The following is a 57,671-nucleotide window of genomic DNA, read 5'->3' on the forward strand; positions in this document are numbered from 1 at the left end:
GTACTGGTGTGAATACAGCATCGTTATCTCTTCTTCCGCCACCGGATCTCTGTCCGCCACGGTTATTTCCGCCGAAGCCTCCTCTGTTGCCGTCTGGTCTTCCGTTTCCGCCCTGCTGTGGTCTTCCCTGACCACCCTGCTGCGGTCTTCCGCCCTGACCTCTCATCGGACGGCCGTTTCCGTCACCCTGGCGCGCCGGACGTCCTTCGCCCTGCGGTCTTCCCTGACGGTTTCCGTCACGATTCGGACGACCCTGTCCGCCGTTTCCATTGCGGTCGGAGAATCTTCTTTCGCCACCGCGGAAGTCACGGCCTCTGCCTTCACCACCGCGGTTGTCGCGGTTATTGTCTCTTCCGTCGCGGTTATTCTGGCGGTTCTGTCCTCTGTTGTTATTGTAACCGGACTGTTCCTGTCTCTGCGGTCTTGCAGAATTGTTCTGTGCCGGTGCTGCGCTCTTCGGTGCCTCTGCCTGTGCAGTCTGCGGTTTCTTTGCAGTTTCCTCTACCGGTTTCTGAGCTGCCTGCGGCTTCTGAGCCTGTGGCTTTGCGGCTGGTCTTTTGTCTGTATTGTTGTTCTGACGTTTCGGTCTGTTTTTGCCGCCGTCACTTGCATTCTGTGCATGATATACACGAATGATATTTTTTTTCTTTTTAGGAGCCTCTGCTTTGTCTGCTTCTGGTCTCGCTGTTACCGTCTTTTCTTCTGTTCTGGAATTATCCACCTTGGTAATCTGCTCCTTTCCCCTGGTTAAAAATTTTTGTTTTATTAATCGGATACTGGGTTCCTCAAGAGTACTCATATGACTTTTGACTTCTACCCCGTTTGCTTTTAGAAATTCAATGACTTCTCTGTTCGATCTGCCAAGTTTACTGGCAAGTTCATGCACTCTGATCTTCGGCACATGGATCCCTCCTTCAATCACTGCTGCACACCGCAGCTTTATAATTTCTGGAGTTCTTTTAACATTGCTTTTGCAAAGTTTTCATCCTGTACCGCAAGGCTGGCGCGGAATTCTTTTCCGCAGAATCTGCCCAGTTCTTCTTTGTTGGCAATAAAGTAGATCGGTACTTCGTAAAAATCACACATGTTCTGGAATTTTTTCCTTGTATTCTGGGATGCATCATCTGCAACCAGAACCAGGAAACCTTTCCCTGTCTTGACAGATTTCTCTGTCGAAAATTCTCCGCTGGCAACCTTGCCGGCTTTTGTGGCAAGCCCCAGAAGAGATAACACTTTATTGTTGTTTTTCAATCTTACTTAACTCCTTTTTCAGGTCTTCGTAGACCTCTTCGGGAACGCTGGTCTTGAGAGACCGTTCGATCCCGTGATTGCGGATCGCTTTGTCAAGGCATTCGGTTGATGGACATACATAGGCGCCCCTTCCGTTCTTTCTGCCTGTGGTGTCAAGAACGATCTCGTCTTCCGGTGTCTTAAGGACACGGATCATTTCTTTTTTGCTTTTCATTTCTCTGCAGCCGGTACACTGGCGCATCGGAATTTTATTTTTTGTCTTCATAGATCTTATTCTTCTGTTGTCTCTTCTTCGGAAACCTCTTCAGAAACTTCTGTTTCTTCTGCTTCCTGAGACTCTTCTACGTTTTCTGCATCTTCTGCTGCTTCGTCTTCGTAGAATTCTTCTTCCTCATCATAGTCGTAAAGATCACCGGATTCTTTGGCCTGTGTCTCACTCTTGATGTCGATCTTGAATCCTGTCAGGCGGGCTGCAAGACGTGCATTCTGTCCTTCTTTACCAATTGCAAGAGAAAGCTGGTAGTCCGGAACAACAACAAGTGCTGTCTTCTCATCCGGATCAGCCATTACTGCAATGACTTTGGCCGGGCTTAATGCATTCTCAATAAGGATCGCCGGGTTTTCGTCCCAGTTGATGATATCGATCTTCTCGCCGCGGAGTTCCTCTACGATGGAGTTTACTCTCGCACCGTTCATACCAACGCATGCTCCAACCGGATCTACGTCAGGATCATTGCTCCATACAGCGATCTTGGTACGGGAACCTGCTTCTCTGGCAATGCTCTTGATCTCTACTGTGCCGTCTCTTACTTCGGCAACTTCGGATTCGAAGAGGCGTTTTACGAGACCCGGATGTGTTCTGGATACCTGGATACGCGGTCCTTTTGGAGTATCCTTAACTTCCAGGATGTATACCTTGATATGTTCTGTCGGATGGAATTCTTCTCCTCTGACCTGCTCATTCTCAGCGAGGATCGCATCTGCCTTGCCAAGATTGATGCTGACATTTTTGCCCATGACACGCTGTACGATACCTGTAACGACTTCTTTCTCCATTCCGTAGTACTGATCGTAAAGAACTTTGCGCTCTTCCTCACGGATCTTCTGAAGGATGACGTTCTTAGCATTCTGTGTTGCGATACGTCCGAATTCCTTGGACTGGATCTGAACTTTGATCACGTCTCCGAGTTCTGCGTTGGCATTGATCTTCTGTGCGTCTGTAAGTGAGATCTCCAGTGCAGGATCCTCTACGAATTCCTTTACTTCACGCTCAGCGTAAACACTGAAATCACAGGTTTCAGGATTGATCATTACATGTACATTATCAGCTTTACCGAAATGGTTCTTACATGCCTGGATCAGAGACTGCTCGATTGCTCCCAGAAGTGTATCCTTACCGATATTTTTTTCTTTTTCCAGGACATTCAGAGCGTCCATTAACTCTTTGTTCATTTTTTTTATTTCCTCCTCATTTTATCAAAGCATATAGGTGCATCGTATTCATTAATCAGTTAAAATTCAATTGCCAGCCGGATCAGGGCTATGTCTTTCTTTTCAAATGTGCGTAAGGTGCCGTTTTCGTCCTCCTCGATCGTCACACTGTTATCATCATATGCGTTTAAAATCCCGCAGAATTCCTTTTGTTTCTCTATCGGACGATAGGTACGGATCTCTACCAGTTTGCCCATGCTTCTGACAAAATCCTTCTCTTTCTTTAACGGTCTGTCAAGACCTGGGGAACTGATCTCCATAATATAGCTGTCTTCGATAAAATCATCCTCATCCAGCTTGTCGCTGAACGCGCGGCTTACTGCTTCGCAGTCATTGACCGTGATCCCGCCCGGCTTGTCGATGTATCCTCGAAGATACCAGTTGCCTGCTTCCTTGACGTATTCTACATCTACAAGTTCAAAACCTGCTGCCTCAACGATCGGTGCCAGCATTGCCTCTGCCTTCTGTTCATATTCATCTCGTCTGCTCATATTTTCCACCTGCCTTTCGCACATCAGAATGATCGCGGAACTGCTTATAGTAATCAATCTCGCAAAAAGAGTGGACCGAAGTCCACTCTCTGATCATCCGTTATCATGTTATCTCATATAATAGCACCATAAGGTCTGAAAAGCAAGGATTTTTTGAAATCTCTTGTTATATCCTTGGTTTGATGCCTTTGGTATCGCGTTTTCCGAGGCGTACTTTGTTCAGGGAGTACTCCTTGTCGTGGTAGGAGATCGCATATTCCTGATGACCTCCGAGAAGGTATGCATGCTCCAGATGATCTCCGTCTGCAAGCTTCATTCCACGTACGCCGAGAGCTGCTCTCTTGGCGGTGGAGATCTCCTGTTTCAGGAAACGGAGGAAATAACCGCCGTTACTCTGGAACACCACCTGCTCCATCTCACCTGCACTGCCGACAAAAATAAGTTCGTCATCCTCAGCAAGTTTCGTGGATGCGATCGTTCTCTTGGTCACATCAAACTCAGCACCATCAACCAGTTTACACATGGATGTCTTTGTCACAAAAAGGATCTGATCCTGTTTGATCTGTCCAAGCGGCGCTACATACAGCATCTGCTCCTGGCTGCTGTCATAGTTGCTTAAGTTATCTACCGGTGTTCCCTTATCTCTGAAACGTACCAGTGGAATATCGACTGCCTTGATCGTATGCATCTTGCCCTTGTCCGTAAAGATGCAGATCTTGTCCGTGTTCATGCACAGGAATACGCAGCGGTTCTCATTGTGTGCTGCTTCTTTGTTTCGTTCATAGGCATTTTTGTCGATCAGCTTCATATAACCAAAGCGATCCATCAGGAAGCAGACTTCTGTCTCTTCCATCTTCTTTTCTTCGTAGACAGCTTCCTCGGCATTCTCGATGGAAGTGCGGCGTTTGCTTCCATACTCCTTCTTGATGCCGTCCAGTTCCCTGGTGATTACTTCTGCCATGGAGTCGTAATTATCCAGGATATCCTTGTATTCGGCAATATTCTTCATCGTCTCCTGATAGTCTGCCTGAAGTGCCTCGATCTCCAGTCCGATCAGCTTATAGAGACGCATATCCAGGATCGCACCTGCCTGCTTCTCTGTAAATTTGAGCTTTGAAGCGGCTTTCTCACTTGCCTTGATCCTGAAGCGGATTCCTTCTGTCACGCCCTCTACCAGACATTTCTTGACCTGCTCACGGTTCTTGCTTCCGCGCAGGATCTCGATGATCAGGTCGATCACGTCACATGCCTTGATAAGACCTTCCTGGATCTCTCTCTTCTCCTGCTCTTTGTCAAGAAGGGTCCTGTATTTCCTTGTTGTGACATCAAACAGAAATTCCACATGGTGCTCGATGATCTGCTTAAGGCTTAATGTCTCCGGTCTGCCATCTGCAACCGCCAGCATATTTACACCAAACGTATCCTCGAGACGTGTTTTCTTGTACAACATGTTGGTGAGATTTTCTACATCGGTGTCTTTTTTGAGTTCCAGAACGATACGGATTCCCTCCTTGGAGGACTGGTTGGAGATGTCCACGATGTCTGTAGTCTTCTTCGTCTCGACCAGGGATGCGACATCATTCAGGAATTTACCGATATTTGCTCCGAGCATCGTATACGGGATCTCTGTGATGATAAGCTGCTTCCTGCCGCCCTTGAGTTTCTCGATCTCTACTCTTCCACGGAGACGGATCTTGCCGGTTCCGCTCTCGTAGATCTTGCGGAGGTCATCCTTGTTGACCACAAGACCGCCGGTCGGAAAATCCGGTCCTTTAATATAACGCATCAGCCCCTTGACACTGATCGTATTGTCCTTCATGTATGCCTTGACCGCATCTACGACTTCACCGAGATTATGTGGCGGGATGCTGGTCGCCATGCCGACTGCGATTCCCTCTGCACCATTCACCAGAATATTCGGGATCTTGACAGGAAGAACCGACGGTTCTTTCTCTGTCTCATCAAAGTTCGGCACAAAATCAACAACATTCTTATCAAGGTCTCCAAGAAAAACTTCCTGTGTCAGTTTCTCCAGACGTGCTTCTGTGTAACGCATCGCCGCAGCGCCGTCGCCCTCGATGGAGCCGAAGTTTCCATGTCCATCTACCAGCGTCCTGCCCTTCTTGAAGTCCTGCGCCATAACGACCAGCGCATCATAGATAGAGCTGTCGCCGTGCGGATGATATTTACCCATTGTATCTCCGACGATACGGGCACATTTACGGTACGGGCGGTCATAACGGATCCCGAGTTCATACATATCATATAAAGTTCTTCTCTGTACAGGCTTCAGACCATCTCTTACATCCGGGAGTGCTCGGGAGATGATAACGCTCATGGCATAATCGATATATGATTTCTGCATGATCTCCGAATAGTCTGTACGGATCACATTTTCCTGTTTTGTTTCCATAAAAAATCCCTTCCTTAGATGTCAAGTTCCGCGTCTGCTGCATGTTCGTAAATGAACGCCTTACGCGGCGGTACTTCGCTTCCCATAAGAATCTCTGTCACGCTGGATGCCAGACGCGCGTCCTCGATCTCCACACGCTTCATCCTTCTTGTCTCCGGGTTCAGCGTTGTCTCCCAGAGCTGTTCTGCATCCATCTCTCCAAGACCTTTGTATCGCTGGAGCGTAAAGCTGCCCGGTTTGTGCGCCTTACGGTATTTCTCCAGTGCCTTGTCGTCGTAAAGATATTCTTCCGGGCCTTTTTTCGGCATTGCCTTGTAGAGAGGCGGCATTGCGATATAGACATGCCCCTCATAAATCAGTTCCGGCATAAAACGATAAAACAGTGTCAGAAGAAGTGTCGAAATATGTGCACCATCGACATCGGCATCGGCCATGATCACGATCTTGTCATAACGGAGCTTGCTGATATCAAAGTCGTTGCCGTATCCTTCGGAAAAACCGCATCCAAACGCATTGATCATCGTCTTGATCTCTGCATTGGCAAGAACCTTGTCGATCGTTGCCTTCTCAACGTTGAGGATCTTACCACGGATCGGAAGGATCGCCTGATAATTACGATTTCTGGCTGTCTTGGCAGAACCGCCTGCGGAATCTCCCTCTACGATAAATATCTCACACTGGGATGGATCTTTCTTCTCACAGTTGGCAAGCTTGCCATTGGAATCAAAGGAATATTTCTGCTTGGTCAGAAGGTTTGTCTTGGCTCTCTCCTCGGTCTTGCGGATCTTGGCTGCCTTCTCTGCACAGGAAAGGATCGCCTTGAGTGTCTCCAGATTTCTGTCAAAATAGAGGACAAGCTGCTCGCCCAGGACCTTGCCTGTCGCTTTGGCAGCATCCTGGTTGTCGAGTTTTGTCTTAGTCTGTCCTTCGAATCTCGGTGCAGGGTGTTTGATGGAAACAACTGCTGTCATTCCATTTCGGATATCTGCTCCTGTAAAATTCGGATCCTTGTCCTTGATGACACCGATCTCTCGCGCATAACTGTTCATGACAGTCGTAAAAGTTGTCTTAAATCCTGTCAGGTGTGTACCGCCCTCTGCATTGTAGATGTTATTACAGAAGCCCAGAACATTCTCGCGGAAATCACTGGTGTACTGGAAAGCCACCTCTACCTGGATGCCGTCTGCCTCTCCCTTGAGGTAGACCGGCTCATGAAGTGCCTCAGAACTGTGGTTCAGATCACGGATGTATCCGATGATCCCCTCCGGCTCATGGTATTCCAGTTTCTCCGGCTCCGCACCGCGCAGATCCTCGAAATAGATCGTCAGGGCAGGATTCAGGTATGCTGTCTCATGGAGACGGCTCTTGACCTCTGTTGCAGAGAAACGGGTCTTCTCAAAGATCTCCGGGTCCGGAAGGAAATTGATGCAGGTTCCGGTCGCCTTCGTGCGTCCAAGTTTCGGGAGAAGCCCCTCCTCCAGTTCGATGGTCGGGATTCCTCTTTCATAGTGGTCATGATGTACATATCCATCCCTGCTGATCTTGATATCCAGATAAGTAGAAAGCGCATTGACAACAGAGGAACCGACACCGTGGAGACCGCCGCTGGTCTTGTATGCGGCATTGTCGAACTTGCCGCCTGCATGCAGAGTCGTAAAGACAAGACGCTCCGCGGACATTCCTTTCTCATGCATATCTACCGGGATTCCTCGTCCGTTATCTGTTACGGTCGCGGAACCGTCCTTCTCCAGTGTCACATGGATCTCACTGCAATATCCGGCAAGGTGCTCATCTACTGCATTGTCTACGATCTCATAGATCAGATGATTCAGTCCCTTGCGGGATACACTTCCAATATACATACCCGGTCGTTTCCGGACTGCCTCCAGTCCTTCCAGAACCGAGATACTGCCAGCATCATAGGTTTGCTTTTTTGCCATGGGTATATTCATTTCCTTTCTTATGCTCCATTCGGAGCCTGATAGTTACTGTGAACGGAGTGAACAGTAACGCCTGATACTCAAACATTTGTTCTATATCATACCGTATCCTTCTGAATTTTTCAAGACAGTTTTTGGGGATTCGATATTCTTCGATAGATTTAGAAAAAAAAATAACCAGAGAAAACTCTGATTATTCTTAAGCAGCCAGTACGGGAATCGAACCCGTGTTTTCGCCGTGAGAGGGCGACGTCTTAACCCCTTGACCAACTGGCCACGCTGCTCTGCCGATTCTTCATTCTCACCTCGACAGATGTATATGTAGTTTGATTCGAGAAGCAAAACTTCTCAAGCAGCCAGTACGGGAATCGAACCCGTGTTTTCGCCGTGAGAGGGCGACGTCTTAACCCCTTGACCAACTGGCCATACTGCTCTGTCGATCTCTGTTCGCAACCGACTTGCTTAGTATATACCAGTGTTTTCAAAAATGCAAGTACTTTTTTTAATTATTTTAAATTTTTTTGAAAAACTGAAAAAGCAGGGCTGTTTTCCGCATGAAACTGCGGCAGCAGCCCTGTCCTCTTTCATTCAGATGATCTGTATCCTGTGCAGATCAGCCGAGATCGATCTTGAGATCTCCCGGCTTGATGATCCCTTTTGCACGGAAGATCTTGCCGATCACCCAGGTAATGAGTAATGGAAGCACAAAACAGATCAGGATCATTCCGACCCAGTCAAACGCTCCCGTTGTATAGCCTTCCGGCATCTGTGCCCATCCTGTGATCACGCCGATCGGTCCTACCAGACCGGAAGTTCCCATTCCGGATGAGATCGCAGGGCCATTGTTCCGCATATGGAACACGCAGGTTGCGATCGGTCCGGTGATCGCAGAAGTGATGACCGGAGGGAGCCAGAGAACTGGTTTTTTCATCAGGTTCGGGACCTGGAGCATGGAAGTTCCCAGTCCCTGTGCAACAAACCCGCCGATCCCGTTATCTGGAAAGCTCAAGATCGCGAAACCGAGCATATGTGCACAGCATCCTGCAGTTGCTGCTCCGCCTGCCAGTGCCAGTCCGTTCCAGACTTCCATTGTCACGCTGCCATCCGCAATACCGGCGAGGACTGCCCCGCCGCTGATGCCGATTGCGGCACAGATCGCAGCCGAACTGATCGGAAGTGTCAGGACAACTCCAACTACTACCGATACGATGATCCCCATCCAGAACGGTCTTAGATCTGTTGCCCATCCGATAAAGGAACCAAGTGCATCGCAGACACTCTTGCATACAGGTGCCAGAAGCATCGCCAGAACTACGCCAACGATCACGGTGACTGCCGGTGTCACGATGATGTCGATCTTTGTCTCCTTGGAAACCAGTTTTCCGATCTCACAGGTGAGGACTGCCACAAAAAATACTGCCAGTGGTCCGCCGGAACCGCCGATCGCATTGCAGGCAGCTCCTACTGCACACAAGGAATACATGACCAGCGGCGGTGCCTGGAGCGCATGACCGATCGCAAGTGCCATCGCAGCACCTGTCACACTGGTCGCATAACCACCGATCTCCAGAAGCTTCTCTGAAACGAAACTTCCCGGGCATACATTCTGCCCTATGGTGTTGATGATCGTACCGATCAGAAGTGACGCAAAAAGTCCCAGTGCCATGGAACCCATCGCATCGATCCCGTAGCGTTTGAACGATATGATCACGTTCTTCCGCTTCAGAAAGCTTTGTTTTTCGTTGCTCATAATCTCTTTCCCCTCGTAAAGTTTATTTGTTATCCAGAACTTTTTTATTCTTCCGGATCTTTGACCGGTTCTGCCGGGATGAACACTCTGGAATGGTTTTTCTCGGCTTTTTTCTGTTTTTTTGCTTTTTTCTGTGCTTCTGCGCAGAATTCCATCTGAGAATTGATGAGAGTTTTGCCTCTCTTGTCCTGTTTCTCATACGTTCCATCAGGCTGAAGCAGATGTGCCTTTACATTGTCACGGAATTCCAGATCCAGGATGTGCTTGATCTCTTTCTTGATCTGCTCATCCTCTACCGGGAATACGATCTCGACACGGCGGTCCAGATTTCGCGGCATCCAGTCTGCACTTCCCATGTAGATCTCCTCAGCTCCGCCATTCTGGAAGTAAAAGATCCTGCTGTGTTCCAGGAATTCTCCGACGATGGAGCGCACATGGATGTTTTCGCTCACTCCCGGGATTCCCACTTTCATGCAGCAGATGCCTCGTACCAGAAGATAGATCTGCACGCCGCAGGAAGAAGCATGATAAAGAGCTGAAATGATCGCCGGGTCACATAAAGAGTTCATCTTGGCAACAATGCATGCCGGAAGTCCTTGTTTCGCATGTTCTGCTTCTCTCTCGATCATCTGCAGGAAACGGTTTTTCATCCAGATCGGTGCGACGATCAGACGGTTCCAGCGCTTTGGCTCAGAATAACCGGAAAGCATGTTGAATGCAGCCGTCGCATCCTCTCCGAAACGTTCATCGCAGGTAAAGATACCGCAGTCTGTATAAAGTTTGGCTGTGGAATCGTTGTAGTTACCGGTTGCCAGATGCACATAACGGCGGATGCCGGTCTCTTCTCTTCGAACGACCAGAGTGATCTTGCTGTGTGTCTTGAGACCGACAAGACCGTAGATTACATGGCAGCCGGCTTTTTCGAGCATTTTTGCCCAGACGATGTTATTTTCCTCGTCGAATCTGGCCTTCAGTTCCACCAGTACAGAAACCTGTTTACCATTTTCTGCTGCCTGTGCAAGCGCTGCGATGATCGGTGAATGGCCGCTGACGCGGTAAAGTGTCTGCTTGATCGCGAGGACACCAGGATCCTTCGCTGCCTGTCGCACGAAATCTACGACCGGATCAAAGCTCATATATGGATGATGCAGGAAGACATCTCCCTCGCGGATCACCTCAAAGATATCCTTGTCATTCTGGAACTGCGGCACAGGTGCCGGTGTATGTTTCGGGCTCTTGTACTCGTCAAAGCCTTCCAGTCCATAAAGTTTCATCAGCATGGTAAGATCCAGCGGTCCATTGATGCTGTAAATATCTGCTTCCTTGATCTCAAATTCTTTCTTGAGGATATCAAGAAGACGTGCATCCATCTTTTCTTCTGCCTCAAGTCGGATGACCTCGCCCCACTGGCGTTTCTTGAGCTGTTTCTGGATCTCTACCAGAAGATCCTCTGCCTCATCTTCGTCGATCGTGAGGTCCGCATTACGCATGATACGGTACGGATGCGCGCAGACAACATCATTGCTCAGGAAAAGCTTGCCGATATTGCGCTCAATGATCTCTTCCAGAAGGATCACGGTACGGTCGCCTTTTTTTGCGGAAGGGATCTCTACGATCCTTGGAAGTACAGAAGGCACCTGAACGGTGGCAAATTCCAGCTCTTTGGTATGTTTTTTGTTATTTTTCTTGGCGATCAGTGCGCCGATATTCAGAGTCTTATTGCGGATGAGTGGAAATGGTCTGGAAGAATCCATGGCCATCGGAGTCAGTACCGGATACACATTGTCCTCGAAATACCGGTCAACAAATTCCTGCTGTTTCTGGTTCAGATCCTCATGCTCTGCAATCAGGTGAAGTCCCACTTTCTCAAGTGCCGGAAGGACAGAACGGTTGAAGGTGCTATACTGTACTTTTACCAGCTCATGTGTCTGTTTGCTGATCTCACGGAGCTGTTCTTCGGAGGTCATTCCTGCGATGTCTTTTTTCTTGTAACCTGCATGCACCTGATCCTTGAGGGATGCGACACGCACCATAAAAAACTCATCCAGGTTTGAAGAGGTGATGCTTAAGAATTTCAGTCTTTCAAACAGGGGGAGGGATTTATCCCTGGCTTCGCTCAAGACTCTCTCATCGAATTTCAGCCAGCTTAATTCCCTGTTTACATAGTATTCCGGTTTTTCAAATTTACTTAAATCCATATTTTTCCTCCTCTACGCTCTGCGGCGGCGTTTCAGCACAAGATGTATTCCAAAGACTTCCTCAAAGAACGCTACTTTGTCCTTGAGAAGTCCAAGTTCCAGAGAAATGTCACGGCTGGAGTCGATCATAAGCTGCAGTTCTCTGTCTTTGAGCACAGCCTTGAGCCCCTGCACTTTCTGATAATGGCTGCGGTCCATGGCATTCGCAAGGCGAAGGATCGCGGTCAGTTTCGCTACCAGAAGATAACGTTCCTTGTCGAGTCCCGGACCATCGTCATAATTTCCATAATAAACGAATTCTGTCGTATTATAACGTACCGCGCTGGCAATGACTCTTCGCTCTTCTGTGGAAAGTCCGATGATCTCGGTCGCCATGATGATGCGGTAAGAACACTCTGCCACATCGCCCATGCTGATGTATTTACCGCAGTCATGGAGCTGTACGGCGATCTGGAGAAGAAGACGTTCTCTTGCACCCATACCGTGGACTTTCTTCATGCTGTCAAAGATCGTCAGTGCGATATCCGTTGTGCCCTGGATATGGTTTTTGCCGCTGGAATAGCGTTTGGCAATGTTTCTGGAAGCAACCAGAATGTCATTTTCGAAATTGTGGGCGCTCTTGATGAATTTCTTCTTTTCTCCGTAATCGTAGGCAATTCCATCAAGAAGAGAAACTCCCGGAACCCAGACTGCTTCTGCCTGGAAAATGTCGATGAAGTTTTTGCAGATGACCATCGTCGGAACGATCAGGGACGCATACTCCAGATCGATCCCCATCTCATCTGCCAGTGCCTGCTCTGTCTTGTATACCGTTTCCTCATAATGCTTCCCAAACTCTTCCATTGTGAGAATATGTTCTCCGATATGCTCCTGAAAGATCGTATCTGCAAGAAAATCCCCCATCAGGATCACATTTTTGATCTCCCGGTCTTTCAGATACAGCCGCTGAAAAGCGGTTAGGTCATTTCGGATAAATTCCATGATCAGCTGGTCGTAATGCGTCGTAGTCTTCTCAAGTTCTTTGAGCCGTTCACGGATACGCATGCTTCCCATCTTGAGGCTCTGTGTTGTTACAAGTGCATCCTTGTCAAAAAGAGACACCTGCAGCCCGCCGCCTCCGACATCCAGGATCGCAGTTCCCTTCTGGATCATCTTTTTGAAGCTGGATTCTTTTGCCGCGATCGATTTGTAGCCCAGGAAATGCTGCTCGGCATTGCTGAGGATCTCTACATGGATCCCTGTACGGCGGTAGATCTGTTCCTGAACGATCAGCGGATTTACCATCTCACGGAATGCACTGGTCGCACAGGCACGATAATCGGAAACTCCGAATTCCTTCATCATCTTGTCAAAATCCTTCAGGATCCCACAGATCGCATCCACGATCTCAGGTTCCAGTCTTCCCGATGAATAGGCTCCCTTTCCGATCTCCAGGCGGTATCTTACATCGTTCAGCTGACGGAATCCGATCTTTTTGGAAAACTCAAAGATCTTCATGCTGATCTCATAAGAACCGATATCAATCGCTGCAAATGTTGTAATTGCCATATCCCATACCCCTTCCTGCTTATCTATTAGTTTTCCTCTTTTCCGAGAAGGTGATCAATAAACTGCTGTGCAGTTCTTCCGGTAAGTCCTCCATGAGAGATCTCCCATTTGCCAGCTTCCGCAAGGAGCTGGTCTTCCGGCATCTGGATGCCATGACGGGCTGCCAGTGTCTTGACGATCGTGTGGAATTCCTTGCGGTCCGGTGCGCCGAAGTAGATACGAACGCCAAAACGATATACCAGAGAAAGTTTTTCCTGTACGGTATCAGAGGAGTGGATATCGTCACTATCTCCAACTTCCAGTTTGTCCCCTGCTCTTTCGCGGACAAGGTGACGACGGTTGCTGGTCGCATAGATCAGAATATTGTCCGGTTTACGCTCCAGACCACCTTCGATCACAGCTTTCAGATATTTGTATTCAATTTCAAATTCTTCGAAGGAAAGGTCATCCATGTAGATGATAAACTTGTAATTGCGGTCCTTGATCTGAGCAATGATCTCGTTCAGATCCTGGAACTGATGCTTGTAAGCTTCAATGATACGAAGTCCCTCATCATAATACTGGTTCAGGATTCCCTTGATACTGGAGGATTTACCTGTACCTGCATCACCGAACAGCAGACAGTTGTTTGCTTTTCTGCCTCGGACAAATGCTTCTGTGTTTTCGATCAGTTTCTGTTTCGGGATCTCATAGCCTACCAGGTCATCCAGACGTACATGTGCGATCCTTGTGATCGGAACGATCTGTGCTTTTCCATTCTCGTCTTTCTCGATACGGAAAGCCTTATGAAGTCCCAGCTTGCCTACGCCGAAATCCTTATAGAACTGGACCATATCTTCCATGAATTCCTTTGTATCCTTGGCTGCTGCCAGTGTGCGGCTCATCTCGCAGATACGGTCGCGGATACGTTTGTTGAACATCTTTCCACTGTCCTTCGGTGCCTGATAGTCGCAGAGGATACCGCAGCAGGAAGTATGGAATACTTTGTCCAGAAGATTCAGGTCAAAATCATACAGTTCCTTGAAGATTGCAAAATCATGGAGTGCCAGCTCATTGATGCTTCCGTCGATATGTCCACGGATCTCGCTCGCGGTGCTGAATGCATTCTCGTTGTTCACAAGAAGCAGAGTCAGATAATTGTGCCACAGGTTTCCTGCAAATCCATAGGAACCTGCTGTCTCGATCAGACCGTTGACACATTCATAGAAATCTTCTTCCATTTCTTTTGCGTTTACGGCTGACTTCTCACAGGCATCCATAAGTGCTGTCATCTTGTCAAGGATCTCTCCATGTTCAAATCCTCTGTATAATACGCATTCTTTTACTCTGGTCATTTTTATATTTCCTCCTGCTGTCCGTAATTTCCAAGTACACGTACCCCGATCGCCTCTGCTTCAAGACCTCGAAGTGCATTTTTGACCGCCGGATCTTCCAGGTTTCCTTCGAAATCTACAAAGAAACGGTATTTCCAGTTCTGTCCCGGGATCGGTCTGGACTCGATCTTTGTCATGCTCAGGCTGTTGTAGATAAAATGTGACAGCATGTGATACAGAGTACCGCTTGCATGCGGCAGTTCGAAGCATACGCTGATCTTTCCTGCATTTTTCTCATAGATCGGTTTACTGCTGACAATGATGAAACGTGTCACATTCTGATCATTGTGGCAGATGTTTTCGGCAAGGATAGAAAGTCCGTAGAGCTCGCCTGCTGCACGGCTTGCGATCGCCGCCTGGTTTCTCTTCTGCTCTTCCTTGATCCTCTTGGCTGAAGCTGCTGTGTTCTCTGCCTTGACGGTTTTCCATGACGGATGTTCTTCGAGATAATGTTTACACTGTGCAAGTGCCTGTGGATGGGAATAGACGGTGTCGATCTCGTCCACGGTCACGCCCGGAAGTCCCAGAAGCACGTGCTGTACGCGGACCCCCTGCTCCCCGACGATATAAAGCTGATATTCTGTCAAAAGATCATAAATATCCGTCACGATCCCCTCTGTGGAATTCTCGATCGGAAGGACTGCATAATCAGCCTTGCCAAAAGCAACCTCCTCCATCGCTGCACGGAAGGTCTTGACATGGTAGCTGTTGATCTCCTCCGGGAAATATGCTCTCATGGCCGCATAGCTGTATGCGCCCTCAACTCCCTGAAAAACAACGTTTACATCTTTGAGCGGAAGTTCGTCGACCATCTTGTAGTTTCGCTCTGTTCCGACACCATTCTTGGTCAGAAGCTGGTACTGGCGTTTGCGGCTGATCGCCATGATCTGCTGAAAAAGCTCCTGCGCACCAAGGCTGTTGAAGCTTCCATGTGCCTGATTCTTGAGAACATCCAGTTTGTCCTGTTCTCTCTTCGGGTCAAGTACCTGCTTTCCTGTGTGTATCTTGTATTCTGCAACATCTTCGCAGACTTTCATTCGTTTTTCAAATAACCGTAAGATCTCTTTGTCGATGACATCGATCTCCTTGCGGCATTCCTGTAAATCTATCATTCGTTATTCCCTTCCGATGCCGGTGATCCGAACACCTCTTTTCTTGTATTTACGATCCGGGTGATGTCCCCGATAAAGGACAGTGAGCCAAAGGACAGGATCACATCGTCCTTCCCTGCCATCTCAAACAGTTCCTCGACCGCTTTTGCGATATTTTTCTCCGCGTGGACATGTGGGTTGCATGGACGGATCGCTTCGGCAAGTTCCTCCGCCGGGAGTGCCCTCGGGTTATCCGGTGTCTCGATCGCAATGATCTGTTCTGCATAAGGGCAGAGTTTCCGAATAATATATGGATAATCCTTGTCCCGGAAAACACCCATGATAAAAAACATCCTGCGGTCTTTGAAATATTTCCGTACAGAATCCTCGAGCATATCTGCCGCAGCCGGATTGTGTGCTCCGTCCACGATAAACAGCGGATCTCTGTGGATGATGGTCAGTCTTCCGTTCCAGTGGGTTGCCTTAAGTCCTTCCCTGCGCTGCTCTGTCGTGGTATGATAGCCTCTCTCATCCAGGATGCGTAAGGCTTCCAGTGCAAGGACTGCATTCTCCGTCTGGTAGGAACCGGCGAGAGAAAGCGTGTATTCCTCACCTTTGTAGCAGAAACGCTGTCCGGTAAAATCTGCTTCCAGCACTTCTGCCTGGGAAATATCTGCCGCGCAGAGGTCTGTCCCTGCCTCATGACTTACGTTCTCTATGACCTTCAGTGCCTCCGGTTCCTGTCCGATCGTTGCCACGCTGCAGCCTGGTTTGATGATGCCGGCTTTTTTCTCCGCGATCTCTGCGATCGTGTTGCCAAGGAAGGACTGATGATCCATGCTGATCGGTACGAGAACGGCAAGTTCTGTCGTGTGGATCAGGTTTGTCGCATCTGTGATACCGCCCATGCCTACTTCCAGGATGACCGGATCACATTTTTCTTCTGCAAAAAATAAAAATGCCACCGCCGTTTCGATTTCAAATGGGGTGGGATGTGCAAGACCTTCTGCGGTCATTTCTTCGATCACTGCAGCAACCCTGGTCGTATGTTTTGCAAATTGCTCTCTGCTGATCGGTGTTCCCTCCACCTCGATCTTTTCTCTGTAAGAATATACGGATGGGGAAATATACCGTCCAACGTGATATCCGGCATTGGTCAGTGTCGTATATAAATACGCGATCACGGATCCCTTGCCGTTGGTTCCTGCTACATGAACATATTTAAGCTGATCCTGGGGATTGCCAAGGCGCTTCATGATTTCCTTTATATTGGTAAGATCCAGGGCACCGCCCGCGTACTGCTCTGCGTCTCTGATGTATGCCCTGCTTTGCTGATAATCCATGTTGTATGCTCCTGTTTCTTAAATGTGTTATTTGTATAAATATAACATCTGTGTATCTTTTTTTCAAGACCAGCCATACTAATTAACGCATCGTTAATATTGGTTTTGATCAAATCTTTTTTACTTCAGGAGGAACCGCTATGAACCAGAATCTGACAAACTTTTTTCTCTGCGGCTCGATCGGATGGTGCATGGAGGTTTTCTGGACCGGGCTTCACTCCCTTTTGTCCGGCCAGTGGACAATGACAGGCAAAAGTTCGCTTCTCATGTTCCCGATCTACGGCTGTGCTGCCATCATCGCTCCTTTGTATGCACGGATCTCCTCCCTGTCTTTCGTCTGCCGCGGACTTCTCTATATGCTGGGATTTTATATGGTCGAATTCATAAGCGGCAGTTTTCTCAGAGAAATCGGCATCTGTCCATGGGATTACTCCGCTGCCCGTTTTCAGTACAGAGGAATCATCCGGCTCGACTATGCTCCTCTCTGGTTTGCCGCAGGATTGATTTTTGAAAAAATACTTACGAAATCTGCTTGAAAAATCGATTCTTGTAGTATATGATTGTGCAAGAGAGAATTTTATTAAATTTTCGCAACATCAATAAGGGAGGTTTCTTATGAGACATTTAATGAGCCCGCTGGATCTTTCCAAAGAAGAACTTGACGATCTTCTGACTCTTGCCAGCGACATTGAAAAAAATCCATCAAAGTATGCGCATGTCTGCGATGATAAGCGACTTGCCACCTGTTTTTACGAACCAAGTACACGTACACGTTTAAGTTTTGAAGCAGCCATGATGAATCTTGGCGGCAAGGTTTTAGGTTTCTCTTCTGCCGGTTCCAGTTCCGCTTCCAAAGGCGAAAGTGTTGCCGATACGATTCGTGTCGTTTCCTGTTATGCAGATATCTGTGCTATGCGTCATCCGAAAGAAGGTGCTCCGCTCGTAGCTTCTATGGCTTCTTCTATTCCTGTTATCAACGCCGGTGACGGTGGTCATCAGCATCCTACTCAGACCCTCACTGATCTTCTTACTATCCGTTCCCTCAAGGGAAGACTTGACAACCTTACGATCGGTCTGTGTGGCGACCTGAAATTCGGCCGTACCGTTCATTCTCTGATCGAGGCGCTGGTACTTCGTTATTCCAATGTGAAATTCGTTCTGATCTCACCGGAAGAACTTCGTGTACCAAGCTACATCCGTGAAGATATCCTTGAGAAGAATAACGTAGAATTCGAAGAAGTAGAGCGTCTGGAAGATGCACTTCCGAAGCTTGACATCCTCTACATGACACGTGTACAGAAAGAACGTTTCTTCAACGAAGAAGATTACGTACGCATGAAGGATTTCTACATCCTCGACAAACAGAAAATGGAACTGGCTCCAAAGGATATGTACATTCTTCATCCGCTTCCACGTGTAAACGAGATCGCTGTTGAAGTAGATGATGATCCGCGTGCCGCATACTTCAAGCAGGCACAGTATGGTGTCTATGTCCGTATGGCACTGATTCTTAGATTACTGGAGGTGGAAGTATAATGTTAAACGTTGGAGCACTTCACGAAGGTTTCGTACTTGACCATATCAAGGCCGGCAAAGCCATGACCATTTATCATGACCTGAAACTCGACAAACTTGACTGCACCGTTGCCATCATCAAGAATGCCAAGAGCAACAAAATGGGTGTCAAGGACATCATCAAGGTAGAATGCCCTATCGAAAACCTTGACCTGGACATTCTCGGTTTCATCGATCACAACATCACCGTCAACATCATCAAAGACGAGAAGATCGTTGAGAAAAGGATCCTGAAACTTCCAAAACAGATCACAAACGTCATCAAATGCAAGAACCCACGCTGCATCACTTCCATCGAGCAGGGCCTGGATCACGTATTCATCCTCGCTGACCCGGAGAAGGAAGTTTACAGATGTAAGTATTGTGAGGAGAAATATCGCGGTAAACGCAATAAATAATCCTGTTTCAGAACACAAAAAAAGAAACGCTTCGAAATGAGCGTTTCTTTTTTTGTGCGAGCAGACCGATAAGCCGGGTTATGTCGTTGAGTGATCATCTATCTAGGCCAGCCGTTGCCAGCTGGCTCGAGCGACCCACCTGAAAGCACGACGGGCAGCCGTATCGCTTTCGTTTCGGTCTTGCTTCAAATGGAGTTTACATGTGCCCGTTCTGTTACCACAACGGCGGTAGTCTCTTACACTGCCTTTCCACCCTTACCTCCAAAGGAGGCGGTTTATTTCTGTTGCACTGGTCTGGGAGTCACCTCCACCGGACGTTATCCGGCATCCTGCCCTGTGAAGCCCGGACTTTCCTCGTCTGTACCCTTTCGTCTGTACAGCCGCGATCACCTGGCCTGCTCGCACGAATGCTATTCTAACACGAATCCCGCTTTAAGTAAAGTACTATAAATAAGTAAATTGAAAAATTATAACCGGCTGCTTTACTTAACTTTTACAGTCACTCTTTTATATACACCGTTGCTGGCAAGAATATATATGCTGCAGCTTCCCTTCGCCTTTGCCCGGATCACCCCGTTTTGGCTTACCGTTGCAATTTTGCTGTTGGCAGTGTAATAGCGGTAGGGACTTGAATGGGAAAGCAGCTTCTTTTTTCGGTTTTCACCTGTAAGCTGACACTTCAGCCTGAAGGTTTTGCCCGGTTTTAGAATAACCGTAGTCCTGTTTACTTTAATCGAAACGGCGTTTGTTGTACGTGCCTGTTTCATGGCAACATGCATTTCATTGGATTTGGCAATGTAAATTTTTCTGCCTTTTACCATTTTATAAGCAGCAACAAAATACTTATATTCACGGTTCGACCTCAGATTCTTATGTGTCATAGAAAGCTTTCCATTTTTAACCGTTCCGGCCTTTTTATAATTTATGCTTCCGTCACAGTAGTGCCAGAAAACATCATAACCAGCTGCACCAGGATACTTTCTCCAGGAAACGACAATGCTGTTCTTCTGTGCCTTGCCCGTTGCAAAAAATATCGGAAGTTTCAGGCGATAAACGGCCTTTCCGCTCAGTTTGGACTGATCAGCCTGCTCAATCGTGAAGATACCTTTCCTGAAAGTAATCCTGTAATTTGGATTAGAACCGGAAGCCTGAGAAACTGTGATCGGATAGATTCCCGCCTTTTCACCGGCTTTTCGTCTTACTGTAATTCCTGATAAAGTGTCTTTTCCCACCAGACCTTTCGCCGTATAAGTAAGGACAGGATCTGCTTTACCGGCAATTTTATTCTTATTGCCAGCAGTTACCGTGATCTCTTTCGGGCTGATATCTGCTGTGGTACTTGTCTGCTGCCCGTTATCTGCCAGGATATAATCCCCTGCCGATCCGCCGCCCAGCACAGGCTTTGTAATCGTGACAGTTTTCCCTTTGGCTGCATTGCTGTCTGCAAAAGTACCTTCTGCACTTACTGTAAGGCTGTCACCTTTCACTGCTCCTGCAAACACGGCTTTGCTGTAATCCAGTTCCGCATCCGCTGTTCCGTCATATACCTTGCCTTTTGCAGTGATTCCGGAGATCACAACTTCCCGCTGCCGGATCGTATAAGCCTTCGTATCGGAAGCAGCGGTAAAATCACCATTTTCGGATACACTGACCCTGACTTCATAAGTTCCTGCGTGTATCGGGGCTTCTGTCTGCCAGGTTTCATTTACGTTGTATTCAACTTTGATATTGGCATCGCTGTTTGTTGTGTACACCAGATCTGCCGGCTGTCCGTCGTATTCCTTATCCAGCGTACCTGTGATTTTTACATTTGCTGTCTGACGGCTGACATTTACTGCGATCTGGCTGTCGGCAGGTTTGTCACCGCCTTTGTATTCTGTCACGCCCTGCAGATGATATGCAACTGTCAGTTTATAAGTGCCTGCTTCCAGAGTATCCAGATATTCTCCGCTGAATGTGATCTTATCTGCGGAAACTGTATAATCCTCTCCCTCTGTCAGAGTGGTTTCTCCGTTTCTTACAGACGCTACGGTGTTTCCATTCAATTTCACTTTCGCGTCCACGGAAGCTTTGGTTGTTCTTGTGTAGTCGATGGAAGAATCCACAACTACAGAATCTTTAAATACAACTACCCCATCAGAATTGACGATCGTCTGGTTTCCTGCATTGTCTGTAACACGGGCATAGACCACATACCTGCCGCTTTCTGTCAGGGAAAGTTTCTCCTCTGCATTCCATGGAAGCCATGTGCCGTTTGCATCATAGGATTCCTCCGCACTGACCGCCTGGTATTCTACAGAAGCAATTCCACTGGCACTATCTGCACCTGTGATGTCAACAGAAACATTATCCCTGAACCAGTAACCATAAGTAATATCCTTCAGGGAACTGTCAAATGTATTTTCCCCGATCCGGATACTGCCTGACGGCATTCCGGTGTCAATTTTGAATGTTACTGTTTTTTTATCGGTAACGGCACCTGTTGCAGTCTCTTTCAGATAATATCCTGCAGACTGTTCTCCCTGATCCGTGTAATCCCCAAGCGAATCCTTCCAGTCTGTTTTGTCCGTCGATATCTGGTATCCACTGTCCGGTACAAGTTTCACAGGACTTATGTACCAGTCATTGTTACCTTTTGTTCCGGAAACCTGCGCGGCCGCTGAAGTCTGCAGATAGCTGATGCTCCAGTTCTGGGAAACACCCGTGGCACCGGTAAGTGTATAGTTATCATTTCCAAGGTCTGTTACCGTTGCCGTATAGCTGTTGCCTGCTTTTGTCTGTGTATTGCCTTCATAGGCAATTGCAAAAGAATCGCCCTCCAGTGCATTCGCAACCGTCGCCGATACGCTCTGCTCACTTCCCGTATAAATCAGATCTGTTTTCGACCAGGTTAAGTCTGCCGGAAGTGGTGCGATCTTGAAGGAAGTTTCCGCTTCTGCCCCTGCATAGTTTCCATTCTCCGGCACAACCGCTTTCACATAGTAAGTACCTGCATTCTTTGGTACTCCTCCATTTGTGGCTGCACCATCTGCTGCGGTCGTCATATCTGTACAGCTACCATCTGTGTAGTACGTACAGGTAAAACCGGAGGCATCATAGGAATCTGTAATGTCACTTTCACCTGACTTAACTGTTATGCTTGGTGTGTTCGCCTTCTGTCCATAGCTCCAGTTATCCATGGTCACTGTCGGATCAATTTCCATTTTTTTAATCTCAAAATCAGCACTTATGGTCTGGCCGCCAAACGTGACTTTTACCGTATATTGTCCCGAATTTACCGGTGCGGCACCTTCACTTGCAGCACCGCTGTTGCTGCTGTTGGTCTTCGTGCCGTCTTTCAGATAATATACGATATCCGCTTCATTATCTGACTGATAAGCAATGCCATTTGTCACGGTTGCTCCGGTATAAGTATTGCCGGAATAGTATGCATCAGCTGCTGCCAGGGTTAAATCTAATTTACCGGGATTAAATTCACAATTTGGCTTCGCCGTACATGTTGCAATGATTTTATTAGCACTTGTTGAATAACTCCATGAATGAAGATGATCACTTACGTACAGACACTTTTCAGTTGTATCATAACTTATAGAATGAAAGCCATCAGTATAAGTAATCCTTTTGCACATCTCCGGAGACGTTCCAGGGGTTGTAATTGTACATGGGAAACTATTTACCTCAACACTTGCAGTTCCTTGGAAGTCATCTTGTATGGTAAATTTTTTTCCTGAATCCATGACAATATCGCAATCATTATTTTCAAAGGTTACATTTCCAATAGTAGCTGATACATTGGTTTGTCCTTCTAGATAAATTCCCCAATCATAATTTTGAATTTTTCCACCAACAACTTTAATTTTCGCTGCATTTATTCCTATAGTTATAGGGCCCTTCTTCGAAGATGGGGATGTAATGGTTCCGCCATACATATTGACGGTTCCTCTTTCAATACAACCATTACCAATACCTGTATTACCGCCACAGTCCAATATCGTTCCATTTTGAATATTTATTGTTCCATCATTTTCGAACCACCCATTCCTTACAATAACTCCATAGTCAAAAAAACCAGTTGCATTAAATTTAGCATTCTTAAGGTTAACAACCCCTCCGTTTTGAATTATGGGAACTCCATTGTTCGTTAAAGCCTCATAAGTACCGCCCTCAAAAGTAACTGTTGCATCTTTATTTTTATTGTTCAGAAAAACATTATTATCAACATTCACCGTATACTCATTAATAATCGTTAACTCTTTACAAGCATTTTCTATACTAATAAAACAGCCATCATCATCCCCTGGCATATTAATGTTTCCAGTAATCTCCAGAGTAACTTTCTCTGTAGTGTCAATAGTAATTACACCACCGAAGGGATCGCGAGGCCCAGTCTTAGTATATGTTCCACCCTGTACCGTATACGTTCCTCCTGAAGTGATCTTTACATTTTCCCCCGGCGAAATCGTATTCGCAGCCGCTGTTCCCACTGCCATCTCACTGCCGCTGCTAAAAAGAGCAACTCCATCCGTAAAGTCTTCTTCCACTTCCACGGCATCCTCAGTATCATCTTCGTCCTGGGATTCTGAAAGATCCTGGATCTCCACTTCTCCACTTTCCTCAATATCCTCTGTCTCAGGTTCTTCTGCAGGTTCTTCTGCAGCTTCTTCTGCAGCTTCAAAGATCACATCCTCATTGTCTTCGCCGTCTTCGAATTCCTGCATTTCCACATCAGCCGCCCAGATGAGGGATTCCGGTACCACAGATGTGATCAGCACTGTTCCGGTCAGGATCGCTGAAAGCAGTTTCCGGCTCTTTTTCACTAATTCATTTTTCTTCATTTTGTTCCTCCTTCCACATTTTATATTTTATGGAAATATTATACTTTACAGAACAAAATTATGTAATGCCCATCAGAAGCCAAAAAAGTGCCTTTTTTTTCTGAAAAAAGTATTACGGCGGTCGCAATTGACCGCCGTATGTATCTTTGTCTGTTATTTATTTACAAAAGGTTTCAGTTCTTCGCGCTTTTCCACACCCAGTGTCTGAAAAATGCGGGAGAGATAATGTTTGATCGTATTGACTGACATGGACAGGTGATCTGCGATCTCCCGGTTGGTCCAGCCTTTGCTTGCAAGCATGGCTATGGAAAATTCCATAGGTGTCAGCTTATCTGTAACAGAGCTCTGAAGCTGTGGATTATGAATATCCATCCAGCCGCGGCTGAAAGCAATGACTGCCTGTGAAAGCCGTTTGTAATTTTCCGGTTCTGTTGGTTTGATACAGGCTTCGATCTGGCCAAGCATCAGTCCGTGGTGCTCGATGAACGGTTCCAGAAATCCATCCGGTTTCGCCATGTTCCATGCTTTCATCAGGATTTCCCTGGCTTCCTCGTGTTTCTTCTGGTTATTCAGACACATAATGATCACGCAGTAGAGATATTCCATAGCAATGGGATAACAGCCATCAAGCATCAGAAAAACTGACTGACATAATCCCAGTGCCCGCTCATATTCTTCATTCAGATAAGCATTGTGTGCGAGGATATAGATTGCATAAGCACGAATACCCGCCGGCAGGTACGGCAGAAAATCCTTGAGAGGTGGAAGTCCGTCTGCCGGAAGATGCATCAGAACCGTTGCCAGATAGCCGGCAAAAACACAGGAAGCCATAACTTCTTCTGATGCAGAGTTTTCTTCTGCAAGACGAAGGCATTCCTGGATGTTTCGAAATCCCATCCTGGAAGCAGATGGATTTCCCAGCGTAAGATTGGAAAAAGAATACAAAAGTCCTGCGGACAGGCGCAGGCAGAGATCTTTGTCCTGCAGATAAAGCTCCGCAATGTTTCTGCATTCCTGCGCACGTCCTGAAAAATAATATAACTCCGCCTGTGCGATCTGCCGTTGACCCGGATCCTGAAAAGCATCCACAGTAGCCTGTGCCTGTCCGGGAGCAAAGGAACTGTTTATCAAAGGCATAAGATGAGCGGAAAAAGAATCATACATCAAAACAGCTCCCCCCTACAAACTCCCTGAGAAGAGAATTCCGCGGGATATCGTCACTTGGCACGGCGACAAAATAGTCGAAAAATTTCAAAAGGCGTTTTGCCTCGATATATTCCGGCTCATCCTTGCCGATCCCGAACAGAAGCGGCTCTGCATAAAGCTTCAGGCAGGCCAGTTCATAGACAAGTGCGGAGTTAAACATCACATCTGCCTCTTCCTGATACGGGAAGATGTTTGCTTCCTCTCCTCTTCTTACCGACGGCCATCTGGCGATCGTGTCCTTTGCACTCGTTCCGCGCGTTCTCGCATCACGCACAATCCTTCGGATCAGTCTGCCATCCGTGGTCGGGATACGGTTGTGTTTGTCGATATTCAGCTGTGTCAGCGCACTGATATAGATCTTGAATTTACTTTCTTTTGGAAGGGAATGACTCAGTTTGTCATTAAGTCCATGGATTCCCTCGATAACGAGGACATCCTCTTTCCCAAGCTTAAGGAAATCTCCCCGGTATTCCCTGTGGCCTGTCACAAAGTTAAATACCGGCAGTTCAATGCGCTCGCCACGAAGAAGAGCCAGCATATCTTCGTTGAATTTCTCCACGTCCAGTGCTTCCAGGCATTCATAATTTCTCTCACCGTATTCATCCAGCGGTGTATCCTCTCTGTTTTTGAAATAGTTGTCTACAGCGATCGGATGCGGCTTCATGCCATGTGCTGTGAGCTGGATTGACAGCCGATGCGAAAAACTGGTCTTTCCTGATGAAGACGGGCCTGCGATCATGATGAATTTTCTGCTTCCATCTGCTACGATCTGCTCTGCGATCCTGGAAATCCTGGCCTCCTGAAGCGCTTCCTGGACCAGAAGGATATTCCCTACCCCTTCTCTGGTGATCCGGTCATTCAGATCACCGACATAGGAGATATCCATCTTTTCCGCCCATTCCTGGGATTCCTTCTGTACCTTAAATATTTTTTCCTCCGGGGCAAACGGCGGAATCACGGATGGAGCCTTACGCTCCGGCAGTTCCAGGACAAAGCCCTCATCATAAAGCTTGAGGTCAAAATATTTCACATAGCCGGTATGATCTGCCATATATCCATAGAAATAATCCTCATAGTTTCCAATATTATAGATATTCACCTTGGAAACACGGCGGTACCGGAACAGCTTCTCCTTGTCATACATGTGATGATGGTGAAACAGTGCGATCGCCTCATCTGTATTGACGGAACGCTTGCAGATCTGCACTTTTGCATCTACGATCTCATGCATCTGTGTTCTGACCTGATCCAGAAAGTCCTGATCCAATCCTACAAATCCAGTCATTGTAAAATAATAGCCGGAGCCAACGGAATAATGGATCTCCACCTTCTCGACCGCGTCCTTGCCTGCCACATCGTAGATTGCTTTGAGCAGTACAAGGCAGGCGCTTCTCTTGTACGTAGAAAAGCCAATATGGTCTCTGGTAGTGACAAACTCTATCTGGCAGTCACCCTTGACCCTCTTATGAAGCTCCCGAAGTCTCCCATCCACCGTGACCAGTATGATCGGAGCCTCTGTATCTTTCTGGTATTCATTGACAATATCCCTGTAGGAAGTTCCACAGGGATATTCTTTCGTTTCGCCATTGATCGTTACTTTTGCCATATTCTCCATAAAAACCCTCCCGTTTTTATAGTTATAGTTCGATATCTACAATATCGTATACGGGCTTTTTACTTTTGCACATGTGATCGGAAGTTCCGGGAAGTTTTCGCCGAGCTTCTTTTTCATGGCATCCATAAAAATATATTCTGTGCCGTAGTGACCGGCATCGATGACCGCCAGTCCTGCTGCCACTGCATCAATTCCTGTATGATGGTCAATATCACCGGTGACATACACATCCGCACCTTTGGCAAGTACGTCTGAGATCATGCTCTTGCCGCTTCCTGTACAGATCGCAGCTCTGTGCACCGACTGCTCAAGATCTCCATAAATCTTGACATCATTCAGAGAAAGTGCAGCCTTTACAAATTCTCCACATTCTCTGAGACTCATCTGCTTCGAAAGCATGCCGACACGGCCCAATCCCTCACAGCGGTCCCTGGTCTCCTCTGTCACAGAAAGAACTTCCCGCTCCTCAAGTTTCAGATAATCTGCACTCAAATCTGCCATGCCAAGGACATCATAATTCGTATGCATGGCATAATAGCAGATATGATTCTGGATCAGGCGCATGATCCTCCTTCCGGTGAAATCATGATTGTTGATCTTTTTGATTCCACTAAAGATCATCGGATGATGCGTAATGATCATATCTGCCCCCGCCTGGATCGCTTCTTCCAGAGTTTCCTCCGTCAGATCCAGTGCAAGAAAAACATGAGAAACTTCTGCCTCATCATCACCAACCAAAAGTCCTACATTGTCCCAGTGTTCTGCTGCTTTTGCCGGATATTTATTCTCCAGCCACGCTGTCAGTTCCTTTACTTTCATATCGGTCCAGGGCAGCCAGGATTAGCTGCCGCTCCTCCTCAACTTCTTTTTTGCGGTTTACTGCGCTCTCCCCGGAAGCTTCTTTGAGCTTCTCAAGGATCTCCTCATGGATCCTGAGCTCTCTTTCCAGGAATTTCTCAAGAACCGGATGCTTTCTCTCAAGAAGGATTTTTCCAAACATTTCCTCCTGCGCGCTCCACACCTCAGGCTCCGTTTCCGTATTTCGTTTCACCTTCATGATTGGATAAAACTTACCGTCCTCAAGGATCATCTCTTCTTCTATGATATGGAATCCATTCTCCAGAAGAAAATGCCTGAAATGTGGAATATCTGACTGCGGCTGAAGGATCATTTCCTGAAAATCATCCCAGACGCTTCTGCCATCGTTAAGGATACGCTCCATCAGAGGACCGCCCATGCCGGCAATGACAAGGGTATCTCCCTCGCCATGTCCGATATCGGCAAGTCCGTCACAGCGTCTTGTCTCTATGTAAGAGCCCAGTCCGTACTGTTCAATATGCTCGTGCGCACGAGACAACGGTCCCTCCGCAACATCTGTTGCGATCGCGCTTGGAATCCTGTTCTCAAGTTTCAGGTATACCGGCAGATATCCATGATCACATCCCACATCTACCAGCCGGTTTCCTTGTGTCACCAGATCGGCGATCGCGCCAAGTCTCCTGGAAATCTGTACAGATGCGCCCATCAGTCCAGATAATCCTTCAGTTTGCGGCTGCGGCTCGGATGACGCAGTTTACGCAGTGCTTTGGCTTCGATCTGACGGATACGCTCTCTTGTAACGTTGAATTCCTTACCAACTTCCTCAAGGGTACGTGCACGTCCATCGTCCAGTCCGAAACGCAGTCTCAGGACTTTCTGTTCTCTCTCGGTAAGAGTTCCGAGAACTTCGATCAGCTGTTCCTTGAGAAGAGTAAATGCTGCTGCATCTGCCGGTACCGGCACGTTGTCATCCTGGATGAAATCTCCAAGGTGGCTGTCCTCCTCCTCACCGATCGGAGTTTCCAGAGATACCGGTTCCTGAGAGATCTTGAGGATCTCACGCACTCTGTCAACATTCATATCCATCTCTTCTGCGATTTCTTCCGGGGTAGGTTCACGGCCTAACTCCTGGAGTAACTGACGGGAAACGCGGATCAGCTTGTTGATAGTTTCTACCATATGCACAGGAATACGGATCGTTCTCGCCTGATCAGCGATCGCTCTTGTGATCGCCTGACGGATCCACCATGTTGCATAGGTACTGAATTTATATCCCTTGCGGTAATCGAATTTCTCAACGGCTTTGATAAGACCTAAGTTTCCTTCCTGGATCAGATCCAGGAACAACATTCCACGTCCTACATAACGCTTTGCAATGCTGACTACAAGACGAAGGTTGGCTTCTGCCAGACGTTTCTTGGCATCCTCATCGCCCTGCTCCATACGCTTTGCAAGCTCGATCTCCTCATCTGCTGTAAGAAGGCTGACTTTACCGATTTCCTTGAGGTACATACGGACAGGGTCTTCAATGCTGACACCTTCCGGTACAGAAAGATCGATCTTGTCCAGTTCGATCTCTTCCTCATCATCCAGCTTGTCCAGCTCTGCATCATCGTCCAGCATCAGGCTGTCATCATTGCCTGAAATACGGAGCACATCGACTCCGCTGGCTTCCAGGAAATCGTATACCTTTTCCATCTGTTCAACTTCAAGAGGCTGGTCTTTGAAGAAATCACTGATCTCCTGGTATTCCAGTACGTTCTTTTTCTTTTTTGCAAGCTCCAGAAGCTCAACCAGTTTTTCGCTGAATTTGCCCATATTCATTTCCATAGGTGCTTATTCCCTCCATATAGTGTTTATATTTTATCCTTATTCAAAAGAAATATGCAGATCCCGGCGTTTTCGGCCGAGTTCCTCTAATTCTTTTTTTGCTTTGATGATTTCCTGAAGTCCCGCCATATCCGTGGGATTCCAGTTGCGGTTTCTTTCTGCAAGACTCTCTGTCTTGATCCGAAGAAGCGTATCGGCAAAAGCCTGATCCTGCTCCTTGGGAGTCTCCAGATGGATCGTCGCATTAAACAGCGATGCAACTTCTCTCTGCTCTTCACTGTCTGTGAAACTGTTCAGGAGTCTGGCCGGATTTACCTCGCCTTCTTCCCTCTGAGAAAAAAGCATCTGCGCCACTTCCCTGTACAGAGGGACCACAAAATCCTCCGGTGTCAGATACTGTGCCACTTTGTCAAAGATCTTAGGGTAGGTAACGATCCAGGTCAGCATCAATTTCTGCGCCTGATCGGAAGCACTGTCCTTCTTTTTCTTAGGTGCACCTTCCTGACTTTTCTTTGGCTGGATGCGGCGTTCTGCCGGTGTACCCTTAAGCGCCAGTGTATTGACTCTCTTACGGAGATCCTCCACGCTGATACCGTACTGACCGCGGTACTTCTTAACGATCGCCTCGATATAGAGGTTCCGCTCCAGTTCATCCTTCAGTTCCAGAAGCATCTCTGCACAGCGTTCAAAGAAACGGTTCTGCCCCTGCGGCTCCTCCATCGGGAACTCGCTCTCTGCAATGCTGACCCGGAACATAAAGCTGTCCGATGCCTGCTCAAGCCGTTCCTCAAAAGCTTCCGCTCCAAGGTTCTTGATAAATTCATCCGGATCCTTATATGGCCGCAGATTCACAACTCTGGAATTGACGCCAGCTTCCCGCAGGATCGGGATCGCACGGAGCGCCGCACGGACACCTGCCTCATCACTGTCGTAGAGAAGCAGGACTTCCTGCGTATAACGCTTCAGAAGGCTGGCGTGGCCGGAAGTCAGTGCCGTTCCAAGCGAAGCCACCGCATTGGTAAAACCTGCCTGATGCATGGAGATCACATCCATATATCCTTCACAGAGGATCAGATATTTCCTCCTCGTCGTCCTCGCGACATTAAGTCCGTACAGGTTACGGCTCTTATCAAAGATCTTAGTCTCCGGGGAGTTCAGATACTTCGGTTTGCCGTCACCCATCACACGTCCGCCAAAACCAATCACACGGTTATTAACGTCCATGATCGGAAAGATCACACGATTCCAGAACTTATCATACATACCATGACGCTCGTCCACATTAAAAAGCCCGGATTCCCGAAGCCGGTCATCACCGTAGCCCTTGGACTTAAGGAACTGATACAGTCCTCCGCCGAATTTGTCCGAATACCCAAGCCCGAACTTACGCATCGTCTCCTCACTGAGCCCGCGCCCTGTAAGGTACTGATACCCCTGCGCGCCCTTCTCTGTACGGAGCTGATAGTAGAAATACTGCGCGGCCTGCTTGTTGATCTCCAGAAGTTCTGCACGCTCCTGTGCCTTCTCTCTCACTTCTCTGGAATATTCGATCTTGGGAAGTTCCACTCCCGCGCGGTCAGCGAGATGCTTCAGCGCCTCGCCAAACGTATAATTCTCATATTCCATGATAAAATTAAAAACATTCCCACCGGCTCCGCAGCCAAAGCAATAATACATCTGCTTCCCCGGTGTTACGGAAAATGAAGGTGTCTTCTCATTGTGGAAAGGACATAACCCAAAATAGGAACTGCCCTTCCTGGTTAATTTCACATATTGGGATACCACATCTACAATATCATTCTTCTGACGTACTTCTTCAATGATATCGTCCGAATAACGCATTGCCCATCCTCCTCTGCTGCTTAATAGCCTTCCCAGGACTTTGGTATGTATATCTGCCGGAACTTCTCCATGGAATACTGGTCTGTCATACCAGAAAGGTAATCACAGACCGCCTGGGATCCGGACTCTCCTCGCTTCATGAGTTCCTGATATTCCCTGGACATCTGTTCCGGGTTCTCGATATAATATTCATATAGTTTCTTAAGCATTCTGACTGCTTTGTGTTCTTCTCTCTTTGCCTCCGGATGCGTATATACATTCTGGAACATAATCGTCCGAAGATCCATCAGTGCCGTGAAGATTCTCTCCGACATACAGATATGGTCTCTCTCAAGGCTGTTCTCTATGATATCATGCACAAAAGTATTCAGTCTCTCCCTCGTTGTATACCCCAGAAGTATCCGAAGCGTCACAGGGATATCATCTTCTGTCAGGATACCTGCTCTCTGTGCATCATCCATATCATGATGGATATAAGCTATTTTGTCGGAAAAGCGGACAACCTGTCCTTCCAGTGTCGCAGGACTGCCGCTGAGCCGATGGTTCAGAATGCCATCCCTCACTTCCCATGTAAGGTTCAGTCCCTCACCGTTCTTCTCCAGGATCTGCACGACACGAATACTCTGACGGTAATGAGTAAAACCACCCGGATGGATCTCATCAAGCGCATGCTCCCCCGCATGCCCAAATGGTGTATGTCCAAGATCATGTCCGAGCGCGATCGCCTCCACCAGATCTTCATTCAGGCGAAGTGCCTTGGCTATCGTGCGTGCGATCTGCGATACCTCAAGTGTATGCGTGAGCCGGTTCCTGTAATGGTCCCCGTGCGGTGCAAGAAACACCTGTGTCTTATCTTTCAGTCTGCGAAATGCCTTGCTGTGGAGAATCCGGTCACGGTCTCTCTGATAAACGGTCCTGACATCGCATTCCTCCTCGGTGCGTTCCCTGCCTCTGGAATGAGCGCTGCACGCCGCATATGGACTCAAAAGTTCCAGTTCCTGCTGTTCCATCTTCTCCCGTATATTCATAGGCACTACCTCCACAGGTGCAAAAACACTATGGTTCACAGTAACGACAAAATACCCTATATTAATTATATTCTACATAATGTTTCAAATTCCTCTTTTTTTCAAAAAAAATTTCTTTTTTTGTATCGGCAGAACATTATGGAGTTATCTGCTATGGCATAAAAAAAACTCCTGATTTAACAGGAGTTCTCTCTCATGCGGAAGATGGGACTTGAACCCACACAAGCGCAATGCTTACAAGATCCTTAGTCTTGCTCGTCTGCCAGTTCCGACACTTCCGCATACCGCATTTCTTGGAAACAATTGCTTCCTCGCGATAGATATTAATATAACAAAAGGTAATGTAAAAGTCAATACCTTTCATGCGGAAGATGGGACTTGAACCCACACGAGCGCAATGCTCACAAGATCCTTAGTCTTGCTCGTCTGCCAGTTCCGACACTTCCGCATATCGCATTTCCCTGGGAATTTTTTATTCTCTTCCCTCGCGACAGATGATAGTATAGCAAATCTTTTTTAGATAGTCAATACTCTTTTTTATTTTTTGCAAAATTATTTGTTTCTGATTTTCCAGCCCTTACCGTTTGCAGATATTCATCTGTTTTTCCGGCATTGCTTCTTTTGCCCCGGCTTTCTGTTTCAGTATGCAAAAATCCCTGTACCTTCTCAGATACAGGGACTCATTCATGCGGAAGATGGGACTTGAACCCACACGAGCGCAATGCTCACAAGATCCTTAGTCTTGCTCGTCTGCCAGTTCCGACACTTCCGCATATCGCATTTCCCTGGGAATTCTTTATTCTCTTCCCTCGCGACAATCAACAGTATAACGAAGTAATCTCCATATGTCAACACTTTTTTCATTTTTTATCAGTCTATTTTTCCAATTACGCAGGCACTTCCGACAGTGCCACCACACCACATCTGGTAAAAACCGGCAGTGTAACAAAAGAATACACGATCGAACCTGCTTCTATCTACACAAGCAGCACTACCTGTACACTTACACCAGACACCTGCATATACGATGGCAGACCACAGGAACCCAAAGTAACCATTGTTAATAACGGCAAAACCCTGGTTGAGGGCAGGGACTTTACTGTAGAATATGCGTACAATGCTTCTCCTGGAAGAGCACGTGCGGGCATCACAGGTATTGGAAATTATTCCGGATATTTTACCACCACCTTTTATATCAGCCGTGGAGATATCAGCAGTTGCGACATCACTCTTTCTGATGAGTCGCAGATTTATGACGGCGCAGCAAAAAAACCTGATGTCACTGTAAAATGTAACGGCAGTACCTTAACGCAGGATCAGGATTATACCTTGTATTATCGTAATAATACCAATGCAGGCACAGCTTCCGTTACTATCTATGGAAGCGGCAGCTTTTCCGGTTCTATAACAAAAACCTTCCAGATTACTGCCAATGATTTCAGCAAATGCAATGTTCAGCTTTCCAGCTCGGTATTCACCTATGATGGTTCCGAAAAAAAGCCGAAAATCACCGTAACAACCTCTGCCGGTAAGAAATTGTCCCCTGACACAGATTATACACTTGCCTACAGCGATAACACAGACGCAGGCACGGCTTCTGTCACCGTCACAGGTACCAGATGCTATGCTGGCAGAAAAACAGTCAACTTTCAGATTGCCCGTGCAAAGGCTACACTTACAGTAAAAGCTGCTTCTCTTACCCTGAATCAGAGCAGTAAAAAAACAGATATCATCAAGAACAAAAAAACCGATGGAAAAATCACCTGCAAAGAATCAGGCAAGCATATCCTGGAAACCGGTAAAATCCATTACTGCCTACCAGATCCAGTACAGTACTTCAAGCAACTTTAAGGGTGCTAAAACGATCACCGCAAAAGGCAGCTCCAAATCTGCCATTCTGAAAAAGCTGACCCGTGGCAAGAAATATTACATTCGAATCCGCACATACAAAACCGTCAGCAAAAAGAATTATTATTCTGTTTGGAGCAGAACTTCCTCTGTCAAAATCAAATAATTTTATGAAATAGTTCCAAAAACGCCGCACCACAGGGCAGTTTATTTATCTTCTGCCTCTGTGATGCGGCGTTTTTTATAAATCTGAATAATAATCAAAAAAATCCCTGCACCTTCTCAGATACAGGGATCTATCCATGCGGAAGATGGGACTTGAACCCACACAAGCGCAATGCTTACAAGATCCTTAGTCTTGCTCGTCTGCCAGTTCCGACACTTCCGCATATCGCATTTCTTTGGGAATTCTTTATTCTCTTCCCTCGCGACATGTAGTAGGATACCAGAAACAACTGACAAAGTCAAGGCTTTTTTTGAAATTTTTCCGTTTTTTTGTGAATTTAATTCAATTCTGCAATTCTGCTGACAGCGACATAAATCTCCTGAATCTTATACCAGGTCGGATAGTCTGTAATTCCCGTCTCAGGAAGTCCAAAGACATCCTGAAATTTACGAACAGAATTCTTTGTCTGCTCGCCATAAATCCCATCTACTCCAACCTTCGGTATCGCCGGATATGCATCGCTAATCACATTCAGCTGTTCCTGAATCTGGCGGACTTTATTTCCTGTTGCCCCGATATTAAGATCATATCCCGGCCAGGAAGAAGGAATCCCCGATACTGCTTCTGCAACATTTACATAAATATCATTTCCATAAAAATACCGAAGAATTTCTATTGGAGAGTACCCCTGATCTCCCAGCGATTTACTGCCCCATTGTGTCATCCATCCGCGGTTTCTGCACTGTACCTGCCGTCCGTCACAGTACTGGGTCAGAATCGGCTGTCTCACATCCGGTCTCGACAGATAATTTTCAAAAAGCTCATCTACGATTCTGGAAATACTGTCAAAAATATTTCTTCCATGAATCCATTTGTGATCATAGGCAGTGGACGATGTAATTGTAAAATCTTTTCCTTTGTTCCGGTACCATTCCGTATAGACTCTGTTCAATGTAAATGACATGATTGCCAGAACATTTGCCCGGATCGTATCATCCGGCCAGGTAGCGTAAATTTCACTGCTCGCCACATTTTTAATATAATCTTTGTAACGAACATAATAATCCTGTGCTGTATTATCATTTACAGGTCCGTCATGAACGACAATATATTCCGGCACAACAACCCGGCTCAGAACAATCTCGCCACTTTCATTTACAGGCTTGATCTCTGCCTCCTCAATCTTTGGCGGATACTCGCCCCACAGAGTATGCGGACCGATCACGATTCGTTCAAAAGAAGCGCCTGCCTGGAAATTCACACTGACTGTCTGCTGGGCAAGAACTCCCGGGAGTACCTGCGTACCCGCTACTTCAGAGTTCTCAAAACCCTCCGCCTCGACCTGAACCGTATATTCCGCATATGGTTGCTGCTCTGACGGTTCCATGCTGTATTCCAGCGGAGGCGTTTTTACATCCAGAACCGGTATCTGTCCGGAGGAATCAGTCCGTACTTCCTCGATCGTCTGTCCGCTCTCTCCGGTATAGGATATTTTTACCCGGGCATTTTCAACCGGACGCGTTCCATCTGCCGTCATTACTGTGACTTTCAATTGACCCTGGTCAACATTTTCCTGCTGCGCCCGAATTTTTTCATAGAATTCCATAAATCTCTCCCGAAAAAACCTCTCAGGATAGTTTATGTCAGGATTCTTCGGAACAGCACAAAAAAATCAGGAGACTACCATATAGAGTCTCCTGCAGAACGAATCATTCCCTCGTCCTCATGTACAACAATATCTTTGCCTTCGGAACCATTTCCTGCATCCACAAAATACAGAATGTCTCCGCAGGCTCTTTCTTTGCCGTTATCTGTCAGCATATTCAGTACTCTGCCCTTAAATACAAGCGTTGCTGAGCCACCACCGTCCAGATTGTACGCATAGTCACATCCCAGATCCAGAAAAACCTGCTGCAGCTCCTGATAAGTCATTCCCTGAGAGCCACCATAGCCTTTACCATCCACAACCACCAGATAATAGTCACCGGGACTTACCATTCCCACCGCCGCTCTCTGGTATCTGGAAGTCTGATGGAACTGCCCGGAAATCTCACTGGCCTCGCCGTTCTCTACAAGCGTCGGACCAAAACAGTAAGTATCCTGCACACCGCGGTTCAGAAGATCCTTTGTCGTCATTCCCGCAGCTGCAGTAAACATTCCACCATCCTCTGTCACACAGAAAATATTTCCGTTTGAATACACATCATTATAGATCCGACCGCCTTTGATCATAGTCTTGCCAGGGGCGGGTTCTCCCGAACCATAGGAAAATGCACTGCCATTGATACCAATGATTCCATCATGAGAGGCAAGCTCCTCGGATGTTGTTTTGCGCGGATTTCCATAGGTTCCGCCACACAATGCAGATTTCAACTGTTCTGTGCTGAACGTCTGCACATGAGCCACCCAGTATTTGGTATATCCTGTATCCTTTTGTTCCACGTTTACTTTCAGAGTTTCTGTTTCATAATTCAGGTCATCATTCGTAAAATTCGTACTTTCCTGTTGTTCTGCCGCCAGGATCTCACTTCCCGGATCACAGAGACTGCTGCTCATAAATATTCCCGCCAGCACGAGCGATGCCAAAATTTTGTTTTTCATAATTCTTAATTCACTTCATATCTCTTAACTGTCAAATCCATTTTATCCCAAAACATCAGAAAATCTTCAGGATATCATTATACATAACTACAACCATCAATGCCATCAGAAGCATCAGACCTGCGAAATGCACCATTCCTTCCACTTCCCGGTTGATCGGTTTCCGGCGGATCGCCTCTACGATCAGAAATACCAGTCTTCCACCATCCAGTGCCGGAAGAGGCAGAAGGTTCATTACACCAAGGTTTGCCGACAAAAGGACCGCCATGTTGAGCATATTCATCCAGAGCATCAGCGCGCCCTCGCTCTTGCTTTCCTCATAAGTGGTTCCGATCGCATCCACAACCCCCACCGGGCCGCTCAGATCCTTAAAGCCGAGGCCGCCTGTAACAAGCTGTTTCAGACTCAGAAGTGTAGTACGGATCATATATTTCACTTCCAGGGTACCATATTTCAGCACTTCAAGCCCGTTCGCCTTCTGATATCCCAGATTATAGGAAAATCCAAGTACCGGTGTGCGGTATTCCTGCGGCGTGATCGTTGCCGTATAATCCAGTCCGTCACGCACATAAGTAATCTCCACCGGCTCATCTGAAAGCGGGTGCTCCTGAAGGTAAGCATCATATGCTTCTCCATCCGCAACCTCTGTTCCGTTGATCGCCGTGATCGTATCTCCCGGCTGAAGCCCCGCCGCTTCAAGAGGCATTCCCTCGATCAGAGATTCTACTGTCATCGAAGATGCATCCGAACGGTTAAATCCAAGAAGATATCTCACCGAAACATCCGGTGTATACTGGATTTCCTTCGTTTCGCCATCGCGGCGTACTTTAAGTGTAACTGTATCTCCCTCATTGAGTGAGTTCAGATAACTGTACACATACAGATCCTTCGCCAGATCCACATGGTATCCCATGTATTCCGTGATCACATCGCCTGCCTCAAGTCCTGCCTCTGACGCGGCAGAATCCTGCTGTACTTCCACGATCTCTGCCGGATCATAACCGACAAAACCGACAATGATCACCGACAGGATAAGTGCCAGAATAAAGTTAAAGACCGGGCCTGCCGCCACGACAGAGATCCTGCCCCATACCGGAGCCGCATTAAAAGATCCCGGAAGTTCTTCCTCTGCCGTATCCTCGCCAACCATGGCACAGGAACCGCCAAGAGGAAGTAATTTCACAGAGTAACGTGTCTCTCCTTTTTGGACACTGAATAATCTCGGTCCCATTCCAAGAGAAAACTCCGTCACACTGATCCCGTTCAATTTCGCCAGGAGAAAATGTCCCAGCTCATGTATCAAAATGATTGCACTGAAAATGATGATCGCAATCAGAATCTTCAATTTACCACCTGCTTTCAATCCACTGATAAGTCTCGTTTTCTACTGCCAAAATATCCTCAAGCTGTGGATGCTCGATCTTTATATGTCTTTCCATAGCCTGCCCGATAATATCATAAATATCCAGGAACCGGATCTCACGGTGCAGGAATTTCTTTACTGCCAGTTCATTCGCCGCGTTAAATACGGTCGGCATGGAACCGCCCTCTCTGGATGCCTGGATTGCCATCGGAAGTCCCAGGAAGGTCTCCATATCCGGTTCCTCAAATGTGATCTGTCCAAGTTTCGCAAAATCAAGCCGGTCTCCCGCAAGATATCTTCTATGAGGATAATAAAGCGCATACTGGATCGGAAGGCGCATATCCGGTGTTCCAAGCTGGGCGATGATTCCTCCATCCTTGAACTCTACCATGGAATGGATCACACTCTGCGGCTGTACAACAACCTGGATATGATCCAGATCCATACCAAAAAGCCACTTCGCCTCCATGACCTCAAGCCCTTTATTGACAAGAGTTGCGGAATCTACAGTGATCTTCTGTCCCATTACCCAGTTCGGGTGTTTCAGGGTATCCTCCAGGGTCACATGCTCCAGATCAGCTCTCTTTCTTCCACGGAAAGGTCCGCCGGACGCTGTGATCAGAAGTTTATGTACTTCTTCCTTATGTTCTCCGTTCAGAGACTGGAAGATCGCGCTGTGTTCACTGTCCACTGGCAGGATCTTCACACCATATTCCTCTGCCATCGGCATGATCAGATGTCCTGCAGTTACCAGAGTTTCCTTGTTTGCCAGCGCAATATCCTTACCTGCACGGATCGCCTCGATCGTAGGACGGATCCCAAGCATTCCCACGATCGCGGTAACAAGGATTTCCGTCTCCGGCATTGCTGCCAGTTCCAAAAGTCCGTCCATACCGGACACTACCTTCGTATCTGTATCCTGGATCTTCTGTGCCAGATCTCTGGCTGCATTTTCATCCCAGACTGCCACGAGCTGCGGAGAAAATTCCCTGACCTGCTCTTCCAGCTTCGCAATATTCCGTCCTGCGCTGATACCAAGGACTTCAATATCGCCGTTTGCGCGCACAACATCCAGTGTCTGTGTTCCGATAGAACCTGTTGAACCTAATATCGCAATTTTCTTCATAAAAACAGAGTTCCTCCATTCATCTGAATTTTATAAACCAAGGATCATCTTCGCAAGATAAAAGATGATCGGTGAAGTAAAGATCACACTGTCAAAACGGTCAAGGATGCCTCCATGTCCCGGGATCAGCTTGCCGTAATCCTTGATGCCGCGATTTCTCTTGATCGCAGATGCAGCAAGATCTCCTACCATAGAGATCAGTGCACCGACTGCACAGATCACTGCATATTCCACTATCGGTCCATGAGTCACAGCCGCATAGATCGCGCCAAGTGCTGCTGCTCCCACAACACCGCCGACAGCTCCCTCGACGGATTTCTTAGGGCTCAATACAGGTGCCATCTTGTGTTTACCGATCAGCATTCCCACGCAATAGGCACAGGTATCACATCCCCAGGAGCAGAGGAAGATCAGCCATACAAGGAATTTACCTCCCTCAAGATTTCTCGTAAGGAAAATAAAGGAAAGCATGACTGCCACATAAACGATTCCAAAAAATGCTGACATCACCTGATCCGCTTCATATTTCGGATATGTAAACACATATACAAACATCAGAAGCACCAGTCCCAGAAGGACTGCCATCATTCCGTATCTCTCAAATCCAAGGAGCAGAGAAGCATAATACAGGATCGTCCCCAGATATCCTGCGAGTTCCAGAAGTCCTACGCCATCCTTATGAACACCCATTGCCTTATAAAGTTCCTGGATTCCAAGAAGAGAAACACAGAGCAAAGTTACAAAAAGTACATATCCTCCACTGATGATCGTCAGAAGTGCTGCAATCACCAGAAAGATACCACTGATCAATCGTGTCTTAAACATCTTTATTTACTCCTCCTTGACCCCGCCATATCTGCGGTCTCTCTCATTATATTTCTCAATTGCCTTAATTAATTCTTCCTTATGGAAATCTGGCCACGGAACATCTGTGAAATAAAATTCTGTATAAGCCAGCTGCCACATAAGAAAGTTGGAAAGTCTTAATTCTCCACTTGTGCGGATCATAAGATCCGGATCCGGAACTCCGGCAGTATCCAGATAATTCTCAAAGCATGACTCATCGATCGCATCCGGAACCAGTTTGCCGTCTGCCACATCCTGAGCCAGTTTACGCACACCTCGCACGATTTCGTCACGGCTTCCATAATTCAGTGCAATCTGGAAATAAAGCTCATCGTAATCCTTGGAAAACTCCTCAAGCTGGCGGATCTTCTCCTGAATATCCGGTGCAAACGCGGATGGATCACCGATGACCTTGACACGCATATGGTTTTTCTCTGCGCTTTTCATGCATTTTTTGAGATAGCTTCGGAACAGCTTCATCAAGCCCTCTACTTCTTCTCTGGATCGTTTCCAGTTCTCTGTCGAAAAAGCATAGACCGTCAGGTATTTTACGCCAAGATCCTTGATATCATCACAGATCGTCTCCAGATTCGCACATCCCTTGATATGTCCGTATCCTCTCGGCATCCCCTTTGCCTTCGCCCATCTGCCGTTTCCGTCAAGAATGATAGCTATATGATTTGGTACTCTCATATGTTTCTCCTCTTATTTCTTTTTATGCAACAGAAAGAGAGCCTGTTTCCGGCTCTCCCTCTCCTCATTCCCCACCTGACCGGGATTATACAGTCAGGATTTCTTTTGCTTTGGTATCTACTGCTTCATCGATCTTTTTGACAAATTTATCTGTCAGTTTCTGTACAGCATCCTCAAGATCTTTGATCTCATCCTCGGAAACGTCCTGCTTGCCAAGTTTCTTGAATGCATCGTTTGCATCACGGCGGACATTGCGGACAGCAACTTTGGCAGCCTCACCTTTCTTCTTGACATCCTTTACCAGCTCTTTACGACGCTCCTCTGTGAGCTCCGGAAGTACCAGACGGATCAGTTTACCATCGTTGTTCGGGTTCAGTCCCAGATCAGATGTAAGGATTGCTTTCTCGATTCCTTTGATCAGGCTTGCTTCCCATGGCTGGATCTGGATCATACGTGCCTCCGGCACTGTGATGTTTGCCACCTGCTGAAGCGGTGTCGGGCTTCCATAATAATCTACGGTGATCTTGTCAAGAATATGCGGGTTTGCACGTCCTGCACGGATCGTTGTCAGTTCCTCCTCGAAGCCTTTCAGTGTCTTGGTCATTTTCTGCTCATATTTCTGAACTCTTTCATCCATTTGTCAAATCTCCCTCTTGTAATTTTATTTTATACAGTTACCTTGGTTCCGTTGAATTTACCATGAACTGTATTGATGATGCTGTTCTCTTCCTCAAGGCCAAAAACAAGCATTGGCATTTTTTGCTCCAGGCACATGATAGATGCTGTAAGGTCCATAGCTGCCAGTTTCTTGTCAACGACTTCCTGAATGCTGATCTCATCGTATTTCACAGCGTTCGGGTTAACCTTCGGATCGCTGTCATAGATTCCATCTACGGCTTTGGCAAGAAGGATCGCCTCTGCCTCGATCTCAACAGCGCGAAGTACGGTTGCTGTATCTGTAGAGAAATACGGATGGCCTGTACCGCCTGCGAAGAACAGAACCTTGCCCTGTGCAAAGCCTTCCTCTACTGCATCTTTGGAATAGAGGCTTGTAAATGCGCCGCATGCGAACGGTGTAAAAATCTCTGTGCGAAGTCCCAGATATCTGCAGATATCAGATACATAGATGCAGTTCATGACTGTAGCCAGCATACCGATCTGATCTGCCTTATTGCGGTCGATGGTCTCACTGGTACGTCCTCTCCAGAAGTTTCCTCCTCCGATCACAATACCTACCTGAGTTCCCTCTTCTACAATTGTGCGGATCTGCTTTGCAACAGCGATGACTGTAGCCTCATCAAATCCTTTCTTCTCTGCTCCTGCCAGAGCCTCTCCACTTAATTTCAGTAAAATCCTCTTCATAGTTATTTATCCTTTCCTCCGATGCATCTGCATCAGTATTCTTACCATACGCCTGTAACAACTTCGTTTCCATCGGCATCTACAGTTGTTGAAACCGTGAAGTTTCCGTAATAATAATAACCGCTTGTGCCATTATCCGGGTCTTCGTCATATTCTGATGAATTGGAATCGCCAATCGCTGAAACCAGATCATCCAATGATCTGCCAATATATCCCTCTGCTGTCCGAATCGTAGAATCTGTCGGACTTGTATTATCTCCGTCGTCACCGTTATTACTGTTATTGTTGTTATCATCCGGATCTGGTGCCTGTGTCGGATCGGCTGTGTTATCAGAATCATCCGGTGCCTGCGTCGGATCGGCTGAATCAGATGGATCCGGAGTCGGTGTCACATCTTCTTCGCTGTCGGTGTCAAGACCAAGTCTCTTCTTCACTTCATTCAGAGTAGATACTTCTTTACTTCCAGTTGTTGTAAAATACGTTGCATAAGGAATCGAATCTTCTCCCTCTCCGTCCATTCGAAGAGTAATCTGCTTCATAGATGCCAGTGGCAGTTTTCTGAAGAAACATTCGTTTGCATCTTCATCTGTGTAGGCGATACGAATATCGTATGTGCTTCCTGAAGAAGATGGCTTCTCATAATAATAAACTGCATTCTCTCCATTCTTAAGAGTGAACATACCATTTACAAGATCATCACCCCATTCGTCAGCAGTGTCCTCATCTGCATCATCAGATGGTGTCTCTCTGATATAGATAGATGCAATCTCTGAACCGGTGCGGTTTACAATAGCAACCTTGGAAGCTGTTGCTGTCTTTTCACCGATTACATTTTTCTCCGTTGTCTCTTCCATATTTACAAGTTCTATCGTAACCGTAGGCGTCGCCTGAGGAGTTTCAGTAGGCGTTACCTGGACTGGTGTCTGTTCCTTTGTATTCTTCTTGCCACAGCCTGATGCAGCTATTGCCAGCACAGCAAGCCCTGCAATGGCCAAATAACGTTTTTTAAGCATATCTATTCCCTCCTGTTTCCTATTACGTAATAGTCCTATGATGTCATTATTATTTAACTTAATTATACAGAGTCTCAGATTCTTGTCAACTAAATGTCCCAAAATTCATACAATTTTTAAAGTTACAGATTTTTAACCTTAAACTCTCTCTCAGCTTCTCTTCGCTGGTCTTTCTTTGCAATATCCTGTCTCTTGTCATAGAGCTTCTTGCCTCGCGCCACACCAACTTCAACCTTTACCAGACTGCCCTTGAAATACACCTTGAGAGGAACCAGCGTGAGACCTTTTTCCTGAAGTTTGCCCTCGATCTTGTTGATCTCATGTCTGTGAAGAAGAAGCTTCCTGACACGCAGAGGATCCTTGTTAAAGATATTTCCCTTCTCATAGGGGCTGATGTGCATTCCATAGATATATACTTCGCCTTTTTCTACACGGATAAAAGATTCCTTGACACTACACTTGCCCATACGAAGGGACTTTACCTCTGTTCCTGCCAGAGAAATACCGGCTTCATAAGTGTCCTCTATAAAATAATCATGAAAGGCTTTTTTGTTGTTGGCGATCAGTTTGATCCCTGTTGCTTTCGCCATAAAATTCCCTCCTTTACTCAACAACGGTAAAATCTACCGTTCTCTTCAGAGCATCCGCATCCGCCACCCTGACTCTTACTTTCTGTCCGAGATGGTAGACTTTGTGGCTCAGTTCGCCGCTCAGCTCATAAGTTTCTTCGTTATAAGAATAATAATCGTCCCGAAGGCTCGTCACATGAACAAGTCCCTCGACGGTATTCGGAAGTTCCACATAGAATCCATAAGCAGTCACGCCTGAAATGATGCCCTCAAATTCTTCACCGAGATGATAAGACATGTATTCAGCTTTCTTTAAGCGGTCTGACTCTCTCTCTGCTTCCTGTGCCCTTCTCTCACATGCACTGGACTGCTGTGCAACATGTTCGAGGATCTCTCTGTAATGCTCTGTCTTTCCTTCTCTCTGAAGTCTCCCCCTTATATTATCACGAATGATACGGTGGATCTGTAAATCTGGATATCTCCTGATCGGAGAAGTAAAATGACAGTAATATTTCGCTGCAAGACCAAAGTGACCGCTGCACTGTGTCGTATATTTTGCCTGCTTCATCGTACGCAGGGTCAGACGGCTGATCATTGTCTCATTCGGCAGTCCCTGGATACTTTCGATGATCTCCTGGATCTCCTTCGGGGTGATCTCCTCACCGGCCTTCTGCACAGAGATCCCCTGGTTTCGAAGAAGCGTCAGAAGACTCTCCACACGTTCCGGATCCGGGGTCTCGTGAGTACGGTATACAAACGGATACTCACCCTGACAGTACTCCTTTGCAACGGTCTCATTTGCCATCAGCATGAAATCCTCAATGATCTCTGTCGCCACATTCGCCTCATAAGCCTGCACATCGATCGCTCTTCCCGCGCCGTTGAGGGTGATCTTGCTCTCCGGAAAATCAAAGTCGATCGATCCTCTGTGGTGCCTGCGGCTCCGAAGAAGCTCTGAAAGTTCTTTCATCAGGAAAAACATTGGCACAAAATCCGCATACTCAAGGCTTGTCTCAGTATCGCCGTCTTCCAGGATGCAGCGTACCTGCGTATAACTCATTCTTCGATCCACGCGGATGATCGTCTCTGCGATCTTGTGATCGATCACCTGGCCGTTCTTGTCAATATCCATAAGACAGCTTAAAGTCAGTCGATCCTCTCCCTGGTTCAGTGAACAGATTCCATTTGAAAGCCGCTCCGGAAGCATCGGGATCACACGGTCTGCAAGGTACACACTGGTTCCTCTCTTTAGTGCTTCTTTGTCCAGTGCGCTGCCTCCCTGAACATAGTTGCTCACATCTGCGATATGCACACCAAGATGATAGATATCGCCTTCTTTTGTAAGAGAGATCGCATCATCGAGGTCCTTGGCATCCTCTCCGTCGATCGTCACGGTCTGAAGATGTGTGAGGTCCATCCTGCCATCTCTGTCGGCATCAAGCACGTGATCCGGAACACGTCCTGCCTGTGTGATGACCTTCGGCGGGAACTCTGACGGGATATTGAAACTCTTCACGATCGCCAGGATATCCGTTCCAGGTGCATTTATGCTTCCCATATCCTCCTTGATCCTGCCTTCCGGCTTATGTCTCTCATCGCCATAATCAATGATCTCTGCCACGACCTTGTCGCCATCACGGACTCCCTTGGAATTCTTAGCTGCGATATAGATATCCTTTGCATACTTCTGATTGTCACAAAGTACAAATCCATAATCACGTTCTCTCTGAAAAGTACCCACAACCTCCGTGGTCCCACGCTCAAGGATTTCGACAACCGTGCCCTCCTGACGCTTCCCGCTGCCGGACTTCTTCTTCACAAGGACTCTCACCTTGTCCTGATGCATGGCAGTTCCTACAGAATTTGCCGGAATAAAGATATCATCTTCCTCGTCCTCAAGTTCCACAAATCCAAAGCCCTTCTGGTTGCCTATGAAGGTACCCTCTTTGATCAGGCCCTGTTTCTCAAACTCCCGGAGATCTCTTTTCTTTAATTTAAATTTATCTTTCTTTATCTGTTTGCCCTTGGAAAATTTCTTTTTCTTTTCCCAGTTTTTCTTTCTGCTCACCTAAAGCTCTCCTTTATTGATATCCAACGTAAAAAAAGCACTCTTGCAATTTATACAAGAGTGTTTCCTTTGACTAAAAATTCATATTTAAAACAGCTGCCAGTATAAAAAATAACACTGCCATGATCGTAGTTGCTCTTACAAGGCCACCTTCCATAGAACGTCCCTTGTTTCTTCCCCAGTATGTATCTGAGGCACCTGAAATCGTTCCACCCAGGCCCTGCTGCTTGCCTTCCTGCATCAGAACAACAACAGTCAGCGCAATACAATCTATAGCAAAAATAATAGTCAGTATTGTTCTCAAAATCTGCACTTCGGTTACACCTCCTAATCAACTGCAAAATATTGTGTTACTGTTCACTTCGTTCACAGTAACTTGGTCAAAATGCATTTCAAATCACCTTCGGTGATGGCATTTTGCCCTGTATGTCTCGGGATTTTGCCATATTCATGGCAAAACACCTCGCGGAATATTACCTGTGGACAGTAATAAGATTGTACCATACCGCCCTCTGGATTTCAACCGTTTTTGGATAAGTTTCAGGGCAAAAATCCGATTCCCCCTGCTTTTTTGGCACTGTGCAGACAGAATCGGATCCTGTACACCGCATTTTTTATTCAGACGTCACTCTTTTTGAAATGGATTTTCATAAACAGCATCTTCTCCAAGCAATTCACTGATCCGGATGAGCTGATTGTATTTCGCATTCCGGTCAGAGCGGCATGGTGCTCCTGTCTTGATCTGCCCGGCTCCTGTCGCCACTGCAAGATCTGCGATAAAAGCATCTTCTGTCTCGCCCGAACGATGTGAGATGATCGCACGGTATCCTGCGTGCTGCGCCATTTTCACTGCATCCATCGCCTCGCTTAAGGTACCGATCTGGTTTACTTTGACGAGGATCGCATTTGCCGCCTCAAGCCTGATTCCACAGGAAAGTCTTTTGACATTTGTGACAAAAAGATCATCTCCCACAAGCTGCAGCCTGTCTCCGAGACGTTCTGTCATTGTTTTCCAGCCTTCCCAGTCATCCTCATTAAGACCATCCTCAATTGAAATGATTGGAAATTCTTCCAGAAGTTCTTCATAATAATCGATCATTTCTGCCGCATCCCGGAGCACTTCTTCGGCTTTCATCTTACTCTCACCCGGAAAACGGTACACACCCTGTTCTTCATCATAAAGTTCACTGGCTGCTGCATCGATCGCAATAAAAATATCTTTTCCCGGTTCATACCCTGCTTTTTCAACTGCCTCAAGGATCAGCCGCAGGACATCCCTGGAATCTTTGAGATCTGGCGCAAAACCACCTTCATCCCCTACCGCTGTCGAAAGGCCGTTCTCTCTGAGAAGGATCTTGAGAAACTGATAGATCTCCACACACATCCGGATCCCATCTTCAAAATTCCCGGCACCGCAGGGCATGATCATGAATTCCTGCAGATCTACAGTGTTGTCCGCATGCTTTCCTCCATTCAGGATATTCATCATCGGAACCGGCATTTTTCTTGTATGGCAGCCGCCAAGATACTGATAAAGCGGAATCCGAAGCGCCATCGCCGCTGCCCGGGCAACCGCCATGGAAACGCCCAGAGTTGCATTTGCCCCGGCACTGCTCTTGTTTTCCGTTCCATCTGCCTTAATCAGAAGCTCGTCGATCCGCACCTGATTCAGCGCATTTTCTCCAAGAATGGCTTCCGCCAGTCTGATATTTACATTTTCGACTGCTTTTCGCACACTTAATCCGACATAATATCCTTTTTCTCCATCCCGGAGTTCCACCGCCTCAAATCTTCCTGTCGATGCTCCGGATGGCACGATCGCCCTCGCTGTATATCCCTCAATTCCAATGATCCCTTCGCCTACGGTAGCTTCCACCTCAACAGTAGGTGTTCCTCTGGAGTCCAGAACCTGTCTTGCGTGGATCCTGCGTACAGGTAGATAACGCAACATGAGATTACCTCCTTCATCAAATGATAAACTTAGTTTTCCCCTGATGCTTCTTTCTATGCAGAGATCGTCGCAATTTCATTTTCCGTATTATTTTCAGATAATTCTATTTTTATTGTATTGTTTGCTGTATACAAAATATTTATTTTTAATTTTTTATTTTTTATTGTTGACAAATGTAATTTTATCTGTTATATTAAGTACATAAAACAAAGGAACGAAAACAAAAAAACAAACAGAAAGGCGTGAGACCACCGAAAGCTTAAGCGAACCCCAATACTTTAAGAAAGGCAGGTACAGACCACCAGAAACGTAAATCTTAACACATCATAATTTCAGGAAGAGAGGTACGGACCACCAGAAACGTAAACTCATAATTATTCCAAATGTTTTATAAACCAAACAGGAGGTACGTTCCATTGGACAATGAACAGTAGAAGAGCCACCAGATTAAATAATTCATCTGATGGCTCTAATTTTTTGTCTTCTTACATATACTGAATCAAACATCTACATGGAGATTCCCATGACATCTTTTTTTATTCTTGTCTTTCACTACATAAAGAAATCCCGCTTTTTATGTTCTCTCCTTCTGCTGGCCGGTGCTTTTACCCTCGGCAGTCTGCTTGGGATCCTCACCGGAACGCTTTCTCCCACAAAAGAAACCTCTGCTTCTGTCCAAAGTGCAAGCTGGGGATTAAGTTTTCAGGAAGAAGGAAAACGTCCTGCCGGAAACGCCACGATCGATGATCTGAAACAGTACAACGCCTATTATGCCAGCGATACTGACGAAAAAATCCTCTATCTGACTTTTGATGCCGGATATGAGAATGGAAACACCCCTGCAATCCTGGAGGCACTTAAAAAGCACCAGGCTCCCGCTGTCTTTTTTGCTGTCGGAAATTTTATCAAAGATAATCCCGATCTTATCAAACGCATGATCACAGAGGGGCATATTGTGGGAAACCATACGATGACCCATCCGGATATGTCTCAGATTTCTTCGATGGAATCCTTTCAGAAGGAACTTGAAGGCGTGGAAGAACTCTATACTTCCGTAACGGGCGAACCCATGACCAAATTTTACCGGCCGCCCCGCGGTGTCTACAGCACAGAAAATCTTTCCATGGCAAAAGAACTTGGCTATTCCACCTTTTTCTGGAGTCTTGCCTATGTGGACTGGATCCAGGAGCAGCAGCCCTCGAAGGAAGAAGCTTTCCAGAAACTGATTCCCCGGATCCACCCTGGTGCGATCGTTCTGCTCCACAATACTTCCTCCACGAACGCCGCGATCCTGGATGAACTTCTCACCAGATGGGAAGAAATGGGCTACCAGTTCCACTCCATAAAAGAACTGACCGAGGCGTAACCCCGGTCAGTCATTATCTCTGCTGTTCTTTTGTGTGAAGATCTTCCTTGATCTGGGAACTGGAGATCTCAGGTGTACGTGGCAGGTAAACCACCTCGCAGCCTTCTTCTTTGAGGAAATCAAACTTACCTTTCCAGTCATCTCCCATCACAAAGGTATCTACATGATATTCTTTTACGTCGGAACGTTTCTGTTCCCAGTTTTCTTCCGGAATTACAAGATCCACATAACGGATTGCCTCCAGAAGCTGTTTCCTTTTTTCGTAGGAGAAATAACATTTCTTCTGCTTTTCATTCCAGTTGAACTCATCTGTGGAAAGACCTACGATCAGATAATCTCCAAGCTGTCTGGCACGACGCAAAAGATTGATATGCCCATAATGAAGCAGGTCGAAAGTTCCGTATGTGATTACTCGTTTCATAATTAATAAAGATTCCTCTCTGATTTCAATAATAGATCAGGCATTCAGCTTCCTGATACAGTAGCCATAAATACGGAGAGTCGTTTCAACCGAATAATGAAGTCCATCATAGATTCCTGCATCATAACGGTTGCTGCTCCATCCATATTTCTGAAGGTTCGTACAGGTATTAATATAAATAAACGCACGATCACTTCCACTGCATAATTTCTGATAAATTGTCTTATTAAAAGCTGCCACCTGTGCTTCTGTTCTCGTTCCGGCACCATAACTTCGAATCATGGCACTGTTCACCGGATTTACAGAAAGATAATACATATCACAATTATAATTCTGTTTGAGATTTTCGGACACTTTTCTCATGTAAACAACATATGTATTGATGTTACTCATATCATTTACACCGAGATTAATAATAACCGCTTTCTTTGTCTTACGTGACTGCTTCGACAGTTTCCGGAGCAGTTCCCTGTAACCAGTCTGTCGGAACCAGTCAAGTCCCTGATTTCCTTTACATACAAAATCTACATTTGAAGGAGCAGAATTTCCAAGGGCAAGCTGAAGCCCAACCGTTCTGGAATCTCCTACAAAATAAACCATCTGATGTTTCGTAGGTTTTATAATTGATGCCGGTGCACGATCCTGTTTTGAGAAAAATACAACCATATAATAGTTTCCTGTTCTGGTAGGAATTTTATCGCCTGCCTTATATTCAGGATTGGTTGTTTTTCCCTTGGTACGTGACCAGCCCAGACACATATTTGCGCTGTTCAGGTTTACTGCCGGAAATGTTGCACTTCCGGAACTGGTATCCACAACTTTCCATACCGTTCCGTCGTATTTACGGAGATTGACTCCTGTAATTTTCTTTCCGACAATATAAAACTTCATATTACCGGTAACACGCAGACTGTCGCCCTCTTTTTTGACTGTTTTACCATTTATAGAAGTACTCCATCCGAGGAACTTATACCCCGTCGCCGTCGGATGCAGAGGAAATGTCAGCACCTGACCCTGATATCCCTGTTCCCGCAGGCTGGTATATTCTTTGCTTCCATTCATGGTATAGTATCTTACCGTATAGAGCTTATAATAACGCAGACAGAATTTCGTGTTTTTTGTAATTCTCACATTCCTTCCTGTAGCATATTTCAGCTCTTTAGTCCCACTCTTCTCTACCCATACGCATTTATAACCGGAACGGTTTACTGTCGGAAGCTGAATATAACTCCCCTTAGTTACAGTCCTGGCCCACTTACGAAATGTATCATTAGAAACTACGCCATTGGAATTCGCAAAAACAACTTTACACTTTTCTGTAGTGGCTGCCTGAGCCGAAACCGGTCTGCTGGCTGCCAGAAGCAGGAAACCAAACAACACTGTCAAAAAGATGATTCCTCTCCACCTGTTTACCGTGGCTTTTCTCATAAAAAAACTCCTTACTTATGTCTTCTCATCAAATCGTAATTTTTCTTGTTTCCGAGTTTTACTATAACAGTTTTCCAATTCTGATGCAATACAAATTTCATCAGAGTTTCATATTTTTGTCATATTTCAGAGTTCTTTTTCACACATCGAAAGCGCAGATGCGATTACTGCGTCCATATCATAGTACTTATATTCGCCCAGGCGCCCACCAAAAATCACTTTTTTTTCTTTTTCAGCAAGATTTTTGTACTTCTCGTAAAGTTCCCCGTTTTTCTCATCATTTACCGGATAATAGGGCTCATCTCCAGGTTTCCATTCAGAACTGTATTCACGGCTGATCACGGTTTTGGGAATTTCCTGTCCATCATCATCTTTGCCAAACTCAAACCATTTGTGCTCAATAATTCTGGTCCACGGAGTTTCAACATCCGTATAATTGACTGCTGCATTCCCCTGGAAATTTGGTTTATCAAGAAGTTCTGTCTCAAAACGCACAGAACGATATTCCAGATAGCCCATCTGATATCCAAAATACGCATCAATCGGACCAGTATAGATTACTTTGTCCGCAAGTGCATCCCACTCATCTTTCTTTTCAAGATAATCTTCCTCCAGGCGAACCTCAATGCCATCCAGCATATTTGCAACCATTCTGGTATAACCGCCCATCGGAATCCCCTGATACAGTGCATTGAAATAGTTATTGTCAAAAGTCAGTCTCACCGGCAGTCTCTTGATGATAAACGCTGGAAGCTCCCTGCAGCTTCTGCCCCACTGTTTCTCGGTATATCCTTTGATCAGTTTCTCAAAAATATCTCTTCCTACCAGAGAGATTGCCTGTTCCTCCAGATTCTTCGGTTCTTTGATTCTTGCCTCACGCTTCTGTTCTTCGATCCGGGCTTCCGCCTCCTGTGGAGTTACCACGCCCCACATTTTATTGAATGTGTACATATTAAATGGAAGTGAATAAAGTTCTCCGTGATAATTGGCCACCGGGCTGTTTGTAAAACGGTTAAATTCCGCAAACTGAGTGATATAATCCCAGACTTTTTTATTATTGGTATGGAAAATATGTGCTCCGTATTTATGCACATGAATTTTTTCTATGTCTTCTGTATATACATTTCCGGCAATATTCGGACGCTTGTCAATCACAAGAACGGATTTCCCTGCTTTTTGGGCCTCATGTGCAAAAACTGCGCCATAAAGCCCTGCACCGACTACCAGATAATCGTAATGTTTATTCATGAAATCAACCCTCTACTTTTCATCATCTGACTTCTGCGATCAGAAGTACTTCTCTGGAAACAGAATAATCCACCGGTTTATGAATCCTGAACTTATATCCCAGATTCCAGCTTTCAATAATTGGTTTGATATCAAAGAAATCATCTGCATTATGATATATACTCATCAGCAGAACTGGTTTATGTTTCTCGATAGTTTTTCTTGCGCCTGCAAGGAAATCCTGTTCCGCCCCCTCAATATCTACTTTTATAAGGCCGACTTCAATATCTGTTCCTTCCATATAAGCATCCAGTGTATCTACCTGTACCGTTTCTGTTCCGGTTACTGTCGCAACACCATTTTCATGAAATGCGCTGGATGGACCTGCCAGTTTCATCTCCATGCTTCCCTTTTCTCTTCCCAGTGCCATATGTTCAGGAATAACGTTCTCCAGATGATTAAGCTTGATTGTCTCTTTCATCAGTGTGAAGTTCTTTTCCGTAGCTTCAAAACTGTAAACTCTCCTCTGGGTTAACGGCTTCAATATCAGTATGGAATCTCCGATATATCCTCCTACGTCCAGAATATCTTTATTCTGAATGGATTCCGGATGCTCGATGCAGTCAATTCCATGTTTATAAATAAACACACTCGCCTCAAAATGTCGAATCGGAAGAAAATAGTGTTTGTAGCAGTACATATCATCCGCTACACGAAAGATCTGCTGCTTCAGTTCCCTGTCCATTTCCAGAATCTGTTTCTGCTCTTCCTCGCTGAAAAGGTCAACTTTCTGCCCCATAGTGTCTTTGACCAGTCTCTGTCTCTGCAGAATTTTGACAATTTCTTCTACATCTTCCGGATCCAGACCCTCTATTAAATTCAGAAATTTCTCCTTAAAATCCGGTCTCTCATACATTTCATAAAAGGAAGTAATAACTTTTCGTTCATAATTGTTGTTATATTCATATTTCTTTGGAACCTGCTCCAGCTGATCTGAAATCTGGCTCAATTCCTTATGGATTTTTGGAAAATTATGATCCAGTTTCCAGATCACATCCCTGACTCTGGTAATACATTCACGAATCAGTGCAACTATATTGTTTTCTGCTTTGCGGATTTCTGCTTTGTTTGTTTTCTGCTGTTCCTTCAGACTCCTGTCGATATGATTATCAAATGTCTTTTCCAGCTGCTTCGCAATTTTTCGGTTGTCTTTTTCTACCTTGTCAAACGTCGCAGGAATAATCTTTTTCAGTATTTTTTTACTCATTTTCAGCTGCCTCCTACTTATTTCGAAAGTCGTTTAAGAAACTTTTTCATTTTTCTTGGGACATAAAGGATTGTCTTACCCACTTTAAAAGTTTCTGAATTTTTGACCTTTCTCTGTGCTGCTTTAACCTCTTGTGTTTTTTGTTCTTTCAGACGTGTAATCTGACCTTCCATATTTTTGATCCTGCCCTGCTTTCCCTTATAGGCATAGCTGGTAAGGAAACGGAAAATAACATTGTCTACGCTGTCTTCATCTCTTTCTTTTTCTTCATATAAAGTATCAAAAAACTGTTTCCATGTCTGACCAATGTCCACGGCCTCCAGTTCTTTGATGTGCTGCTTTCCTTCCTCAGCAAGCCGTCTGCATTCTTCTGAATTCCGGAGAAGTTCTGTGACTTTCTGTGCCAGAAGATCCGGACGTTTCTGTCTGCTGGTAACGATTCCGCGTCCATCTCTTACAAATGTAAGCCATGGCATATCATAGGTAACGATCGGTGTCCCATGAGATAACGCCTCACAGAATACCATCGGAAAGCCCTCATATTCTGATGTATACATCATAAGCTGTGCTTTTTCGTAGTATTTCTCTACTTCTGATGTGAATCCTTCCAGTATGACATTATCCTGAAGTCCCAGCTGGCAGATCAGATTCTTCAGCATTTCTGTCAGTTTCTCATCTCCATCACCTACCATATGGAGCCTGATATCCGGAAATTCTTTCACTATATGTTCCATGGCATAGACTACATCCAGAGGCTGCTTCTCCTTTGCAATCCTGCCAAGCCACAGAATATTATTCTCTTCTTTTTTGACTTCTTTCATATTGCCTGTAGAAAAAGTGATTGGATTCGAAATATATGTCACATGAGGATTGAAGCATTTTACATACTTCTCATCCACTTCTGACAGTACAACAACACCGTCACAGATCTGATAATCATACATCAGTTCTGCAAATTTATCTGACACAAAACCAAAAGGAACACTGGTAAAACTGTGTGCATGAATTATAAATCCTGGTTTTGACGGCTGTCCCTTAATGCTGAGCATATCCCACATTGTACATGGTGCTACCCACATTCCTGTAACCATCAGATCAATCTTATGTTTCTCGATAATTGTGCTCCATGCATGGTATCGCTCTTTATAATGTTCGCGAACTGCTGTCTCTGATGACGGAATATATTCTCTGACAACTGCGTAATCCAGTTCATACTCCGGGATTCCCTCACCGTCTTCTGTTTCTTCATCTGTCACCAGCACTACTTTATAAACAGGATCTCCTTTGGCATCACGCATTTTTGCCCATTCATTTGCCAGAACTGCAACTACTCGCTGTGCACCGCCGTTTTTAATAGAACGATAGTAAATTCCAATCGTTTTAATCTCGTTGCCCTTGTTTCTGGTAGTTTTGAAGTAGTCTACATCCACCATCTTTTCTGCCAGTTCAACAGATTTGTGCCAGTTTCTTTCTGCTAATTTTGAAATGACATCTTCCAGTCCCCAGGTATCCACCAGATGATCAAAGCCTTCGGAAATATTTTCTGTCTGCAGATTATTCTGCCAGCGGCTGACACAGTCTGCCAGAAAATGCTGATAAATCCCATCCAGGATCTCCTTATACTTCTCCTGTTCCTGTTTTTTGTCAATAAAACGTACCAGGCATTCCCAGATCTGCTTCTCAGTCATCATAACATCAAACTTCGGAATAGAAATATAATCACTTCCGGTCACACCTATACCAAACATATATCTGTACAGACGATTTTCAATTCCCATATAGCTCCTGGAATAATACGCAATCAGGAAAAATGCATACAGATCCTGTGCCTTTGGATAAAAGCCATCTTCTACATCGGCAAATGCCTGGCGGCATATTTCACCATTAAAGATTTTATTCCACAGGCTGAATCCCACTTTCTTTTCTTTCCAGCAGGAAAAGATCAGATTCTCCGCGCGGATCTCCTCCAGGCATGGAAACAGAAATCTCTGATTCATCTGAATACGCTCTTCTGAACCCCCTGCACAGTTTACTACTTCTGTGTCAAACTGTACCATATCTGTACCATATTTCTCAATTGTCTCTGAGGCGATCTGACAGGCATCCGGGCAAAGCTCATCATCACCATCTACAAACATAATATACTTTCCACAAGAAACAGCCACACCATCTTTTCTTGCCTGGGAAGTACTGAGATTTGTCTCATGGAAGATTGCCTTGATACGGTTATCCCTGTCCGCATACTCCTTCAGAATTTCTGCTGAACGGTCATCAGAGTGGTCTTCGACGCATATAATTTCAATATTTTTGAGTGTCTGACCGATAATACTGTCCAAACATCTGTGGATATACGGTTCTACGTTACAAATCGGAACGATTACTGACACTAATGGGTTTTCATTATTTTTTATATTCATTTTAACAATCCTCAATCTGTTATTTTAATCAGCTGCACTATAACACAGACTTATTCTGTTCGCAAGTTACTATTCTCTGTTCAGTTTTGCTATTCGGACATTCGAAATATTTTGCCAACCTTGCGCAATGCCTTTCCGGCTTTTTGGGTAATATGCATATTTTCCTTTTTTTCTGCATTTTTGGCACGCTTTACCCAATAAGATTTTTCCTGTTTGAGTTTCTTTATTTCTTCAAACAGATACTGCTGCACATCGTATTTCAGAATATTTTCATAAATCTCATATTTCTTTTTGTTGTAGGAATAGCATTCTTCCTTCGAAAAATTTTTCAGGTCAAATTCCTGAAACACCTTATTACGAAGTCCCTCATATACTTCACAATATGTTTCCGCGCTTTTCAGGGAGCACAGATTATAAATTGCTATGCCAAACGCCATATTACGAAAACTGCACTCCAGATCTTTGTAAATTCCCTGTTTCTCCAGTTCATTTCTTATTGATTTCACTGCCTCATACCAGTTCCAGGGAGATTTTGCATTGTTTGCCTGAAGGCTTTCTCCCGACTGTCTGTAATTCACAAAGACCTCTGGCACTACTGTAATACGCTTCGCCAGTGCCATTGCCATAAATATAAAGTAAATATCATTGCTGCGTGGAAGCAGCATGAAGCGTAACTGATATTCATCGATCAGATCTCTGCGGATCAGTTTACTCCAGGGACAACCTGTCGTGATGTTCAGAGTATATGGCATTTTTCTGCCCTCAAATGGAATTTCCGCGGGGAGATACTCTTTCTGTATAATATAATCAATTTCTTTATAGACTTTTGTTTTTTCATTATACAGCCGCGCATCAAAAAGACAGATATCGGCATCATCTTCTTCTGCTTTTTCGTAACTCTTTTTCAGCATATCCGGCTCAAAGAAGTCATCTCCATCCAGAAACAGGCAATACTTTCCATCTGCGTTTTCGATTCCTGTATTTCGCATAGCTCCTGCCAGGCCGCAATGTGGCATCTCTATCAGTCTGATCCTCTGATCTTTCTTTATATGTTCTCGAATTTTTTCACGTGTCCGATCATCCGATCCATCGTCTACACAGATCACTTCAAAATCATCAAATGTCTGAGCCTGAAGACTGTCCAGACACTGATCTATATATTTCTCGATATTGTAAGCAGGAATAATGACAGAAATCGCCCGGCTGCTCTCCCTTTCACCCACGTCTTTCATAGGTTGTGTCCTCACTTTTTCTGTATATGATAGCTGTAGTATAGCATAAACTGCATATATTTAGCAAATTCATTTCTCATATTACAATTTATTTATAAATATATAAACTATATTAAATATGTTTTATGTTTTTATATTTTCCTGACCTGTTTTACCATTTTATGATATGATACACATATTCTTAGGTAAGGAGATCACACCATGAATCACGATTCAAGAACATATCCTTTTAAATTTTCAATCATTACTGCCGTATACAATGTAGCTTCCTATCTTTCTGGAGCTGTCGAAAGTATTCTCTGTCAGGATATTGGTTTTAAAGAATCTGTTGAACTTATTCTTGTTGACGATGGATCTACAGATTCTTCCGGTGAAATCTGTGACCATTATCAGGCATTATATCCATATAATATTAAAGTGCTGCACAAACCAAACGGAGGTGCTGCTTCTGCCAGGAATGCCGGAATTGCACTTGCATCTGGAAAGTACCTGAATTTCCTGGACGGAGACGACAAACTTTCTCCAAATACGCTTTCTGCTGTATACAACTTTTTTTCCACTGTTGATGATCAGATCAGTCTTGTATCTGTTCCGATACAGTTTTTTGAAAAAAAGGAAAACGCCCATCGGCTCAACTATAAATACCGGGACGGCAAAGATCAGATCATTG

47 protein-coding genes, 6 tRNA genes and 1 other RNA gene (1 of these 54 running past the window's edge) are annotated in these 57,671 nt (G+C 45.8%); 7 read left to right on the forward strand and 47 right to left on the reverse strand.

Translation table 11 applies throughout. The annotated features are described in order from the left end of the window. From WMO75_RS06935 to WMO75_RS07005, 15 genes are all read right to left on the reverse strand, one after another. Positions 1–901, reverse strand: a 901-nt coding sequence (locus WMO75_RS06935) for a translation initiation factor IF-2 N-terminal domain-containing protein (protein WP_349077841.1), incomplete at its 3' end; no start/stop codon positions are given. 38 nt (positions 902–939) lie between these two features. Next, a complete protein-coding gene (locus tag WMO75_RS06940; RefSeq protein ID WP_118698406.1) occupies positions 940–1,251 on the reverse strand; it encodes a L7Ae/L30e/S12e/Gadd45 family ribosomal protein in 312 nt (103 codons plus the stop codon). Then, positions 1,235–1,516: an RNase P modulator RnpM gene (gene rnpM / locus WMO75_RS06945; protein WP_118251436.1), complete on the reverse strand. Its 282-nt coding sequence runs from the start codon at positions 1,514–1,516 to the stop codon at positions 1,235–1,237. Before rnpM ends, WMO75_RS06940 begins: the two co-directional genes overlap by 17 nt. A gap of 5 nt (positions 1,517–1,521) precedes the next feature. Further along, positions 1,522–2,703, reverse strand: coding sequence for a transcription termination factor NusA (gene nusA / locus WMO75_RS06950; RefSeq protein ID WP_349077843.1), 1,182 nt, complete (start codon positions 2,701–2,703; stop codon positions 1,522–1,524). Between the two features lie 59 nt (positions 2,704–2,762). Beyond that, positions 2,763–3,233 carry a ribosome maturation factor RimP gene (gene rimP, locus WMO75_RS06955; protein ID WP_022214895.1) on the reverse strand — a complete coding sequence of 157 codons (471 nt, stop codon included), beginning with the start codon at positions 3,231–3,233 and terminating at the stop codon, positions 2,763–2,765. A gap of 166 nt (positions 3,234–3,399) precedes the next feature. Then, positions 3,400–5,646, reverse strand: a complete 2,247-nt coding sequence (locus WMO75_RS06960; protein ID WP_291579335.1) for a DNA gyrase/topoisomerase IV subunit A — start codon at positions 5,644–5,646, stop codon at positions 3,400–3,402. Positions 5,647–5,660: 14 nt separating this feature from the next. Then, positions 5,661–7,586 (reverse strand): DNA gyrase/topoisomerase IV subunit B, encoded by a 1,926-nt coding sequence (locus WMO75_RS06965; protein ID WP_022214897.1) that lies wholly within the window; start codon positions 7,584–7,586, stop codon positions 5,661–5,663. Positions 7,587–7,790: 204 nt separating this feature from the next. Then, positions 7,791–7,862: transfer RNA gene (locus WMO75_RS06970), tRNA-Glu, on the reverse strand. Between the two features lie 77 nt (positions 7,863–7,939). Beyond that, positions 7,940–8,011: transfer RNA gene (locus tag WMO75_RS06975), tRNA-Glu, on the reverse strand. A 188-nt stretch (positions 8,012–8,199) separates the two neighbouring features. Beyond that, on the reverse strand, positions 8,200–9,336 hold the full coding sequence (locus WMO75_RS06980; protein ID WP_227221722.1) for a PTS sugar transporter subunit IIC: 1,137 nt from the start codon (positions 9,334–9,336) through the stop codon (positions 8,200–8,202). 44 nt (positions 9,337–9,380) lie between these two features. Further along, entirely contained in the window at positions 9,381–11,534 is a 2,154-nt protein-coding gene (locus tag WMO75_RS06985) for an RNA degradosome polyphosphate kinase (protein WP_022214899.1), read from the reverse strand. Between the two features lie 12 nt (positions 11,535–11,546). Further along, positions 11,547–13,082: a Ppx/GppA phosphatase family protein gene (locus WMO75_RS06990; protein WP_118251432.1), complete on the reverse strand. Its 1,536-nt coding sequence runs from the start codon at positions 13,080–13,082 to the stop codon at positions 11,547–11,549. 26 nt (positions 13,083–13,108) lie between these two features. Continuing rightward, on the reverse strand, positions 13,109–14,416 hold the full coding sequence (locus WMO75_RS06995) for an ATP-binding protein (RefSeq protein WP_022214901.1): 1,308 nt from the start codon (positions 14,414–14,416) through the stop codon (positions 13,109–13,111). Between the two features lie 2 nt (positions 14,417–14,418). Continuing rightward, positions 14,419–15,567 carry a prephenate dehydratase gene (gene pheA, locus WMO75_RS07000; protein WP_118251431.1) on the reverse strand — a complete coding sequence of 383 codons (1,149 nt, stop codon included), beginning with the start codon at positions 15,565–15,567 and terminating at the stop codon, positions 14,419–14,421. Further along, complete coding sequence (locus tag WMO75_RS07005; protein WP_227221723.1) at positions 15,564–16,889, reverse strand: bifunctional folylpolyglutamate synthase/dihydrofolate synthase; 1,326 nt, start codon at positions 16,887–16,889, stop codon at positions 15,564–15,566. The genes pheA and WMO75_RS07005 overlap by 4 nt, the downstream gene beginning before the upstream one ends. A gap of 140 nt (positions 16,890–17,029) precedes the next feature. Between WMO75_RS07005 and WMO75_RS07010 the strand changes: the two genes are divergently transcribed. The 3 genes from WMO75_RS07010 (at position 17,030) to WMO75_RS07020 (ending at position 18,862) form a co-directional block, all read left to right on the forward strand. Beyond that, positions 17,030–17,425 carry a putative ABC transporter permease gene (locus WMO75_RS07010; protein ID WP_118698411.1) on the forward strand — a complete coding sequence of 132 codons (396 nt, stop codon included), beginning with the start codon at positions 17,030–17,032 and terminating at the stop codon, positions 17,423–17,425. A gap of 79 nt (positions 17,426–17,504) precedes the next feature. Continuing rightward, positions 17,505–18,425 (forward strand): aspartate carbamoyltransferase, encoded by a 921-nt coding sequence (gene pyrB / locus WMO75_RS07015; protein ID WP_022214905.1) that lies wholly within the window; start codon positions 17,505–17,507, stop codon positions 18,423–18,425. Next, a complete protein-coding gene (locus WMO75_RS07020) occupies positions 18,425–18,862 on the forward strand; it encodes an aspartate carbamoyltransferase regulatory subunit (RefSeq protein ID WP_022214906.1) in 438 nt (145 codons plus the stop codon). The genes pyrB and WMO75_RS07020 overlap by 1 nt, the downstream gene beginning before the upstream one ends. A gap of 53 nt (positions 18,863–18,915) precedes the next feature. Here WMO75_RS07020 and rnpB read toward each other — a convergent pair. The 12 genes from rnpB to WMO75_RS07080 form a co-directional block, all read right to left on the reverse strand. Continuing rightward, positions 18,916–19,264, reverse strand: an RNA gene (gene rnpB, locus WMO75_RS07025) — RNase P RNA component class A. A gap of 80 nt (positions 19,265–19,344) precedes the next feature. After that, positions 19,345–23,697, reverse strand: a complete 4,353-nt coding sequence (locus WMO75_RS07030) for an MBG domain-containing protein (RefSeq protein WP_349077848.1) — start codon at positions 23,695–23,697, stop codon at positions 19,345–19,347. A 153-nt stretch (positions 23,698–23,850) separates the two neighbouring features. Next, positions 23,851–24,861 carry a response regulator transcription factor gene (locus WMO75_RS07035; RefSeq protein ID WP_227221725.1) on the reverse strand — a complete coding sequence of 337 codons (1,011 nt, stop codon included), beginning with the start codon at positions 24,859–24,861 and terminating at the stop codon, positions 23,851–23,853. Further along, the gene (locus WMO75_RS07040; protein WP_435378000.1) at positions 24,854–26,509 is read right to left on the reverse strand and encodes a uridine kinase family protein; all 1,656 of its coding nucleotides are present in this window, start codon (positions 26,507–26,509) and stop codon (positions 24,854–24,856) included. Before WMO75_RS07040 ends, WMO75_RS07035 begins: the two co-directional genes overlap by 8 nt. Positions 26,510–26,554: 45 nt before the next feature. Beyond that, complete coding sequence (locus WMO75_RS07045) at positions 26,555–27,337, reverse strand: Nif3-like dinuclear metal center hexameric protein (RefSeq protein ID WP_118698415.1); 783 nt, start codon at positions 27,335–27,337, stop codon at positions 26,555–26,557. Then, positions 27,300–28,043 carry a tRNA (adenine(22)-N(1))-methyltransferase gene (locus tag WMO75_RS07050; RefSeq protein WP_118251411.1) on the reverse strand — a complete coding sequence of 248 codons (744 nt, stop codon included), beginning with the start codon at positions 28,041–28,043 and terminating at the stop codon, positions 27,300–27,302. Before WMO75_RS07050 ends, WMO75_RS07045 begins: the two co-directional genes overlap by 38 nt. Continuing rightward, a complete protein-coding gene (rpoD, locus tag WMO75_RS07055; RefSeq protein ID WP_022215535.1) occupies positions 28,043–29,167 on the reverse strand; it encodes an RNA polymerase sigma factor RpoD in 1,125 nt (374 codons plus the stop codon). The genes WMO75_RS07050 and rpoD overlap by 1 nt, the downstream gene beginning before the upstream one ends. A gap of 39 nt (positions 29,168–29,206) precedes the next feature. Then, positions 29,207–31,009, reverse strand: coding sequence for a DNA primase (gene dnaG, locus WMO75_RS07060; protein ID WP_118698416.1), 1,803 nt, complete (start codon positions 31,007–31,009; stop codon positions 29,207–29,209). Positions 31,010–31,029: 20 nt separating this feature from the next. Further along, a complete protein-coding gene (locus tag WMO75_RS07065) occupies positions 31,030–32,037 on the reverse strand; it encodes a deoxyguanosinetriphosphate triphosphohydrolase (RefSeq protein WP_118698417.1) in 1,008 nt (335 codons plus the stop codon). Positions 32,038–32,233: 196 nt separating this feature from the next. After that, positions 32,234–32,318 (reverse strand) — tRNA-Leu (locus tag WMO75_RS07070). Between the two features lie 82 nt (positions 32,319–32,400). Beyond that, positions 32,401–32,485 (reverse strand) — tRNA-Leu (locus WMO75_RS07075). A gap of 239 nt (positions 32,486–32,724) precedes the next feature. Continuing rightward, a tRNA-Leu gene (locus tag WMO75_RS07080) sits at positions 32,725–32,809 on the reverse strand. A gap of 557 nt (positions 32,810–33,366) precedes the next feature. Here WMO75_RS07080 and WMO75_RS07085 point away from each other — a divergent pair. Then, positions 33,367–33,888 (forward strand): hypothetical protein, encoded by a 522-nt coding sequence (locus tag WMO75_RS07085; protein WP_118698418.1) that lies wholly within the window; start codon positions 33,367–33,369, stop codon positions 33,886–33,888. After that, on the forward strand, positions 33,788–34,051 hold the full coding sequence (locus WMO75_RS19955) for a fibronectin type III domain-containing protein (protein ID WP_118698419.1): 264 nt from the start codon (positions 33,788–33,790) through the stop codon (positions 34,049–34,051). The genes WMO75_RS07085 and WMO75_RS19955 overlap by 101 nt, the downstream gene beginning before the upstream one ends. A gap of 137 nt (positions 34,052–34,188) precedes the next feature. Here WMO75_RS19955 and WMO75_RS07090 read toward each other — a convergent pair. The 14 genes from WMO75_RS07090 to eno all read right to left on the reverse strand — a co-directional run bounded on the left by WMO75_RS07090 (position 34,189) and on the right by eno (position 47,643). Beyond that, positions 34,189–34,273 (reverse strand) — tRNA-Leu (locus WMO75_RS07090). A gap of 115 nt (positions 34,274–34,388) precedes the next feature. Next, a complete protein-coding gene (locus WMO75_RS07095; protein WP_227221727.1) occupies positions 34,389–35,657 on the reverse strand; it encodes a peptidoglycan-binding protein in 1,269 nt (422 codons plus the stop codon). Positions 35,658–35,731: 74 nt separating this feature from the next. Further along, the gene (locus tag WMO75_RS07100) at positions 35,732–36,652 is read right to left on the reverse strand and encodes a phosphodiester glycosidase family protein (RefSeq protein WP_227221728.1); all 921 of its coding nucleotides are present in this window, start codon (positions 36,650–36,652) and stop codon (positions 35,732–35,734) included. Between the two features lie 55 nt (positions 36,653–36,707). Then, complete coding sequence (gene rseP, locus WMO75_RS07105; protein ID WP_349077850.1) at positions 36,708–37,997, reverse strand: RIP metalloprotease RseP; 1,290 nt, start codon at positions 37,995–37,997, stop codon at positions 36,708–36,710. Between the two features lies 1 nt (position 37,998). Further along, positions 37,999–39,141, reverse strand: a complete 1,143-nt coding sequence (gene dxr / locus WMO75_RS07110; RefSeq protein ID WP_118251405.1) for a 1-deoxy-D-xylulose-5-phosphate reductoisomerase — start codon at positions 39,139–39,141, stop codon at positions 37,999–38,001. A gap of 30 nt (positions 39,142–39,171) precedes the next feature. Next, positions 39,172–39,966 carry a phosphatidate cytidylyltransferase gene (locus tag WMO75_RS07115; protein WP_022215543.1) on the reverse strand — a complete coding sequence of 265 codons (795 nt, stop codon included), beginning with the start codon at positions 39,964–39,966 and terminating at the stop codon, positions 39,172–39,174. A gap of 6 nt (positions 39,967–39,972) precedes the next feature. Next, on the reverse strand, positions 39,973–40,680 hold the full coding sequence (gene uppS / locus WMO75_RS07120; RefSeq protein ID WP_022215544.1) for an undecaprenyl pyrophosphate synthase: 708 nt from the start codon (positions 40,678–40,680) through the stop codon (positions 39,973–39,975). Between the two features lie 85 nt (positions 40,681–40,765). Next, entirely contained in the window at positions 40,766–41,317 is a 552-nt protein-coding gene (frr, locus tag WMO75_RS07125; protein WP_022215545.1) for a ribosome recycling factor, read from the reverse strand. 29 nt (positions 41,318–41,346) lie between these two features. Further along, positions 41,347–42,042: a UMP kinase gene (pyrH, locus tag WMO75_RS07130; RefSeq protein ID WP_173905033.1), complete on the reverse strand. Its 696-nt coding sequence runs from the start codon at positions 42,040–42,042 to the stop codon at positions 41,347–41,349. A 41-nt stretch (positions 42,043–42,083) separates the two neighbouring features. Beyond that, positions 42,084–43,055 carry a hypothetical protein gene (locus tag WMO75_RS07135; RefSeq protein WP_298089418.1) on the reverse strand — a complete coding sequence of 324 codons (972 nt, stop codon included), beginning with the start codon at positions 43,053–43,055 and terminating at the stop codon, positions 42,084–42,086. Positions 43,056–43,177: 122 nt separating this feature from the next. Then, positions 43,178–43,645, reverse strand: coding sequence for an SsrA-binding protein SmpB (smpB, locus tag WMO75_RS07140; RefSeq protein WP_022215548.1), 468 nt, complete (start codon positions 43,643–43,645; stop codon positions 43,178–43,180). Between the two features lie 13 nt (positions 43,646–43,658). After that, a complete protein-coding gene (rnr, locus tag WMO75_RS07145) occupies positions 43,659–45,692 on the reverse strand; it encodes a ribonuclease R (RefSeq protein ID WP_118251403.1) in 2,034 nt (677 codons plus the stop codon). A gap of 73 nt (positions 45,693–45,765) precedes the next feature. Beyond that, positions 45,766–46,005, reverse strand: a complete 240-nt coding sequence (gene secG / locus WMO75_RS07150; RefSeq protein ID WP_022215550.1) for a preprotein translocase subunit SecG — start codon at positions 46,003–46,005, stop codon at positions 45,766–45,768. A gap of 312 nt (positions 46,006–46,317) precedes the next feature. Continuing rightward, a complete protein-coding gene (gene eno, locus WMO75_RS07155; protein ID WP_118251402.1) occupies positions 46,318–47,643 on the reverse strand; it encodes a phosphopyruvate hydratase in 1,326 nt (441 codons plus the stop codon). A gap of 523 nt (positions 47,644–48,166) precedes the next feature. On the opposite strand from eno, the gene WMO75_RS07160 reads away from it, so the two are divergent. After that, complete coding sequence (locus WMO75_RS07160; protein WP_022215552.1) at positions 48,167–49,009, forward strand: polysaccharide deacetylase family protein; 843 nt, start codon at positions 48,167–48,169, stop codon at positions 49,007–49,009. A gap of 13 nt (positions 49,010–49,022) precedes the next feature. Here WMO75_RS07160 and tagD read toward each other — a convergent pair whose 3' ends face one another. From tagD to WMO75_RS07190, 6 genes are all read right to left on the reverse strand, one after another. Then, positions 49,023–49,430 (reverse strand): glycerol-3-phosphate cytidylyltransferase, encoded by a 408-nt coding sequence (gene tagD, locus WMO75_RS07165; RefSeq protein ID WP_349077853.1) that lies wholly within the window; start codon positions 49,428–49,430, stop codon positions 49,023–49,025. A gap of 36 nt (positions 49,431–49,466) precedes the next feature. Continuing rightward, a complete protein-coding gene (locus WMO75_RS07170; protein ID WP_349077855.1) occupies positions 49,467–50,858 on the reverse strand; it encodes an InlB B-repeat-containing protein in 1,392 nt (463 codons plus the stop codon). Positions 50,859–50,984: 126 nt separating this feature from the next. Then, positions 50,985–52,106 carry a UDP-galactopyranose mutase gene (glf, locus tag WMO75_RS07175; protein WP_349077856.1) on the reverse strand — a complete coding sequence of 374 codons (1,122 nt, stop codon included), beginning with the start codon at positions 52,104–52,106 and terminating at the stop codon, positions 50,985–50,987. Between the two features lie 22 nt (positions 52,107–52,128). After that, positions 52,129–53,352, reverse strand: a complete 1,224-nt coding sequence (locus tag WMO75_RS07180) for an FkbM family methyltransferase (protein WP_118251399.1) — start codon at positions 53,350–53,352, stop codon at positions 52,129–52,131. Positions 53,353–53,369: 17 nt separating this feature from the next. Next, positions 53,370–55,769 (reverse strand): glycosyltransferase, encoded by a 2,400-nt coding sequence (locus WMO75_RS07185; protein ID WP_349077859.1) that lies wholly within the window; start codon positions 55,767–55,769, stop codon positions 53,370–53,372. Positions 55,770–55,858: 89 nt separating this feature from the next. Beyond that, positions 55,859–57,001, reverse strand: a complete 1,143-nt coding sequence (locus WMO75_RS07190; RefSeq protein ID WP_349077861.1) for a glycosyltransferase family 2 protein — start codon at positions 56,999–57,001, stop codon at positions 55,859–55,861. Between the two features lie 201 nt (positions 57,002–57,202). Here WMO75_RS07190 and WMO75_RS07195 point away from each other — a divergent pair, with 201 nt between their 5' ends. Continuing rightward, positions 57,203–57,671, forward strand: the start of a protein-coding gene (locus WMO75_RS07195; RefSeq protein ID WP_349077862.1) for a glycosyltransferase. The gene runs 1,010 nt beyond the window's last position; 469 of the gene's 1,479 nt are visible here — the first part of the coding sequence; the start codon lies at positions 57,203–57,205; the stop codon falls past the right edge of the window.

The sequence above is a fragment of the Blautia intestinihominis genome (assembly GCF_040096655.1).
Classification (GTDB): domain Bacteria; phylum Bacillota; class Clostridia; order Lachnospirales; family Lachnospiraceae; genus Blautia_A; species Blautia_A intestinihominis.

Excerpts from the sequence above, each read along its gene's own strand:
- rnpM (WP_118251436.1), bottom strand. The coding sequence starts at position 1,516 with ATGAAGACAAAAAATAAAATTCCGATGCGCCAGTGTACCGGCTGCAGA.
- nusA (WP_349077843.1), bottom strand. The coding sequence starts at position 2,703 with ATGAACAAAGAGTTAATGGACGCTCTGAATGTCCTGGAAAAAGAAAAA.
- rimP (WP_022214895.1), bottom strand. The coding sequence starts at position 3,233 with ATGAGCAGACGAGATGAATATGAACAGAAGGCAGAGGCAATGCTGGCA.
- WMO75_RS06960 (WP_291579335.1), bottom strand. The coding sequence starts at position 5,646 with ATGGAAACAAAACAGGAAAATGTGATCCGTACAGACTATTCGGAGATC.
- WMO75_RS06965 (WP_022214897.1), bottom strand. The coding sequence starts at position 7,586 with ATGGCAAAAAAGCAAACCTATGATGCTGGCAGTATCTCGGTTCTGGAA.
- WMO75_RS06980 (WP_227221722.1), bottom strand. The coding sequence starts at position 9,336 with ATGAGCAACGAAAAACAAAGCTTTCTGAAGCGGAAGAACGTGATCATA.
- WMO75_RS06985 (WP_022214899.1), bottom strand. The coding sequence starts at position 11,534 with ATGGATTTAAGTAAATTTGAAAAACCGGAATACTATGTAAACAGGGAA.
- WMO75_RS06990 (WP_118251432.1), bottom strand. The coding sequence starts at position 13,082 with ATGGCAATTACAACATTTGCAGCGATTGATATCGGTTCTTATGAGATC.
- WMO75_RS06995 (WP_022214901.1), bottom strand. The coding sequence starts at position 14,416 with ATGACCAGAGTAAAAGAATGCGTATTATACAGAGGATTTGAACATGGA.
- pheA (WP_118251431.1), bottom strand. The coding sequence starts at position 15,567 with ATGATAGATTTACAGGAATGCCGCAAGGAGATCGATGTCATCGACAAA.
- WMO75_RS07005 (WP_227221723.1), bottom strand. The coding sequence starts at position 16,889 with ATGGATTATCAGCAAAGCAGGGCATACATCAGAGACGCAGAGCAGTAC.
- WMO75_RS07010 (WP_118698411.1), top strand. The coding sequence starts at position 17,030 with ATGAACCAGAATCTGACAAACTTTTTTCTCTGCGGCTCGATCGGATGG.
- pyrB (WP_022214905.1), top strand. The coding sequence starts at position 17,505 with ATGAGACATTTAATGAGCCCGCTGGATCTTTCCAAAGAAGAACTTGAC.
- WMO75_RS07020 (WP_022214906.1), top strand. The coding sequence starts at position 18,425 with ATGTTAAACGTTGGAGCACTTCACGAAGGTTTCGTACTTGACCATATC.
- WMO75_RS07030 (WP_349077848.1), bottom strand. The coding sequence starts at position 23,697 with ATGAAGAAAAATGAATTAGTGAAAAAGAGCCGGAAACTGCTTTCAGCG.
- WMO75_RS07035 (WP_227221725.1), bottom strand. The coding sequence starts at position 24,861 with ATGTATGATTCTTTTTCCGCTCATCTTATGCCTTTGATAAACAGTTCC.
- WMO75_RS07040 (WP_435378000.1), bottom strand. The coding sequence starts at position 26,509 with ATGGCAAAAGTAACGATCAATGGCGAAACGAAAGAATATCCCTGTGGA.
- WMO75_RS07045 (WP_118698415.1), bottom strand. The coding sequence starts at position 27,337 with ATGAAAGTAAAGGAACTGACAGCGTGGCTGGAGAATAAATATCCGGCA.
- WMO75_RS07050 (WP_118251411.1), bottom strand. The coding sequence starts at position 28,043 with ATGGGCGCATCTGTACAGATTTCCAGGAGACTTGGCGCGATCGCCGAT.
- rpoD (WP_022215535.1), bottom strand. The coding sequence starts at position 29,167 with ATGGAAATGAATATGGGCAAATTCAGCGAAAAACTGGTTGAGCTTCTG.
- dnaG (WP_118698416.1), bottom strand. The coding sequence starts at position 31,009 with ATGCGTTATTCGGACGATATCATTGAAGAAGTACGTCAGAAGAATGAT.
- WMO75_RS07065 (WP_118698417.1), bottom strand. The coding sequence starts at position 32,037 with ATGAATATACGGGAGAAGATGGAACAGCAGGAACTGGAACTTTTGAGT.
- WMO75_RS19955 (WP_118698419.1), top strand. The coding sequence starts at position 33,788 with ATGGAAAAATCACCTGCAAAGAATCAGGCAAGCATATCCTGGAAACCG.
- WMO75_RS07095 (WP_227221727.1), bottom strand. The coding sequence starts at position 35,657 with ATGGAATTCTATGAAAAAATTCGGGCGCAGCAGGAAAATGTTGACCAG.
- WMO75_RS07100 (WP_227221728.1), bottom strand. The coding sequence starts at position 36,652 with ATGAAAAACAAAATTTTGGCATCGCTCGTGCTGGCGGGAATATTTATG.
- dxr (WP_118251405.1), bottom strand. The coding sequence starts at position 39,141 with ATGAAGAAAATTGCGATATTAGGTTCAACAGGTTCTATCGGAACACAG.
- WMO75_RS07115 (WP_022215543.1), bottom strand. The coding sequence starts at position 39,966 with ATGTTTAAGACACGATTGATCAGTGGTATCTTTCTGGTGATTGCAGCA.
- uppS (WP_022215544.1), bottom strand. The coding sequence starts at position 40,680 with ATGAGAGTACCAAATCATATAGCTATCATTCTTGACGGAAACGGCAGA.
- frr (WP_022215545.1), bottom strand. The coding sequence starts at position 41,317 with ATGGATGAAAGAGTTCAGAAATATGAGCAGAAAATGACCAAGACACTG.
- pyrH (WP_173905033.1), bottom strand. The coding sequence starts at position 42,042 with ATGAAGAGGATTTTACTGAAATTAAGTGGAGAGGCTCTGGCAGGAGCA.
- WMO75_RS07135 (WP_298089418.1), bottom strand. The coding sequence starts at position 43,055 with ATGCTTAAAAAACGTTATTTGGCCATTGCAGGGCTTGCTGTGCTGGCA.
- smpB (WP_022215548.1), bottom strand. The coding sequence starts at position 43,645 with ATGGCGAAAGCAACAGGGATCAAACTGATCGCCAACAACAAAAAAGCC.
- eno (WP_118251402.1), bottom strand. The coding sequence starts at position 47,643 with ATGTTGCGTTATCTACCTGTACGCAGGATCCACGCAAGACAGGTTCTG.
- WMO75_RS07160 (WP_022215552.1), top strand. The coding sequence starts at position 48,167 with ATGACATCTTTTTTTATTCTTGTCTTTCACTACATAAAGAAATCCCGC.
- tagD (WP_349077853.1), bottom strand. The coding sequence starts at position 49,430 with ATGAAACGAGTAATCACATACGGAACTTTCGACCTGCTTCATTATGGG.
- WMO75_RS07170 (WP_349077855.1), bottom strand. The coding sequence starts at position 50,858 with ATGAGAAAAGCCACGGTAAACAGGTGGAGAGGAATCATCTTTTTGACA.
- glf (WP_349077856.1), bottom strand. The coding sequence starts at position 52,106 with ATGAATAAACATTACGATTATCTGGTAGTCGGTGCAGGGCTTTATGGC.
- WMO75_RS07180 (WP_118251399.1), bottom strand. The coding sequence starts at position 53,352 with ATGAGTAAAAAAATACTGAAAAAGATTATTCCTGCGACGTTTGACAAG.
- WMO75_RS07185 (WP_349077859.1), bottom strand. The coding sequence starts at position 55,769 with ATGAATATAAAAAATAATGAAAACCCATTAGTGTCAGTAATCGTTCCG.
- WMO75_RS07190 (WP_349077861.1), bottom strand. The coding sequence starts at position 57,001 with ATGAAAGACGTGGGTGAAAGGGAGAGCAGCCGGGCGATTTCTGTCATT.